Source organism: Cellulophaga baltica (genome assembly GCF_018861125.1).
Lineage (GTDB): Bacteria > Bacteroidota > Bacteroidia > Flavobacteriales > Flavobacteriaceae > Cellulophaga > Cellulophaga baltica_A.
Window position 1 is genome coordinate 81,494 of the sequence record NZ_JAHKQN010000028.1, and the last position, 57,671, is coordinate 139,164.

Genomic DNA, 57,671 nt, shown 5'->3' on the forward strand with positions numbered 1-57,671 from the left:
ACCGTCACTAACACCAATAGTATTAAAGATTAAGCCGACCGATTCATTTGAGTTTACACCCTCTTTTACTTCCTTAGCTAAATCATTTAAATGCATGTTACAAGGGTTACCTTCGTAACCTGTACTTGCAATACCAACTATTGGCTTATCAAAATCTTCATCTTTAAATCCTATACCGTATAACATTGCTTTTGCTGCAGGTTGTGTAGGATCTTGAGTGACGTTCTTACTATATTTATTTATTTCCATTAAACTTAATGCTTGTATATTAAATATCCCTTGTGTATTCTCTAACTATTCAAAGATAATAGTTTATAATTCCTTATAATTTTAACAATTCTTATTGGTACAAATTCAATTTCCGCTAAATGTATCTAAACTACTGATTTTAAGTAAAATAGACTAGTATTTCGTACCATATTCATTTATTTTAAACATTTTTAAAGGGCTTGTGTTTTTATGAATAACACAAAAATTTTAGCCATTTATCAATAAAAAAGCCTGTATCTTTATAATTACGATACAGGCTTTTTAATAAATAAAATACCGTATCATCTCTTACTAGAGACGATGATAATCACTTTATTTAAAATATAATTTCTCATATAATATGATAAAGGTAATTAATAAGCTCGGTAGTAACAAAAGATAGTTTAAGTTTTATATACATTTGATACATGATGGAATTATTGAACAAGCAAAATGATTTTTTTTATTCGCAACAAACAAAAAGTATAGCTTTTAGAAAAAAGTTTTTAATAAAACTTAAAAATGAAATTATTGCTCAAGAAGATGCTATTTGTGATGCTATATATGCAGATTTTAAAAAACCAAAGTTCGAATCTTTGGCCACCGAAACTCAATTTACAATTGCCGAATTAAATGGTGCGATTAAAAAGTTGAATAAATGGGCTAAACCTCAAAAAAAAAGTGGCTCTTTACTTAATTGGCCATCAAGCGATTATATATATAAAGAACCGTATGGAGCAGTTTTAATCATTGCACCTTGGAATTACCCTTTTCAGCTTGCTTTAGCACCGCTTATTGGAGCTATTGCTGCAGGTAATACTGCTGTTATAAAACCGTCAGAACTCACACCAAATACTTCAAAAATTATTAGCTTAATCATTAAAAATGTTTTTCCAGAAGAATATGTTTCGGTAGTTGAAGGTGGTGTGGAAGTATCTAAAGAATTATTAGCTCAAAAATGGGATTATATTTTTTTTACAGGAAGCACACGTGTTGGTAAAATTGTTTATGAAAGTGCGGCTAAACACTTAACCCCTGTAACCTTAGAATTAGGAGGTAAAAACCCAACTATTGTTGATGCTACTGCATCATTAAAAACTAGTGCTGACCGAATTGTTTGGGGGAAATTTTTAAATGCTGGTCAAACATGTATTGCTACAGATTATATTTTAGTTCATAAAACAGTAAAAACAGCATTGATTGATGCGTTGAAAAATAGCATTACTAAATTTTATGGGAATGCTATTGAACAGTCTCCTGATTTTGCTAGAACAGTAAATCAATCTCATTATGAGAACCTAAAAGAAATGCTTGAAGGTGAAAATATTGTTTTTGGCGGACAGACTAATGATGATGATAATTACCTTTCTCCTACCTTAGTTGACGAACCTAATCTGGAAAGTAAAATAATGAAAGGTGAAATATTTGGTCCTATTTTGCCTATTATTAGTTATGAAACTGAAGAAGATTTAGACATTTACATTACTAAATATGGAAAACCATTAGCAACCTACATTTTTAGTGAGAATAAAGATTTTCAAAATAAAATATTAAACAAATATAGTTTTGGTGGTGGTGCTATAAATGATACTATTGTACATATTACTAATAAAAAATTACCTTTTGGTGGTGTTGGAGCTAGTGGTATTGGCGCTTACCATGGGAAATTGTCTTATGATTTGTTTTCACATTCAAAAGCAATTATAAAAAAAGGAACTTGGCTTGATATTCCCTTACGCTACCCACCTTATAATTTACCTATAAAGTTTGCTAAAAAAATAAGTAAGTTATTTTAAAGTTACATTAGTTTAAAGTTTACTATATCACCAGATTTTTTTTGTGAAAGTATGGATATAGCTTTATCTGTTAGTTGAATAATTCTTGGGTAACCACCAGTTGTTTGGCCGTCTTTCATTAAAACAATCAATTTGCCTGCTGGTGTAAATTGAACTGTACCTGGCAACGTTGCTGATGTTAACATAGAAACTTTGTGACCATCAATTGTCTGCTTTAATTGATATGCCATTCTATTATTTTCTGGAGCAATATTAAATTCTCTAAAAAATATTTGTTCTAATTGTCTGTCATTCAACAAACTGAATTCCGGACCTTTTGCTACATATAATTCAGTTTCGTCTAGCAAGCTATTGGTTTTAAGACTAGTAATTTTAGGCTCAAATTTGGAGTTTTTAATATATGGAATTTCAAAATTATCTTTAATAACAATATATGGTGTAATAGCAGAATAATAAGATCTACTTCCTAATATTTCTTTAGATTGAAATCCGTTTTTGATAGCTATATATGCTCTAAATCCTTTTTGTAATCTGCCATAAGACAAAATATCACCAGCCATGATTTTTAATAATTTGTAATTTTCAACGGGTATATTATTTAAAGTAACTTCAAATTTAGCACCGCCAAGACTTATATATGTATCTTTTCCAAATTGTAAAGTTGGACCAGTCATTGTAATTTCTAAAACTGAATCATTTACATCATTTTCTAATAGCGTATTTATTTTATAAACAGTATTAGTGTCCATAACTCCCGATACCGGTACTCCATTATCTCTATATCCAAAACGACCACTATCTTGAATGGTGGTATATAAACCTGATTTTAATACTTTAAGCATCTATTTTAATTTTTTCAGGTTTGTAAATTCCTACTTCACTTTCAATTTTGGTTAAATCATAACTTGCTTTTGAAATTTGGTAGAATTGGACTTTATCTCCCACTTTAACCAAACATGGGTTCTCATTTTTGGTATTAAAAATAGGAACAGAACAATTTCCAATAATATTCCAACCACCTGGTGATTGTTGTGGGTAAACACCCGTTTGTTTGCCGGCCAAACCAACGGCTCCTTTTAAAACTTTTAACCTTGGTGTTTCTCGTCGTGGAATTTCTAATGCTTTGGATAAACCTCCTAGATACATAAAGCCAGGCAGAAAACCAATTCCGTAAACCGTATACGCAGTTGAAGTATGAAGTGCAATAATTTCTTCCTTTGTTTTATTTAAAGCTGCAGCTACATCGTTTAAATCTATACCAAAATCATCATCATAACACACAGGAAAACGCCATAAATATTTTTGAATCTTTTTAGCTTCACTTTTAGTATTATACCACGCTAATAATTGCTTTTTAAAAGCTACAAAATTAATGGTTTCATTTCTAAGAATAACAGTCAGTGAGTTATATGCTGGTACTAGTTCATAAACCTTATTTGTCAAACAGTGTTCATTCAAGTAATTTGAAAAAGTCAAAATATCATCTAAGATATTTTCTTCAACCTTATCGGGCCATTCAATTAAAACTGCATGAGTACCAAAAGGTTTAATTGTTATAAAATAATTTTTCACTTTAAAACAGTTATGTTGTGGTTGGGTAATTCTTTATCAAGATACATTAATATTTCTGAAGCATTAACAGTATCACCATGAATACAATAAGTCTGTGAAATTATACTCATAAAATTATTATTTATTGTTTTTACACGTCCATTAATTACCATCTCTTTAATATGAGCTAAAATGGTTTTACCTTCTTTTAAGAGAGAGTTAGGTTCTTTGCGTGATACAAGGGATAAATCATCATTATAATTACGATCAGCAAATGCTTCAAACGCAATTGTGAAACCTCTTTTTTGTGCTTCAAATGCAACTACGGAATTATAGGGTACATAAAGGATAGCGTCAGTCTTATAATCTTTAATACTGTCTAAAAAAACAGTTGCTAAGTTTTTAGTTTTAGCAATATCATTATATAAAGCTCCATGGGCTTTTATATGATGCATAACACCTTTTTCTTCTTTTAAAATACTTAAAAAAAAAGCTAGTTGATTTTTGATGCTCTCTTTTAAGTTTTCATCAGAAATAAATATGGATTGTCTGCCAAAATTTTCTTTATCAGGGTATGAAGGGTGCGCACCAATTTTTACATTATTTTTTAATGCAAGTTGCAGGACAGTTCTAATTGTATTTTCATCACCTGCATGACCGCCACAGGCAATATTACATGATGATATTAATGGAAGAATTTCTTGCTCGTTCCCCACTCCTTCACCAACATCACAATTTATATCAATAGTATGCATATTTATAAGGAATAACCTATAACTTTTAATATACTCTTTACACCTAGTATAATTGAAATCAGAACAATTAAAACACCTAATATATTTTGAAATAAGGTGTTTTTAAATTTTCCTAAAACACTTTTTTTATTTACAATCCACAGTAAAAATATAGCAATTACTGGTAATAGAATTCCATTAGCAATCTGTGCAAATTTGATAATTTCAATAGGTTTAATTCCTAATAATAAAAAGGAAACACCAATTATTATAATTAGCATCCATACTGCTTTAAAGCGTTTATCTTTTAAACCTGCATTCCACCCAAAACAACTATTTGCTACATAAGCTGCAGCTAATGGTGCTGTTACTGATGATGTTATTCCTGCTGCAAAAAGACCTATTCCCATAAAATATTTAGCAGCTGTGCCAAATAAAGGTTCTAAACCTTTGGCTAAGTCCATAACACTAGTAATATTCTTATTTGTGATGCTTGTTGCTACTATTATTATACACATAGACACCAAACCACCTAATGAGATAGAAATTATGGTATCTTTTTTAGCATTTGGTAACTCATCTTTTGTTTTCCATTTTTCACTTACTAATGATGCATGTAAAAACAAATTATAAGGAACAACCGTTGTACCAACTAAAGCTATAATGGTAAGTATACTGTTTTCAGGAGTTGATGGTACAAATAAACCTTTTACTATTGCTACCAAATCAGGTTTTGTGATAATTGCGGTGAGAATAAATGATAGACTCATTATAATGACTAATGAAACTAATACTTTTTCTAAGGCTTTGTAGTTCCCAAAATAAAGTAAAGCAAATGCAATACTTGAGATTATAAGTGCATATATCTCAGTGTAGCCACTACCAAAAATTGCTTCTAAACCTAGTGTCGCACCACCAATATTACCACCTTCATACGCTGCATTACCAATTATAATTGCTGCAATTATAATTCCTAAAATAAGGTATTTAGACCAGCTTGTATTTAATTGTTCTTTTATAACATCAGCCAACCCTTTTTGACTAACAATACCTATACGAGCAGCCATTTCTTGCAAAACAATAGTTGCAATTACAGATAACAGCATAGCCCACAACAAAGCGTATCCAAAACTAGCACCTGCTAATGTGCAAGCAGTTACTGTTCCTGGCCCAATAAAGGCCGCTGCAATTAAAACACCTGGTCCAATTTTTTTGAACATATTAATGAGCGTTGTTTAAAGAATACAAAGCAAAGCTTCCTAACCAATGTGTACCACTATAATTCCCATCAACAATACTTGGTAACGATGTGTTTATATGATCTGTTGCTATATTTTTTAAATGGGTGTATTCAGGTAAACTCTCACTTATTCTATACAAACACCAAGATCTGCTAAAATTTAAACCATCTAAATGAACCAATTTACCATCAGTTCTATCAGACACTTTCCCTGGTTCTAATTGATATTCAGGGTCTGTTAATTCTGGAAGAAAAGCATCAAACCAAATTTTAAATTCTTCCGGACTGTAAATTTTGCGCATTAAATTAGCTTCCTCCAAACAAGGAGAAAGAAAATCAAAACCATTAGGCTCCCAACTTAACGGACAATCACTGTCATCAGCATAAAAGCGAAGTGCCGCCTTTTTAATTGATTCAGATAATTTTGTGTCAGATAATGTAATTGCATAATCTAAAGCAAATGAAAGTCCGAATGCTGTGTTAGTATGTTCACCTACACGTAATGGATAGTTTAATTTTGGTAAAAATGTAATGTAATTTTCAGTAATTAAATTTGTCAGAGGCTGTAAATTTGCTTCTAGTTCTCTTGCTATAGGATCTTCCCAAGTATGTAATTCTTCTGCTAATTTTAAGACCCAAGCCCAACCATAAGTTCGTTCATACGAACTATTGCCTTTCATATTAAAGTAAGCAATTTCATTAAGTATATTATCTTTAGAGATATTGACACTTAATTTTTCTTTAATAAGGTTAGCTTCATCAATATTTGGGAATTGTTTTAATAATGATATTAAAGACCAATGCCCATGCACAGATGAATGCCAATCAAAACAGCCATAAAATGCTGGATGCAATTCTTTGGGCGTTTGTAAATGCGTAATATCGTTTAAAGTTTGGTTTAATTTATTAGGATATTCTACTTGTAAACATTCTAATGGTAAACTAGCTAACCTGTTGGCTTCTTCAAGGGTAAGTGTGGGTAGTGTTTTTAAAACTATAGGTTCTGTTGTTGTTTTCTCTTCTTTTTGTTTACAGCTAGCTATTGTAATAACAACTAAACATGTAGAGACTAATTTACGAATCATTTAAAATAGTTTACTTATTCAGGTTAAATATAATTAGATAAACATAATTAATAGTTAAAATTGCAAGATAATATCGATAAGCTACACTCCGCGGATGTAGTTCATCTAAAAGTTTGCAGTTCGTCTAAAAGTCAAAATAATTATATAATATTTCTAAAATGCTACGGTTATAATAGTCCCGAAACTTATTTAACCTACATTAATGAAATGTTTAGAATGTAACAACAAACTAACTCATGCAGAACATACAAAATCTATGGAAAATTACGGTGTAGAACTCTGTAATAGACATAGGTTACGAATTGATCAGTTGGTTTTAACAAAAAGTACGCCCAAAGAGGCTATACAACTATATTATGCCTTAAAAGAGGCTGGTATTGCGGCTATGCTCGAATGGTGGGATGGCAAAAAATCGGTTGATTTAGCTATTAATCGAGTTAAACTAAATATAGAAATTGACACCAATTATAATACCATTACCCATGAACAAGCTATTCTAGATTTGGAAGAGGCCATGCATTCTTTTAAAAGTGGATTCACTACAATTCGAATTCCGCATGTAGTTGTAAAGTATTATTTAAAAGATACCGTAAAAAACATACAAGGCATTGTTGAAGGTCTTAAAGTAAACATTAAAGTGATTACTTAAATATTTGACAAATAACAGAAAACTTATAAAAACGGAATTATCAATTGATAATTCCGTTTTTAGTTTCTATAAATATTATTTAAATGATTCTATTTTTATTAATGAATCAGTTCCCAAGTGTTTATCATCTTTATTGTAATACCAAGCTCTAATTTTTGGTATTTTAAAACTTCCAAAAGTTTCAATTCCGTTTAAAAGAATATACTCTCCATCATTGATTGTTTCATCATGAAAAAACTGATACACTTCCATTGCATAGGTATTTGGGTCAAAATAAAAATACCAAATATCATTACCTACATTTTCTTCATACGTCACCTTTAATACTAAATATTTTTTTCCTTTAAATACTTTTGTCTGTATTTCAGAATTTAATTGTACACCCTCATCTTTCAATTTCATTGGAAGACCGTATAAATATAGGTAATAGTTCTTCATTAGTTCGGCACGTTCACAACTCAACCGATGTGTTTTTTTTTCTTCTTCAGAAATGTTTTTACTACCGTTTAATTTAATATTGCAGTCATCTTTAGCTATGGTTTGTTTAATTTTTATACTATCTGATATTGTCACTATTTCAAAATACTGATTCGGTAAATCAATTTTAATTTCACTTAGTCTTTCTCTTCCATCAGGGTATTCCATCGAAATAATTAGTTTTCCTTTGAAAGTAGGCCAAAGATTATTTGGATCATGAAATGCTATAGATTTATCTAACAATTCAGAAGCTGTAAGAACTTGCGCTTTTGAAGTTTGTAAACCTAAAATAAAAATAAAGAAGGAAAAATATTTTATCATATTTAATTTATTTGAAAATTACCCTAACCAACCATCACGATCTAAACTACGGTATTGTATGGCCTCACCAATATGCATGCCTTGAACATTTTCAGAACTATCTAAATCAGCAATTGTTCTTGCAACTTTTAAAATTCTGTCATAAGCTCTTGCAGAAAGATTTAAGCGTTCCATTGCGTTTTTTAAAAGCTCTTTTGAAGCTTCATCCATTTTACAATAAGTTCTAATTTGTTTGGTATTCATTTGTGCATTGTAGTGTACATTTTCCATTGTAGCAAAACGTTTGGTCTGCAATTCTCTTGCTGCAGTTACGCGTTTTCTAATATCAACACTACTTTCTCCTTTTCGTTCTTCTGATAATTTTTCAAAAGGTACAGGTGTAACTTCAATATGAATATCAATACGGTCTAATAATGGACCAGATATTTTACTTAAATAGCGTTGCATTTCTGCAGGTGAAGATGTTACTGGAGCATCAGGATCATTAAAATAACCTCCGGGACTCGGGTTCATACTTGCGACTAACATAAAACTACTTGGATATGTTACTGTAAAACGTGCTCTTGAAATTGTTACTTCTCTGTCTTCTAGAGGTTGACGCATTACTTCTAAAACACCACGCTTAAATTCAGGTAATTCATCTAAAAATAGAACGCCATTATGCGAAAGTGAAATTTCACCAGGTTGCGGATATGCACCTCCGCCAACAAGTGCAACGTCAGATATTGTGTGATGTGGCGAACGAAATGGTCGTTGATTCATTAAACCCATATTTTTAATTTTACCAACTACGCTATGTATTTTAGTAGTCTCTAATGCTTCATGCAAAGTCATTGGGGGTAAAATAGATGGTAAGCGTTTAGCAAGCATAGTTTTACCAGCACCAGGAGGACCAATCAAAATAATGTTATGTCCGCCAGCTGCAGCTATTTCCATACAACGTTTAATACTTTCTTGACCTTTCACATCAGCAAAATCAAACTCAGGAAAATCTAGCGTTTTATAAAACTCAGCTCGAGTATCAATTATTGTTTGCTCTAGCGGAGTATTATTATCAAAATATTCAATAACTTCTTTGATGTTTTCAATACCATATACCTCAAGTCCGCTAACAATTGCTGCCTCTCTTGCATTTTCCTTAGGTAATATAAAACCTTTGTAGCCTTCTTCTTTTGCTTTAATTGCAATGGGCAACGCTCCTTTTAAGGGTTGTAAGCTACCATCCAATGATAACTCGCCCATAATAATATACTTTTCTATATTATCTGATTTTATTTGTCCAGAAGCAGTTAATATTCCTAGAGCAAGTGTTAAATCGTACGCAGAACCTTCTTTACGTAAATCTGCCGGAGCCATATTAATAGTTAGCTTTTTACCTGGAATTTTATATCCATTATTTTGTAAAGCGGCCGCTATTCTATAGTTACTTTCTTTAATAGCATTATCTGGCAAACCCACTAAATGATATCCGATACCTTTATCGACATTAACTTCAATAGTAATTGTTGTGGCTTCAACACCAAAAACGGCGCTACCATAAACTTTTGTAAGCATTTATTCTATTTTGCTTAAAAATAGGTAAATAAAATTAAATGTTAAAAACTGTTAAATAGTATTATTTAGGATTAAGGACTAACAAAGACTCTTTGGTATTTATAATTTCTTCTTTGTTCAATAACATTTTTCTAAATTTTCCTTGAATATACATTTCAGCTTGGTCTTTATAATGTTTACTAAACGGATTACCTGATTGTCCTGTTGGTAGTATACTCGTACTATTTTCAACATCAGAAAAATCAATTACTCGGCGTGTTGACGGTCCAGATGTTACGTTATAATACCCATCTTCAGTATACGAAAAAGATAAATTATTAATCACCTCTCTTGTTCCGTGTACAGGGAAAGGACCAACGTTAAAAAAAGATTTTAATGCTTCAACTTTGCCAATTGGGTGTTCATGTTCTAAAGTGTGTACCTTATTCCATGTCCATGTTTTATAATCATTTCCTAAAGTTTCCACCAATTCTTTATATGACTGTTTGAATGCGTTGGTTACAACAACAGTTTTAGTTTCTATTTCTGAAGTATTAATATCATCCCACCAAACAGATTCTTGCTTTTTAGCCATTGGAGCGATAGTTCTTTTTAAAAAATGTGTAGCCATTAAAGCTGTAAATTGTTCTTTACTTAACTCATCTCTAAACGTATATTTTAAAAAGTTGTAAATCCATTTTTGATAGACCGTACTTTCAATACTATTAAGAGTTGCTTCTCCACTCCAATTTTTTATTTTACTGATTAACTCTTTTTCATTGGATGATAGCTTTGTGAAATCTAAATCAGCAATTAAGTTCCTCAAAACTTCGTCATCAACAGCAGATGTAACATCAGTAATCATTTTTTGAATATTAGCACTACTCCAATTATTTTTTGCATCAAGTATTTCTGTAATTCTTTTTGCTCTATTTTCTGGTAGATAATAACCTGGATAAATCTTACCATTTAAAGCTTCTGGTTGATTATTTGCAGAATACACATAGTTATTTGAAGGGTTTACAGCATTGGGGTTATGAGAAAAATCTAAATATTTAATAATTTCATTTTTACCAGAACTACCATTTAAAATGAATTTGGTATTCACACTGTCTGGCATCTGAAATATTTTAGCGGTCGCAAACCACCCAACATTTCCATCAGCATCGCCGTACATTATATTAAGTCCTGGTGCATGAATACCTTTTAAAGCATTTTTAAAATCTGTTATATTATCTGCATGTATAATTTCATTAAAAGCGTCTAAAGTTTTATTTTCATTTGAAGTATACACCCATGACATTGCGATAGGTTTTTCACTTTTAACCTGATCTGCGATACCATTTAATACAGAGCCATGAATTGTTTTTTTGTATGAAAATTTTACATCCTCAGCATCTTTAACTTTAATGGTTTTGGTTACAATTTCATATTTTTTCCATTCTCCTTTGTAGTTGTATTGCGTACTATCAATTGGATTTTGATATTCTTCATAAAAATTAATATCATCATTTTCAAACATGGTTAAACCATAAGCGTTATTCCTATCATGGCCCAAGAGTGGAAATGGAACACCTGCTAAATGGTAACCGTATTTTTCATAAGTTGGTGTGCTTACATGTGCTTCATACCAAACAGAAGGTTGTGAAAAACCAATATGTGGATCATTAGCAAAAATCACTTGACCATTCTGTGTTTTTTCTGGAGCAATTACCCAGCTATTACTGCCTTCAAATAAGGGAACTGGTAATTTTTCTAATGCTGAAAAAGCAAGTTGAGAAACTCCGTATTTAATATCAGACTGTTCAAAAGGATAATTTTTAATAGTTGTTAATGTACTATCAGTACCCACTTCTAAATCTTTCAAATATGCGTCACCTAATTTATTTTTAATTTCCGTTAATAAAGGGTCTGTTTTATGACCCATTGCGAAACTAAATGCCATATAGCCAATGGTATTATAAACATCTTCAAATGTAAACGGCTTTTTCTCTACACCAGTTAAATAGAATTCTATTGGTGTTGCACCATTCTCTAAAAATTGATTAACACCATCTAAATATGCTTGTGTTAACCTATAAGTCTGCGAACTTTTATCAATTGAGGCAACTGTTTTTTTTGTGGCTTCATCAATGCCTAATGAAAGTAAAAACTTATCCGTTTTAAGCATATCAGAACCAAAAATTTCTGATAATCTACCTGTTCCAATTCTCCTAAGAAGTTCCATTTGCCAAAGTCTATCTTGAGCATGTACATAGCCTAAAGATCTAAAAGCATCTTCTTCTGTTTGCCCATAAATATGAGGAATACCATAGGTGTCATAATATATTTGAACCTTATTGTTTAAATGTTTTATTTCTAAATCACCTGAATAATTAGGCTTTAAAGTTTGCACAAAAAAATATAGTCCTAATGCAATTACAGCAATTAAGACTATAGTATAAATTCCTATTTTTTTTAATGTTTTCAAGCTATTATCTTTTCACGAAAGATAAAACTATTTGAACACTAATTAAAATGCTATTATAATGTTTAATATAAGTTTAATTATTTTTCGACTCACCAAACATCTCTGTGAAAATGCCTTTGACATGTGCCGAAGACATTTGCATTGCCTTAGCCATTTTATTAATCATAAGTAATTCAGATTCATCAATGTTTCCATCTGCAGCAGCAACTGAAATAGCACATTTTATGATAACCTCTTTGCCATGGTCATTTAATGACGGACCTACTTTTTTCAAATACGTAGTAACATCTTCTTTTTCTTTTTTTACCTGCTCAATATAGTTTTCTAAATGAGACATCGTTAAATCGTTTTTACCGAACTTATTGATAATCTTTAACACTTGTTTTTTCTCATTATTGTCAATAACACCATCGGCTAACATTATCAATACCATAGAATGTCTAATGGCTTTCTCATACGTTGCCATAAACTGCTCGTTATTTGAATTGGCATTGTTATTTAAAACTCTTAATATATAGGTTCCTTTACAATTGCCGCACTCTACATATTCACCTGCACTACCTAGCGGAATTAATGGAATAAAATATAAAGTGAAAAATTTAGTTACTTTTCGGTGTCGATATGGTTTACTTTGTTCGCATTGTGGACAATGAAAATCGCCTGACTTAATTGTAGATTTAATACCAGTTGTTCCGAATATAATCATAATGTTTAGGATTTGGTTAACTCATTATTTTGATAGTTTTTACTTGTTATTGGTTGTATAATTTGCTATCATTAATAATTACAACGTTCTTATTTTAAAATAGTTGTATTAAAAACAAAAACCTCTTTAACTGTGTAGCTAAAGAGGTTTAATAGTATTGAATGTTTAATTTTAATTAGGAGGATAACAAAGTAAAATTTTAGATTCGGTTTTTGAAACATAGGTAATTTCTGAAATTGCGGCAGATATAAATATTTCATCACCTTGAGTGTATTCATATTCTTTTCCTTCACAGATTAAAACACCATCACCTGAATATATAACTGCTACATAAAATGAAGCGCCACTTTTAACGGTGTGTTTTCCATTTAGTAATAACTCATTTAAACCAAAGCAATTGGTATGCTTTTTATTAAATAATGTTCTAAAAGTAAACTCATCTGAACTTTCTAAAACTTCAGGTATTATTTTCCATTCCGTTAATGCTTCTTCTAAAGTATAATTGTCATAATGGAAACACTCTAACATTTTTTCTTCTCCAACCCCTTGATGAATTAATTCTGGTCCTATTTTTAAACCATTAGGAGTTGTTTTTTCAACACGCATGGTATAATCAGTTGGCTCTTGAACTTCCATTAAAAAACAACCAGAACCAATAGCGTGCGGTACACCACCATAAATCATAAAAGCATCACCAGCTTTTACTTCAATTTTATGAAGGCAATTAAGCATACCTTCAATATTCTGATCTTCAAAATGTTTTTTCCACTCATCTCTAGTAACGTGTTTTTTAAATCCCATATAAACGACACTTTTTTCGCCGTCTATTTCTCTAGTGTTTAAAACATACCAAGATTCTGTTTTACCAAATTCTGAATTAAAAACAGTTTTCGCATATTCTTTATCAGGATGTACTTGAACAGTTAGTCTTTCTTTAGAATCTAACATTTTAATTAAAACACCTGTAGTTCCAAATTTATCAGCTAGCTCTTTTCCTAAATACAATTCTAAATTCGAATTTATCAAATCCTTCAAAGGAATCTCTCCTTCTTCAGTTGCTATAAGTGATAAACCTTCATCATCAGGCCTATTATTTCCTCGTGCAGTAACAGCAGACATAATCCATTCTTCAGGAAAACTTCCATCTGTTTCAGTAGTTGTTTTTTTCCATCTATCAATTAAAGCACCACCTTCATAAGTTCTCCAAACTCTATTATTAAGTTGTTTTAAAGGTATATGTGCGTATTTCTGTAAGTGTTCACTCATGTTTTTAATATAAATTGAATGTAAAAAGTAAAGTTAAGTTGTAAATTTTGCCTATAAAAATTTAAAGACCAATCTTTTAATAGAATTATATGAAATTTATGAAACCTACAATTGCAACGTAGAGCATATAACAGTTAAAAATAAAAGTAGCACCTAGAGCAATGTTCATCCAGATACTAATTTTATGATTTTTCATAAAATCTGATTTATTTAAAAGTATGATTAAAAATAAAGTTATAAGAGGCATTACAAAAGGACTAAGTGCTTGTGATGCAATTAAAATCCAGACTGGTTTACCGCCTAAAACTGGTACTATTAAGCCAGATAAAGCTACTAAAATAACAATACCCTTAAATAATGGTCTTTTCATATTACGCTTAGTTCCTGTATAATCTGCAATTAACCATGGGAATAATAATAGGTTCGGAAAAATTGAAGATAAACCAGCACCAATAATACCAAGAGTGAATAAAGTTAGAGCAAAATCCCCTGCCCAAGGCCCTAGTGCTTGCATCATATCAGTAGCATCATCAACTGGAGTCTGACTAAAATAAAGGGTACCAGTAGCACTTATCATAATTGCTAAACTAATAAAGAAGGTCATTATCATTGAAGACATTGCATCTTTATTTTCTTTTTTCAAATCAGTTATACCCCAGTCTTGTTCTTGTACCAAAATGCTTCGTGAAGCTAAACAAACACCTGCCATTGTAGTACCAACAATACCTGCAATTACAAGCCCGGTATTATCACCAGTAGGAAGTTCAGGAAAAAAATCAACCATTGCTTTACCAGATTCTTTAAGAACCATTATACTTGTGAATATGAAAGCTAATGCCATAAAACCTACCATTATACTCATTGCTTTTATAAAATTCTCATGCTTACCTGTCCAAAAAAGACCTATTAAAAGTGCAATAAAAAAAAAAGAAACCACTGGTCCGTTTAAAAATGAAATGGAAGTATTTACTGAAATCCATTTCATAGTAACTTCCGCAACAACGCCCATTACACCAATACATGAGGAAACTATTGATACTAATAAGGCTGTAATAATGAATATGGTAATAGGTTTCCCAAATGTTTTTTTAAAATTATACATTAGGGTTTGTCCTGATAGAATTGTCAATTTACTAATAGAAATTAATAAAAAGTACGTAAAAAAGCATGATAATAACAATGCCCAAGATAAGCTTAACCCGTATTTAGCGCCCGAAACCACCATTGAGGTTACACTCCCCGTACCAACTACATAACCAATAATAAAAAAAGCCGGACCGAAATCTTTAAGCTTTTTTTTTATTTTTTCTGAAAAGGTAAGGGTGTTTGTTGTCATAATAAAAATATTTTAAATTGATATTTGTTGAATTGTCAATTTAAGTATAAATTTATAATTACAAGCCTATTTACTTTCTATATAAAATGTTAAAATTTAAATGGAAGGTTTACTTGTTTTAAAAAAAGTTTGCATAACATTATTAAATGGGTTTTAAAATTTAATTTAATAGGTGCAATTGTTTATTATAAAATTCTATAGCAAAAATTACACCTATAAATCTTGAGCCTTTTTGAAACAGTTGCATTATAAATTTTGTTCTTTCTGATCAAGAATTTTGAAAAACTCATCTCGGTTTGATTTATCTTCAAACAGACCACCATACTCTAAGGTTGAAGTAAAACTATTTTTATCTTTTATTCCTCTTGAAGAAACACAAAGGTGTTTAGCACTAATTAAAACGATAATGTTATCAGTGCCTAGTACAGATTTTAGATCATTGAAAATTTGTAATGATAATCTTTCTTGAACCTGCGGACGATGAGAATAATAATCAACTAGGCGGTTAATTTTTGATAAACCGATTACCCTTTCTTCTGGAATATATGCTATATGGGCATAACCAGTAATAGGCAAAAAATGATGCTCACAAGCAGAATCAATAGTAATGTTTTGTTCTACGAGCATTTTTTGATAACCATACTTATTTTCAAAAGTAGATAGCTTTGGTTTATTTTTAGGATTTAAACCATAAAAAAGCTCTTTTACGTACATTTTAGCAAATCTATATGGTGTGCCTGATAAACTATCATCTGCTAGGTCTAAGCCTAACTCAGTCATAATTTTGCCAAAATGATGCTGTATATTTTTTATTTTTTCGTCATCTGACTTATCAAATGCGTTAGGTAATAAAGGAGTATCTATATTTGAACCAATATGGTTATCCCCTATGCTTTCAACTTCTTCTTTATTCATTATTTACACAACATTTATTTGTTTTACATTGGCAGTAGTTTAGGTTATAAATATGTAATACTGCTAGAATTACAGCAACAGAATACATCACTATTTCAGGAATAGGAAACAATTCTAATTTTTCATTCACCATGGTTGTAAAAAGTATTATCCAACTTATCCACAGTGCTTTTTTTATAAAGTGACTACTTGTTGTTTGCGATGATTTATACACTGCCAAAAAGGAGATAACTATAAAAATAATATCTATCCATCCCCACCAAATTGGTTTATTAGCGATTGCCAATGTGGCTGTGGATTGTGCTATGAACAAAAATGGGGTAGCTACACAGTGTATTAAACACAATGTACTTGCTAATGCTCCCCAAGTATCAGGTTTTTTTATTGTTAAATTCATTTTTTATTATTAATGCAACTAAGTTGCAAATATAAACATTGTTTGTTAATACAACTAAGTTGTATTAAATTTGTTTTATGGGTATTATAAGAAAAACACAATCGGTAGCATTATTACTAGACGAGTTTAATACAAATTCGGGTGCTATTTCGGTAACAACATTGAATAAACGATTAAATTCTAACCTTAATAAATCTACTATTTATCGGGTGTTAGATAAACTTGAAGATGATGGAGTATTGCATTCTTTTTTAGGCGATAATGGTATAAAATGGTATGCTAAATGTGAGGGTTGTAGCCATGATAATCATAAAGATATTCATCCCCACTTCCAATGCGTTGTTTGTGGTAAAGTAGATTGTTTGAATGTAGATATAGTTGTGCCTAAAATTCCAAATCGTGAAATTAATTCGACTGAAATATTGATAAAAGGTAAATGTGAAACCTGTTTAAATTAATAGCTATTTAATTTAGAGTAATCGATTTAATATATTTTGGCCTTCTTCCCAAAATTTTAAATCAGATTCTGAATTTATATGCCCTTTAGCTCCAATATTTACAAACTCACTATTCCATTGCTGTGCAAAATATTCAGCTCGTTCTAAACTTCCAAAAGGATCATTTTCACTAGCTATCACAATTGATGGCGATGATAATTTACTTAAAGGCATCGGAGCAAAATTCCTAATTATATCTGGTGTATGCGCTGGAGAATCAATATCAGCTGGCGCGACTAATAATATCCCTTTTATATTTGGATTGCCATGTAAAGCATCCCAATGTGCAACTAATGAAACGGCTAAACTATGTGCTACTAAAATAATCGGTTCTTCAATTTTTTGAATAGTATTATTTAAGTTTTCTAACCAAGATGCTAGTTTTGGTGCGTTCCAATCATCTTGTACCACTCTCGTTGAATTTTTGTATTTTTTTAACCAATACGATTGCCAATGATTTTCATCAGAGCCACCAAGACCAGGGATAATTAATAAATGTGTATTCGATTCAGTCATAAGATTTAAAATAAACTTATGACTAAAATATGAATATTTATGCAATTACTTTTTCATGAATTTTTTCAAAGGCTTTATAAAGCTTTCAAACTTTTCAATATGTGGTAAATGACCTATATTTTTAATTTCTACCAATTTCGCGTTTGGAATTCTTTCTTTAGTAATTTTTCCTAACTCACTATATAATCCCATTGTTTTTCTAACTTCATCAGAAACTAAGGGTTTTCCTAAAGCAGTTCTATCTCTTGTACCTATTATTAATAATGTTGGAACAGAAATATTTTTGAACTCATACACTACGGGCTGTGTAAAAATCATATCATAAGTAAGCGCAGCATTCCAAGCAAGTCTTTCGTAATCAGAATTTAAAGTCCAACCTGCTAATAAATTCACCCATTGATCATATTCTGGTTTCCATTTATTATCATAGTAATTTACCTGCTGATATTTTTTAATACCCTCATAGCTCTTTTTAAGTTCATTTTTATACCACCATTCTACGGGTTGATACGGAACTTTTAATTTCCAATCTTCTAAACCTATTGGGTTTTCTAAGATAAGTTTTTCAGTAATATCCGGATACATTAAAGTAAAACGTGTGGCAACCATTCCGCCCATAGAGTGACCTAAAATCATTGTATTACTAATCTTTAAAGTATCAAGAAGTGTCCTGGTATTATACGCTAATTGTTGAAATGTATAATGAAAATGTGATGGCTTTGAAGATTTACCAAAACCAATTTGATCTGGAACGATAACTCTATAACCTTCTTTGGTTAATGCGTCAATAGTAGTTTTCCAATATGCCCCATTAAAGTTTTTACCATGAAAAAGTACTATGTTTTTTCCATTGTAATTATCTGGCTTAACATCCATATAAGCCATTTTTAAATCTTGATTCTGAATGTTTAATTCTATTATTGAAACAGGGTAAGGGTATTCATAGTTTGACAATTCAGTATCTAACCATTGAAGATTATCAGATTGTGCAAAAGAAAATTGAAGGGTTATTAGTAAAACTACCAATATGCGTATGTTTATTCTCATGATATATACTTATGATTAATTCAAATACTAATTAAAATTAATCATCTTTTAAACCAACAAATTACTTATGCTTGTTTAATTTTTGAAAATAACATTTCATTAACTTTTATACTATAGCAAACTAATTTCTATAATATCTTTTTAGGAATAATTTTTCTAGTCCACGTTTTTATACGCTTTAATTTGGTCACTTCAGTATCCGGATTAAAATCTAATGTAGTTTCCCAAGAGTTTTCAGGTTTATATTCTTCTTCCATGCCATTTAAAACACCAGCTGCTATTTTTTTAGAATTTACTATAACAATACACTCTGTGTTTAAGTTTGCACTTCTAGGGTCAAGATTAAAAGTACCTATTACAGTTGTTTGGTTATCTACAACCATAGATTTTGCATGAAGTCCGAAAATTGGTTTGTCTTTTAAAGTTGCTTGCAACTCCCCTGTCATTATTCGCTCACGTTCAGCAGCATCAGGTCTAAATTCATATATTTTAACACCTATATTTAATAACTCTTCTCTATCAGATTGATAACTGCTAAAAGCTTCTAAATTGTCGGTTGAAGCCAGACTGTTGGTTAGTATTCTAATTTCAACTCCACGGTCTATAGCTTCTTTAAATAAGTTTTTCCCTAAATCGGTCGTAATTAAATAGGGTGTTTGAATGTTTATTGATGATTTAGCATTTTTGACCAAATCAATTAATGCACTTGTGGTAACTCCACCAGCATAAAATTCTTTTTCTTTATTGTTCTTACCTGGTATATCAGATATAAAGTTAACATCATCTAACCAAACCAAATCACCAGATTCTTTAATGGTATTAAAAGTACTTGGTAACAATGCAATTCGGGTCCTTATTTGTGGCCAAAAATTATTTGGGTTACAAGCATATTCATGAAGCTTATCAAAACTATTTTCAGAGTATTCCGTATCCGGATTTTGTTTAACTACTTTTTCAACATTTACACTAATTGGATTATTCCAAAATTCATTAAATGAAGTACTTACTTTTTTAGATTCTTTCCCTAAAATTAAAATATCACGATCTCTAAAATTATATTTGTGATCATAATCAAAGTACTCGTCTGCAATATTTCTACCGCCAGTAATTACTATTTTACCATCAACATTAAATGTTTTATTATGCATTCGTTGGTTGGCACCTTTAAAGTCGGTAGAAATTTTGTAAAGCTTATTAAAAATATTTTTACCCAAGTTCATGCCTGGGTTATATATTTTTACAGTTATATTTTCGTGTGATGCGAAAGTCAAGATATCTTGTTTGTCTGCTTCTACCATTATATCATCAACAATGATTCTTATTTTAACACCTCTATCAGCGGCTCTAATTAAATAATCGCAAGCTATAAGCCCTACGTTATCAGTAGAAAAAATAAAATACTGTATATCAATTGTTTTCTCAGCATATTCTGTTAGCCAAGCTCTTGCAATCATTGAGCCACTGCCGTCCTCTAAAACATAAACTCCTGTTTTAGATTCCATAAGATCTTCTAACCCTTCAAGTTCTTTTGAAAGTGAAGTGCTTTCATCTCGGTGAATTTCAGAACAAAAATCAGTAACTACAGTCTGTTTTTTAGTTTCATGACAAGAAGTAAACAATAGTAAAATTGTAATAAAAACAGGGTTGAATTTTAAAATCAATGTATAAAATTTTAACATACGTTATGTGCTAACGTATTTATGATTGGTAAGTTGTATGAAACCAAACAATATCTATTTACTCCCTAAAATTTACCAGACCTTTTTCTAACCAAGCCTTATAGGTTTCCACATCAGTATATTGAATTGAAGCATTTAGAACTTCTAAATCAGGGGATAACACTACGTAAAAGGGCTGTGAAGCGGCATTAAAGTTTAATGTTTGAAAAGTACCCCACTTCTGCCCTATGGTCTTAATAGTTTTTACACGACCTGTTTCGTATTTAAATTCAAACTGCTCATTTTCTGGCAATTCTTTACGGTCATCAACATACAATGATATTAAAATATATTCATCATTAATTATTGGAAAAATACTTGGGTCACTCCAAACATTTTCTTCCATTTTGCGACAGTTTACACATGCCCAACCCGTAAAATCTAACAAGATTGGTTTATTTACTTTTTTAGCATAAGTAACACCTTCTTCAAAATCTTTAAAACAGGTAACACCAAGCGGACAGTCATTTTCATGTTCAACTAAACTATAAAACTCTGGTGGCGGAAAACCACTCAATAATTTTAACGGAATTACTTTTACTAAGCCCAATACCAAATACAATACAAATGCAATACTAATTACTCCAATAATTTTTCTAATTGTCGCTAATTTTTGTTTTGGTCCGTCATGTGGAAAACGGAAGACACCTAATAAATAAAGTGATAAGAGTATAAAAATTACAATCCACAATGCTATAAACACTTCTCTTTTTAAAATTCCCCAATGTCCTACTAAATCAGCATTAGATAAGAATTTAAGTGCTAGTGCAAGTTCTAAAAATCCTAAAACAACTTTTACTGTAGTCATCCATCCTCCAGATTTAGGTAATGAATTTAACCATGCAGGGAACAATGCAAAAAGTGCAAATGGTAACGCTAAAGCTGTACCAAAACCTAGCATTCCTGTAGATAAATTAGTAGCAACATCGCCTTCTGCTAATGCTGTACTTCCTAATAAACCACCTAAAATTGGTCCTGTACATGAGAACGATACAATGGCTAACGTTACTGCCATAAAAAAGATGCCGATTACACCACCTGCTTGTGATGATGCGCTATCCATTTTGTTTGCCCATGAACTTGGTAACGTTAATTCGTAATAACCAAAGAATGAAAAGGCAAAGAACACAAATATGATAAAGAAAACGACATTTAACCAAATGTTAGTTGCAATTGTATTTAGTATTTGAGAATCAACTGAATCAAATAAATGAAACGGCAAACTCAATAAAAAGTAAATTAAAATAATGAAAAAACCATACAGAACAGCATTGGTAATACCTTTGGTTTTTGATCTTGATTGTTTGGTAAAAAACGAAACTGTTAAAGGAATCATTGGAAAAACACATGGAGTTAATAAAGCTATCAACCCGCCTAAAAAGCCTAAGCCAAATATCATTAATAAACTAGAATCAGCATCTAATGAAACACTTTCGTTAGTAGCTAACAATCCTTTGTTTTTTAAGTCTAAAATTAAATCTTCGCTTAATATAGCGCTACGTTCATCAATACTTTTCTCTTCCAATTGTAATGGCTCAGAACCTAAATTGAAAATAAACTCTTGCTCGCCAGGTATACAAACATCTTTACATACTTGGTAATACAATAACACCTTAAGCAGTTTTACGTTAGTGTTCAGTACTTTTATTTTTTGAGTAAACGTTAGCTTTTCTTTGAAATAGGTTTCGTCAACTTCAAAAATATCATTAAAAGCTGTGATTGTTTCACTCTCTAATGTTGGCCCTACAAGCTCATAATCTTCACCTGCTTTTTCAAATGTAAATTCGCTTGGTAATGAACCTCCTGGTGCTGTGTGTTGAGAATATACGTGCCAATCTTTTAAAATATCAGCTTTTAATATTAATTCAAATTCAGTATCAGAAATTTTATTTAATTCTTGAGTCCATAAAACTGGTTCTTCTTCTGTTTGAGAAAAGCCTAGAAAACCAATAAAGAAAACGAGAATTGCTATTATATTTTTAATCATGTTGTACTGAAATCTTTAATATTTGTTTTGTGTTTTTTGATACTTTAAAACGGTTATCTGCTCTTTTACAAATAACCCAAACTATTTGATCACTTGAACAAAGTAACCACTGACGTTCTTTATCAAATAAACTATATTTTTCGTCTTTATAAAACTTACTTATTTTTTTTACACCCTTCATACCAAACGGATGAAAATAGTCGCCAGTTTTCCATTTTCTTACAGTCAACGGAAAGTTTAAAGCCTCTTTATCAACGTAAATTATTGCTGCTGAAGTATCTGAAATTTCAGAAACTACTTCTAATTTTAAAGATATAGGGTGCTCCAATTCTAATATATCTTCTTTAATAAAATAAACATCAGAAGTATTTGTCGTTAGTTCTTGGAGTAAAAGGTGTTCTCTATCTTTTAATAAACGGTGGGTATTTGAGTGTAATTCTTTACCACTCATGGCTTGCGTCAATACAATAATTGCTGAAGCATCCGTAAAACCATAAGGTTGAAATAGATGGAACAGATATGTTTCTATAGGCGTTAAAGCATGTAATTTATTAATTTCTATAGCAATTACATTTTCTTTTTTTATAAACAAATTAGTTTTTAATCTTTCAATTTCATTAGTTACAATTTCAAAACTATCATTTAAATAGTTCTGAGTCTGTAAAAAATTTGCTAAAAATGTAGGGTGTAGTTCTTTTAAATTAGGTACAATAGTATGACGAATATTATTGCGCAAATATTTAGTTTCAGCATTGCTCTTATCTTCTCTCCAATCTAAATTATGTGTTTTTGCATAACTATTAATTTGAGTCCTTGAGAAAGCCAATAAAGGTCTTGAAATAGTTTTTGTTTTTTCAGGAATACCCGTTAAACCCTCAATACCAGTACCACGAGACAGATTTATTATAAAAGTTTCTAAACTATCATCAGCATGATGCGCTGTTACTAAAGCTGGAATATTCTCTTCAACCATTAATTTAGAAAACCAATCGTAACGTAACTCACGTGCGGCAATTTGCAATGAAGTTTTATGTTTCTTCATGTATGCCTTAGTATCAAAACTAGTTACGTAAATATTTCTTTCTAAAGTAGTCGCTAAATCTCGAACAAATTGTTCATCAAGGTTACTCTCATCTCCACGTAGATTAAAGTTACAATGCGCAAAAGTAAAGTTCAGGTTTAATGAATTACAAAGATGCGCTAAAACAACACTATCAATACCACCACTACAAGCTAAAAGAAAAGAGTGTTCTTTAAGGTTTTGAAACTTATTAGAAATATGATTTTGAAACTCTTGTAACATTTGGTAAAAATACACAAGAAAACCAAGAAAAACACAACTGTTAACAGTCTGTTATATTTTTAGTTTTCGAGTACTTGGCGCATGGCTTTGGCTTTTAATAAACATTCTTGATATTCCCGTTCTGGTGTTGCTTGTGAAGTAATTGCACTACCTACTGAGAATGATATGTATGGTTTTGAATCATTGTATAAAATACTCCTAATTACAACGTTAAAATCAAAATCACCATCAGGTGTAATGTAACCCACAGCTCCGCTATACAAACCTCTTTTAAATGCTTCTAGTTCCTCAATAATTTTCATTGCAGATACTTTTGGAGCTCCTGTCATACTTCCCATCGGGAAAGTAGATTTTATAATATCAATCGGGTTTTCATTAGAAGCAACATGCGCTGTAATGGTAGAAATCATTTGATGAACTTGATCAAAAGTGTACACTTTGCAAAGCTCCTCTACAACTACACTACTTTTTAGTGCTTTTTTTGATAAATCATTCCGCACTAAATCAACAATCATAATATTTTCAGCACGTTCTTTATCGTCGTTTTCTAAATTAGTTTTAAGTTGCTCATCTTCAATTAAATTTGATGAACGCTTTGCGGTACCTTTAATAGGCTGTGATATTAATTTAGAAGCTTCTTTTCGTAAATACCTTTCTGGCGATGCAGAAAGTAAATATTTATCATTCAGTTTTAAAAAACTTGTGAATGGTGCTGTAGATATTTTATTAAGTTTTTGAAAAGTTTTTTCAGGATTAATTACAAAATTTTCAGCATAAAATTCTTGACAAAAATTAGCTTCATAGATAGCACCATGCTTAATTTTTGCAAGCATTTTTGTTACTTGCCTATAATATTCATCTTTAAAAATTCTCATTTTAATATGAATATCATCTTGTGCTGTTGGTGTTGGTGTTGAAAAATTATGATCGCCAGCTAAAATAGCTTGATAATCTTCTTCAATCTCATCATCAACCATGTTTAAATAATCAAACTCTAGCTCATTAGCTATAATTTTAATAATTTTTTTGGGTTGAAAAAAATATAAATCAGGAAAAGCAACGCCATCATAGTTTGATGATGACAGTTGCTCTATGTCATTTTTTAAATCGTAAGATAAATATCCAAAAAGCCAATCATTAGTTTCTTTCTGATAGGTTTTTAAATCTTCAAAAGCATTTATATAATCCGTTTTTAATGATGTTAAAGCATCTGTTGCCAACAAACCATCAAAAGAACTATATTTGTTTTTATGTGAATTATTATCTAACCAAACAACTTCATAATACTGTTGCGCCCATTGTAATATGGATGCTTTTATGGTTGTTATATCTACAATTTTATAAGAAACCTTTTTTCGCAATTTCGACTTATAATTTAGATAAGAATAAGTCTAATGCCTCTTGGTGTTTTTCTTTTAATTCAGCATTTGAAATTCCAATTTCAGAATCAAAATTTTCACCAAATAATGGTAATGAGAAAATAGTAACCACTTCGCCACCAAAACGAGAAACCAATTTACCGGCAGTTTCTAAAGCACTAATAGCTCCTCTACCTCCACCAGAAGTTGCCATTAATAACACTTTAGTATCTATTAAAAAATCACGGTCTAATCTTGAAAGCCAGTCTACTAAATTTTTAAAATATGCAGATGGCTCACCATTATGTTCGTTAACAGATAAAATTAAGCCTTGAGAACCAGCAATATAACTTTTGAATTCAACTAACGAATTTATATATCCATTATTCTTTTCTTCATCATAACTATACATCGGGAATGGGTAATCAGCTAAGTTTAAAACTTGTGTTTCATGTTCTTTAATTAATGAAGCGGTATACTTTACTAATTTTAAATTGATTGATACAGAAGAGTTACTTCCTGCAAATGCTAAGATTGATGCCATAGTTTTTTTAATTAATGATTATTACAACGAAAATACCGCAAAAAGCATTAATATGTATATAATTTAATTAATTTTACAACGTTTAACATCTAAACTAGCTGTTTAACAAGTATATAGAGTATATTAATATTATGATTAGCAAATCTAACAGACTTTATTTTGTTGATGCCATGAGAGCTTGGGCCATACTAATGATGCTTCAAGGGCATTTTATTGATGGTTTGCTTAGTAATACTTTTAGAGATAGTTCTAATATTTTTTATAATATATGGTTGTATTTTAGAGGAATAACAGCTCCTGTGTTTTTTACAGTATCTGGTTTTATTTTCACCTATTTATTGATTAAGGGTGATAAAGTTGGGTTTGAAAACCCAAGAGTTACTAAGGGCATTAAACGTGGTTTGCAACTAATTTTTATAGGTTATTTATTAAGACTCAATTTTTGGGGATTACTTTTTGGTCATATTTATAAGTCCTTTTATTTTGTTGATGTTTTACACTGTATCGGATTCTCTATTTTAGGGATTATTAGCCTTTACATAATTTCTAAAAATAGAAAGATTTTATTTCCTGTTTTGTTAATAGGAATTACTATTCTTTTGTTCATTTTTGAACCCAATTACAAGAATTGGTCTTATGGTATCTTACCAGACACATTAGCGAATTATTTTACAAAGTCAAACGGATCGGTTTTTACAATATTCCCATGGTTTGGTTATGCTACTTGTGGTTCATTTTTAGCGGTTCTATTCAATAAATTTAAAAATTTTAAATACTTATACCCTACTGCAATTGTCACTTCAATTACATTAGGTCTAATGTTAATATTTCAATCGTCAAAAATATTTTTATTTTTAGCGCAACAAACTAAATTTCAAGTGTTTGCCGACATCTTTTTCAACAACTACTTGTTTATAAGGTTAGGTGATGTATTTTTGGTTTTTGCCGTATTTATGTTGGTAAGAAAATTGTTTACAAACAAAACTTTACTTAAAATAGGTCAAAGCACTTTATCTATATACGTAATACATTATATTTTATTATATGGTAGTTTTACAGGTATTGGTTTGTATTTCTTTCTAAACCATTCGTTAAGTCCATTACTTACAATTTCGGGCGCTTTGTTGTTTATGTTTTCGTGTACATTTTTTGCATTAAAATATGAAACATACAAAATAACAATTAAAGCATTTATACGATTAAAGGTTAGAACAATTTTACAAGAGATTGCACCTTGGTCATTTGCCACATATCGTTTGTATAAACTTTACATTTTTAAAGCTAAGCGATTCGCTTTAAGTCTATTTAGACCAGTTAAGGATTAGTATTTCAGTTACTTATTTCACAGTCTTTGTGCTATTTTCACTTCAAAAAAATAATTATGAGTGAAGAAAATTACGCGCCTATTGCCACAGATTTAGAAAAGGATAAAAATTATAATTGGTGTACTTGTAAACATAGTTCAAACCAACCTTTTTGTGATGGTAGTCATAAAGCACATAATGCTACGCCACCAATGCGTTTTTCAAGTGATGAAGATAAAAAAGCATATTTATGTACTTGTAAACTAACTAAAAATCGACCGTATTGCGACGGAAGTCATAAAAACTAGAACAAAAAATGCCATCTAAAATTTAGATGGCATTTTTTTTATTTAAAGTCTTATTTCTTAAACGTGAATAGCTCTATCTTCAGTAGCAGCTAACGCCGCTTCTTTTACAGCTTCAGCATATGTTGGGTGTGCATGACTCATACGCGCGATATCTTCTGCAGAAGCTCTAAACTCCATTGCGGTAACGCCTTCAGCAATTAAATCTGCTACACGAGCTCCAATCATATGAACCCCTAAAACTTCGTCAGTATTTTTATCAGCTAATATTTTAACAAAACCATCAATATCTCCACTTGCTCTAGAACGCCCTAAAGCACGCATCGGAAAAGAACCTGATTTGTAAGCAACACCTGCTTCTTTTAATTGTTCTTCTGTTTTACCAACAGCTGCAACTTCTGGCCATGTATATACAACACCAGGAATTAAATTATAATCAATATGTGGTTTTTGACCTGCTAAAATTTCAGCAACTAAAGTACCTTCTTCTTCAGCTTTATGTGCTAACATGGCCCCTTTTATTACATCGCCAATGGCATAAATGTTAGAAACATTTGTTTGTAAATGTTCGTTTACCGCTACTCTACCTCTTTCTTCTAATTGAACACCAGCAGCTTCTAAATTTAAACCTTCAGTATAAGCGTGACGACCAACAGCAACTAAACAATAATCACCTGTAAATGAAACTTCTTCTCCTTTTTTGTTATCTGCAGTAACCGTAACTTCATCACCATTACGTTCAACAGATTTTACTTTATGAGAAAGTGCAAACTTTACTTTTTGTTTTTTAAGTGATTTCATTAATTCTTTAGAAAGTGCACCGTCCATACCAGGAATAATTTTATCCATGTATTCAATAACAGTAACTTCAGCACCTAATCTTTTATAGACTTGACCAAGTTCTAAACCAATAACACCACCACCAATAACAAGCATGTGTTTTGGTACTTCTTTAAGTTGTAAGGCTTCAGTAGAAGTTATAACTCGTTCTTTATCTAAAGTTATAAATGGTAACGTAGATGGTTTAGAACCAGTTGCTATAATTGTATTTTTAGCCTCAATAGTATCAGTAGTGCCATCAATCTTTTTAATATCAATATGTGTAGCATCTTTGAAAGACCCCAAACCTTCAAAAACATCAATTTTATTTTTATCCATTAAAAAATTGATTCCCTTAGTTGTCATATCAACAACATTATTTTTACGAGAAATCATTTTTTCAAGATTAACTTTTATTTCACCAGGAACCTCAATTCCGTGATCTTCAAAATGCTTTACAGCATCATCGTAATGGTGTGATGAATCTAATAATGCTTTTGAAGGAATACAGCCAACATTTAAACAAGTACCACCTAGAGTAGAATACTTTTCAATAATTGCTGTTTTCATTCCTAATTGCGCACAACGTATTGCTGCTACATATCCTCCAGGTCCTGAACCGATAACGGCTACATCATATAAACTCATAATTTTTTTTGAATTGTTGTTTTGTGTACTAACAAAATTAGCATTATTTTCTGGTTTAGAGTAACCAGATCATCTAAAGTTCTGTTATATTCTTCATATTAAATAGATATTGCTGTGGTATGCTTAACTTCTGCAATTACAAATGAACTTTGTGTACTGCCAATATGATTGATTGCGGTTAATTTTGAAACTATAAATTCACGATATGCCTCAATATCCTTTACATTAATTTTTAACATATAGTCATAATCACCACTTAAGTGCAGACATTCCGATATTTCGGTGAGTTTTATAATGTCTCTTTCAAAATTAGAAACATACTTTTTTGTATGTTGGGTTAGCTTTACATGGCATAATGCAGTGAACCCTTTTTCAATTTCTTTTTTGTTTACTAAGGCAACATATTTTTGAATTACACCATTTTTCTCTAATCGTTTAATACGCTCATAAACTGCTGTAACAGATAAACCTAACTTTAAAGCATACTCTTTAGTTGTCTTTTTACAGTCTTCTTGAAGTAAGGCAAGTAATTCAATATCAATAGTATCAAAATTCATTTAGATGATTTTTCAGTATTTGAAGGCAAATATAGATATAAATAAATTTTAAAACTATACAACATATATTAAGTAGTTTTATTTTCTATATTATCTAATAATTATTGACAAATAAACTACATATATCTACTTTTAAAGACCAAAGAGATTCAATTATGAAAAATGATATGGTTAATAAATTGCAAGATGTTCAACAGTTTGGAGAATTTGGAGGTGTAAACCCTTCGATATCAGATTCATCTACATATACGTTTATGAAGGCAAAGACTATGTATGACACTTTTGAAGGAAATACAGAAGGTTGCTATTTATACAGCCGTCACACGACACCCACAAACCTTAATTTAGCAGAAGCTTTAGCTGCACTTGAAAGTACTGAAATGGCAAATGTTTACGCTAGTGGTATGGGTGCTATATCATCAGTTTTATTACAATTATGTAAAGCAGGAGACCATATTGTAAGCAGTAGAACTATTTATGGTGGAACATATGCCTTAATGAAGAATTTTTTAAACAAATTTAATATCAACACCTCGTTTGTTGACACAACTCAGATTGATATGGTTGAAGATGCTATTTCAGAAAACACTAAAATGATTTACTGTGAAGCTGTTAGCAATCCACTTTTAGAAGTTTCTGACATTAAGGCTCTTGCCAAAATTGCAAAAAAACACAATATACCTTTAGTTGTTGACAACACCTTTTCTCCACTATCCATAAGCCCTGCTGAATTGGGTGCTTCTATCGTAATCCACAGTCTTACAAAATTTATAAACGGCACAAGTGATGGAGTTGCAGGAGTTGTATGTGGTACAACTGAATTTTGCACCAGTTTAAAAGATGTTAATTTTGGCGCCGCTATGTTATTAGGGAGTACTCTAGATGGCTTGAGGTCTTCATCTATTTTGAAAAACATGCGAACGTTACATTTAAGAATAAAAAAGCATAGTGAAAATGCATTGTATTTAGCTCAAAAATTTGAAAAAAATGGCATTCATGTCTCTTATCCTGGACTAAAATCACATGCTGGTCATGAAACCTATAATAATCAAATGAATATGGAATATGGTTATGGTGGATTATTGACTTTAAATGTTCACACTTTGGAAAATGCAAATAACCTTATGGAATTAATGCAAGAACATAAGGTTGGTTATTTGGCGGTAAGTTTAGGTTTTTATAAAACATTATTCAGTGCGCCAGGTACCTCTACATCATCAGAAATACCATTAGATGAACAAAAAAGTATGGGTTTATCAGAAGGGTTAATTCGTATTTCTATTGGTTTAGATAATGATATTGAAAAAACATACGAATCAATTCACAATTGTATGAAAGAATTAAACTTGTTACCAGAAAAAATAATTGCAGTATAAACGCGCATTTTTACGCTTGCAAAAAAGAGACCAAAATCGTAATATTACACGATAACTAACATACATTTAATGCAAGACAATAGTTTGAACCCCTCAGGGCCTGAAAATGAGCATATCGTACAAAATAAACAATTAAGTATTTGGGAAGCTTTAATACCTGTTATAGCTTTAGTAGCGATGTTAGCATTTAATGTATTTGTTTTTGGCGATGATGCATTAAGTGGTTCAAATCAATTTGTACTTTTATTAGGTGGTGCTGTAGCTGCTATTGTTGGTTTTTTTAACAAAGTTTCTTACAAGCAAATGATGGAAGAGGTTGCTGAAAATATAAAATCAACTTCTGGAGCCTTGTTAATACTATTAATGGTTGGTGCTTTATCTGGTACTTGGCTAGTAAGTGGTATTATACCTTCTATGATATATTATGGTTTGCAAATATTAAACCCGACCATATTTTTAGCCGCTTGTGTGGTAATATGTTCTGTAATTTCTGTTGCTACAGGTAGTTCTTGGACAACATCTGCTACCGTAGGTATTGCTTTAATTGGTATCGGAAACACTTTGGGAATATCAATGGGTATGACGGCAGGAGCTATTCTTTCAGGTGCTTATTTTGGTGATAAAATGTCTCCATTGAGTGACACAACTAATTTGGCACCAGCAATGGCAGGTGGTGAATTATTTGAGCATATTAAATACATGTTTTATACAACCTTACCAACAATTACAATTACACTTATTGTTTTTGTAATTATTGGTTTAAACATTGAAACTTCAGGTACTGCAGATACTGAAGCTATATTAACTTCTATTGATAAAACATTTAATATTAGTGGCTGGTTATTTTTAGTTCCTATTGCTGTTGTTGTTATGATTTTAAAAAAAGCGCCTCCTCTTCTAGCGTTATTAGTGGGGACTTTATTAGGTGGAATTTTCGCTATATTTTTTCAACCTGAAATTGTAACTAATATCACTGGCGCCACAAGTTTAACTTTTGAATCTGCCTACAAAGGTATTATGAATGCTATAACTGTTAAAACTTCTATTGCGACAGATAATGAAACGTTAAGTGACTTATTCACTTCAAAAGGAATGGCTGGAATGTTAGGCACCATTTGGTTAATTTTATGTGCTATGGTTTTTGGTGGTATTATGGATGGTATTGGGGCTTTAGCTAGAATCAGTCAATCATTATTAAGCATTGCTGAAAGCACATTTAGCTTATTTGCAAGTACCGTTGCTAGTTGTTTAGCATTAAATGTAACGGCATCGGATCAATATTTAGCATTAGTAGTGCCTGGTAAAATGTTTGCCCAAGCATATAGAGATAAAGGTCTTGCGCCTGAAAACTTAAGCAGAACTTTAGAAGATTCAGGTACTGTAACTTCTGTGTTAATTCCCTGGAATACTTGTGGCGCATACCACAGTAGTGTTTTAGGTGTTCCTGTAGCACAATACTTCTTTTATGCAGTATTTAATTGGTTAAGTCCTTTCATGACCTTGTTATTTGCTGCATTACAAATTAAAATCAAACAGATTACTTCTGAAAATACTTCGCAGTAATTTGAGTTAATATTATAATTAATTGACTGAAAGCTTATTATAGATTTATTTTAAAGCGAAAAAATACAGTATTAATAAAACTTATAATAGTATCAATTTTTCTAATATAGAATCTGTTAAATCAAAAATTGTAAGCTTATTTTTGCCAAAGTTAAAAACACACTAAAAATAAATTATGGCTATAGTAGGTAAAATGTTTCCAGATTTAAGCGTTAACGCAATGAACGATTTAGGAGATACTTTTAAAATTAATGTATTAGACGAAGCAAAAAACAACAATAAGAAAGTTGTTTTATTTTGGTACCCAAAAGATTTCACTTTTGTTTGTCCTACAGAATTACATGCTTTTCAAGAAGCTATTGGTGAATTTGAAAAAAGAAACACGATTGTTATTGGTGCTTCTTGTGATACTCCTGAGGTTCACTTTGCATGGTTAAGCACATCAAAAGATAATGGTGGTATTGAAGGTGTTACTTACCCTATTTTAGCAGATAGCAACAGAAATCTTGCATCTACATTAGGTATTTTAGATATTACTAATGAAGAGTACAATGAAGAAACAGGTGTTGTTACTGTTGAAGGTGATAATGTAACTTACAGAGCTACTTATTTAATTGATGAAGAAGGTACTGTATTTCATGAAGGTATCAACCACATGCCAGTTGGTAGAAATGTAAAAGAATATTTACGTTTAATTGATGCTTACGCTCACGTTCAAAAAAACGGAGAAGTTTGTCCTGCAAACTGGGAAGAAGGAAAAGAAGCTATGCAAGCAAATGCTAAAGGTACTGCTGCATATTTAGCAACTCACTAGATTATAATATTTTTAGATGGTTACTAGTAATTAGTTATTGTACTACAGTAACTAATTACTAAAACCTCTAAAACTAAAAAATTACTGTTATGGTTATTGAATTAGAAAATGACAATTTACAAGAGATAATTGACCAAAACGAAAACGTAATGGTACAATATTCTGCTACATGGTGTGGTAACTGCCGTATTATGAAGCCAAAATTTAAAAAAGAAGCTACTGCTAACGAAAATGTAACTTTTGTTATTGCTGATGCTGAAAAATTTCCAGAATCTAGAAAATTAGCTAACGTTGATAATTTGCCAACATTTGCTGCCTTTTCTGGCGGAGCATTAAAAAAGCAAGTGCAAACAAACAAATATGAAGTTTTAAAAGAATTGATCAGTGAAGTTACCAGTAATTAAACACCTTACTAATTTCATCGCAGAAAATGATGAAGATTATGTATTAGAAACAATTGAAACTCTTGAAGCATTAACAGAAGTTCCATCGTTAAAAGATGAAGAGCTAGATGTAATTGGAGAATTGATTTCTAACATGTACGGAGCCGTTGAAGTTCAGAAATCTATAAAAGAAGGTCTTCCGCAAAAAGAAGCACTTAATAGTTTTATGAAACGCGTTATGGGTTCTATAGACAAATAATTATGAATACATTAGTATGAAAGTCCATTCATTAAATTGAATGGACTTTTTTTATTTCTAAAATTCAAACAAGTTTACTTATATACTAAAGATATATTTTTTAATTTCACGCAGAATTAAACACACACATTATGGCAACAGTTACTTTAAAAGGAAATAAAATAAATACTATAGGGGATTTACCAAAAGTTGGAACTTTAGCTCCAAATTTCAACCTAACAAAAAACGATTTATCAAGTAGTAGCTTAGAAAGTTACAAAGGTAAAAAGGTGGTGTTAAATATCTTTCCTAGTGTTGACACGGGTACTTGCGCACAATCTGTGAGACAGTTTAATACTGAAGCTTCTGAATTAGATGACACTGTGGTTTTATGTATATCAAAAGATTTGCCTTTTGCTCAAGCTCGTTTTTGTGGTGCAGAGGGTCTAACAAATGTTGAAATGTTATCAGATTTTAAAGATGGTAATTTTGGAAATACATATGGTTTATCATTCTCTGACGGACCTCTAGAAGCTTTACTATCAAGATCAGTTGTGGTTTTAGATGAAAAAGGTAATGTAACTTATACAGAGCAAGTTGCAGAAACTACTGAAGAGCCGAATTATAAAGCTGCTCTTGAAGCTTTAAAAGATGCCTAAAGAATCATTTTTAGTAAACAGAATAAAAAGTGTAGGTTTCGCTATGAAGGGAGCTATACTTTTAATTCGTACTGAAGCAAGTATAAAAATTCAGGTTTTTATAGCCGTAGTAATGACTATTGCTGGTTTTTACTATCAAATATCAAACGTAGAATGGATTTTACAAATATTTGCAATAGCACTTGTACTCGGTATTGAAGGTATGAATACCGCAGTAGAAAAAATATGTGACTTTATAAATCCGGAATTTGACACCAAAATTGGTTTCATAAAAGACGTTGCTGCTGGCGCTGTAATGTTGGTTTCCATTGCCTCAGCAATAATTGGCTTTATAATCTACATTCCTAAAATTTTTTAAATAATCAATACCTTTAGCTTAAAAGGTAAATTCGTATTTTAGCCCTAAAGAAGTAAAGATTTAATGGCAAAGAAGGCAAAAACCTCAAAAAAGGCCACTCCTAAAAAAAGTGTTTCTTTTATATTATCTAAACAAAACAAAATTATACTCGGAAGCTTAATCATGCTTTTAAGTATTGCTTTGTTTTTCTCATTTATTTCTTTTTATTTTACTTGGAAAGACGACCAAAGCCTACTAAGTGAATTTACAAACAGGAATCAAGAAGCAAAAAATCTACTTAACAAATTTGGCGCAAGCATTAGCCACATCTTTTTATACAAGGGTTTTGGTATTGCATCATTTATATTTACATTTTTATTTTTTGTTACTGGTTTAAAGTTTTTTCTAAGTTTAAAAGATACTAAACTGGTTCGCAAATGGATTTGGGGACTTGTCTTTATTATTTGGATTTCTATTACACTTGGTTTTTTTGCAACCACTAACCCACTTTTAGGCGGAATTGTTGGTTATGAAATGAATGATTTTCTGCAAGATTATATTGGTAAACTTGGTGTGTTTTTATTATTATTATTTGGTTTAGTTATAATTGCAGTTCGATTATTTAAATTAACTCCAGATCGTATTTCAGAATATTATAAAAACAAAAAAGCATCACTTGCTTCTGAATTTAAAGACAAACCAAAAAATGCAGCTCAAACTTATTCTGAAGATGAAATAGAAGCTTTAATTGCAAAAGAAGAAAAGCAGGCTACGGTTGATACTTACACGCATAAAAAAGATATTCCAACAATAGAACCTGTACCAAAGCCGGAACCTAAACCAGAACCAAAACCAATTGTTTCTAGCGATGGTTTTGAGGTTAATGTTCCTGTTGAAGAAGAGGTTATTGAAGAAGATTTATCAATGGAAGTTGGTAGAGTTGTTGATGAACAAAATGAAGTTGACAATCTTGCAGGTAAATTAGTTGATGATTTTGGGGAGTTTGACCCTACTCTTGAATTAGGTAATTATAAGTTTCCTATAATAGATTTATTAGATCAACACGGTGTTACAGGCGGTATAACTATAAATCAAGAAGAGTTAGAAGAGAATAAAAACAAAATTGTAGAGACTTTAAAGAATTATAAGATTGGTATTGCTCAAATTAAAGCAACGATTGGTCCTACGGTAACTTTATATGAAATTGTACCAGAAGCTGGTGTCCGTATTTCAAAAATTAAAAATCTTGAAGATGATATTGCATTATCATTAGCGGCCTTAGGTATTCGTATCATTGCTCCTATTCCTGGTAAAGGTACTATTGGTATTGAGGTACCTAACAAAAACTCAACTATTGTTTCTATGCGTTCGGTAATTGCTTCTAGCAAGTTCCAGAAAGCAGAAATGGAACTACCTATTGCATTTGGTAAAACTATTAGTAATGAAACCTTTGTGGTTGATTTAGCTAAAATGCCTCACCTTTTAATGGCAGGTGCTACCGGCCAAGGTAAATCGGTTGGTTTAAATGCTGTGCTTACTTCATTATTATATAAAAAGCATCCAGCAGAAGTAAAATTTATTCTTGTAGACCCTAAGAAAGTAGAACTTACGCTTTACAATAAAATTGAGCGTCATTTCTTAGCTAAACTTCCTGATTCAGCAGAAGCTATTATCACAGATAATACAAAAGTAATTCACACTTTGAATTCACTTTGTATTGAAATGGATGATAGATATGAATTACTGAAATTAGCCATGGTTCGTAATTTAAAAGAGTATAATACTAAATTTAAAGCTCGTAAACTTAACCCGAACGACGGTCATAAGTTTTTACCATATATAGTACTTGTAATTGATGAATTTGCCGATTTAATTATGACCGCTGGTAAAGAAGTAGAAACACCTGTAGCTAGACTTGCTCAATTAGCCAGAGCTATTGGTATTCACTTAATTATAGCAACACAAAGACCTTCTGTAAATGTAATTACAGGTATTATTAAAGCTAACTTCCCTGCGAGATTAGCGTTTAGAGTTACCTCAAAAATAGATTCTAGAACAATTTTAGATACTGCAGGTGCCGATCAGTTAATTGGTAGAGGTGACATGTTGTACACACAAGGTAACGATGTCACGCGTATTCAATGTGCATTTGTTGATACGCCAGAAGTTGGTAAAATTGTAGATTTTATAGGCTCTCAAAGAGCTTATCCTGATGCTCATTTACTACCTGAGTATGTAGGTGAAGATTCTGGCACAAGTCTTGATAATAATATATCGGATAGAGATGCTTTGTTCCGTGATGCTGCAGAAGTTATAGTAATTGCACAGCAAGGTTCCGCATCATTAATTCAAAGAAAATTAAAATTAGGTTACAATAGAGCAGGTAGAATTATTGATCAATTAGAAGCCGCAGGAATTGTGGGCCCTTTTGAAGGTAGTAAAGCCAGACAGGTGTATGTACCAGATATGGTTGCTCTAGATGAAATTTTTAACAACGAAAAAAAATAACAGAATGAAAAAATTAATTGTTTTACTAACTCTTTTTACTGTATCAGCTTCATTTGGGCAGAGCTCTACAAAAGCTAAAGCATTATTAGACCAAGTGTATAACAAGGTTAAAAGTTATGATAATATTTATGTAGATTTTAAATATGCACTGAATAATAAAGAAGCAAATATTAATCAAGAAACGCGTGGTGATGTAACTATGCAAGGCGATAAGTATCTTTTTAATTATTTAGGATCACAACAGTTCTTTGATGGTAGCAAAGTATACACTATTGTTCCTGAAAATGAAGAAGTAACTATTGAAGAAAAGTCTACGGAAGAAAATACCATTACTCCATCAAAAATGTTGACTTTTTACAAAAAAGGACACAATTACGAAATGGATATTATGCAGAATATTCAAGGTAGAAAAATTCAGTTTGTAAAATTGACTCCAATGGATACAAATTCTGAAATTAAAACTATTCTTTTAGGTATAGATGCGGAAACCAAACATATTTATAAGTTAATCGAAACAGGTAAAAATGGTACAAAAACTACAATTACCGTTAATTCTTTTAAAACAAATCAGCCTTTATCAAAAAGCTTATTTACCTTTAACGAATCTAAGTACAAAAACGAAGGTTACTATATTATAAGGAATTAGACATTGAGAATATTAGACACTTACATTTTAAGAAGTTTTTTATATAATTTCATCAGTTCTTTCGGAATATTGATGCTTATTTTCATATTTCAAACCATTTGGCTATTTATTGATGATTTAGCGGGTAGAGGTTTAGATATTGTAATTATAGGTAAATTTCTATTTTATATAATGCCAAGTTTAATGGAGAAAGTATTACCACTAACGGTATTACTAGCTTCCATCTTAACTTTCGGTAAAATTGCTGAAAATTATGAGTTTGCAGCAATGAAAGCTTCTGGAATTTCATTGCAAAGAGCAATGCTTAGCTTAATTGTATTTGTTGTTTTTTTGAGTGTAGTTGTATTCTATTTTGCTAATAATGTAATTCCTGCTGCAGAATTAAAAATTTACAGTCTTCGTAAAAATATAGGACAGCTCAAACCATCCACAGCTATTATTGCTGGTGCTTTTAGTGATTTAGAAGGTACGGATATGAACATGAAAGTGGATCGTAAATATGGTGACAATGATCGTTTTTTAGAAAATGTAATAATCCACAGAAAATCACCTAACGGAGTAAACAATACCGTTATTAAAGCTAAAACTGGAGAACTTATTAGTGGCGAAGGTTCTAATATTTTACAACTAGTACTTAAAGACGGTAATTATTATGAAGATGTTGAAAAAAAGAAATCTTCAGATAATAAAAAATTTCCTTTTGCAAAATCATCCTTTAAAAAATATATCATCAATCAAGATATTTCAAAACTTGATGTTGATTTAGAAAAAGAGCGTGATGTTACTACCGATAAAATGAAAAATGTTTCTCGTTTAGTAAAAGATATTGATTCTATTAAAATTAGTAATATCAAAATAGTGAATACTTTTTCAAAAAGTATTAATAAACGAATTGGTGCCTTCCCTACCCTTTCTTCTGCTGACAGTATATTGCAAAACGATATTAACAATCTATCTAAAGATTCCGTTCAGTTTAGAACAAAAATGATGGATACACTTTCCGTGTTGAACTTATATAAAGGCTACCAAAGAGAGCAAATATTAAATTCATCTAAAAATACAATTACAAATATTTTAGCCACTGTAAGTAGTAAAAAGAATGAACTAGATAAGCGTTTTAAAATTTACAACATGCACATAATATCGTTACATAAAAAGTTTGCTTTAGCGCTGTCATGTATCATATTATTTTTTGTTGGTGCTCCACTAGGCGCTATTATTAGAAAAGGAGGGTTAGGTTTGCCAATGGTTATTGCTATTATTCTTTTCTTAATCTACTATTTTATAGGTGTTTTTGCTGAAAATTCATCAAAAGAAGGGAGCTTGAATCCTGTTGTAGGCGCATGGATGTCTACATTTATTATGTTACCTTTGGGTGTGTTTTTGACTAAAAGAGCAACAGCAGATAGAGGTTTATCTAATTTTGGAAGTGTGATTGATTTCTTTAAAAAATTATTTGCTTTCAAGAAAAATAAAACAGCAACAGAGTAATTATTTATCAGAATGAAAAAGAGTATTGAACTTGATGCAATTGAAGATGCAATTGAGGAAATTAGAAAAGGTAATGTTATTATTGTTGTTGATGATGAAAACAGAGAAAACGAAGGCGATTTTCTTGCAGCAGCAGAACTAATTACTCCTGAACTTATTAATTTTATGGCTACGGAAGGTCGCGGACTTATTTGTGCTCCGTTAACCGAAAGTCGTTGTAAAGAATTAGGACTTGAAATGATGGTTTCTGTAAATACAGACCATATGGAAACTGCTTTCACTGTTTCAGTAGATTTACGAGGTAATGGTGTAACTACAGGTATATCGGCTTCTGATAGAGCTAAAACTATAAATGCATTAACTAATAAAGACACACAGCCATACGATTTGGCAAGACCAGGACATATTTTTCCGTTAGTAGCTAAAGACGGTGGTGTGTTGCGTAGAACAGGACATACCGAAGCTGCTATTGATTTTGCAAGATTAGCAGGGTTACAACCTGCAGGTGTGATTGTTGAAATAATGAATGAAGATGGCTCAATGGCCAGACTTCCGGAGCTTAAAAAAGTTGCAGAAAAACATAATTTGAAGATTGTTTCTATTGAATCACTAATTGCTTACCGTATGGAGCATGATAGTTTGATTGAAAAGAAAGAAGATTTTAATATTACTACACGTTTTGGTGAGTTTAGATTAAGAGCTTATCAGCAAACGACAAATAATCAAGTACATATCGCATTAACTAAAGGAAGTTGGGGTAAAGAAGAAGAAATCTTGACACGTATCAACTCAACCTTAATTAACAATGATATTTTAGGAACGCTTACAAACAACCCTGATAAAAAATTAGAGGTAATGTTTAATGCGATTAATAAAGAAGGTAAAGGTGCTTTTGTATTTATCAATCAAGAAAGTCAATCACTAAATTTATTAAGTAGATTATCCGGTTTAAAAGATTTACAAGCAACAGGAGAAATGAGAGCTCCTAAAATTGAAATGGATGCCAAAGATTTTGGTGTTGGAGCACAAATATTACATGACATTAACATATCTAAAGTACGTTTATTAACCAACTCCATTCAATCAAAAAGAGTTGGTATTGTGGGTTACGGCTTAGAAATTGTTGATTATGTTGCCTACTAAACTATGGTATTTAGTATCGTTACCATATTGCTAGCTCTTTCTTTTACTTCTTCTTCTGTCCAGCTTAATTTTATTAAGCAAGATAGTGTACGTGCTATAATAGCATCAGAAGCTTCGTAATCATAATTACTATAATCAGGTAAATTTTCTTTAATAGTACGTGAAACATTCCCCAAGGCTGTCAGTTCTTTTAAATGCTCCCACTTTGTATGGTAATGCCAGTTATTATCAAACCAATAAAAAGTAGCGTCAATACCTCCTTCTGATAAAGCTTTGTGTGCTAATTGAGTTTTTTCTTTAGTAGGTAAAAAGAAACTCAAAAATGAGTAATTCTGCTCTCCTACTTCAGGGATTTCTCTAAACGTAAGTCCTTTAACTGTTCTTAAGGCATCTTCAATAATTGTAAAATACTTTTTTTGAATCTCCAAAAACGCATCTAGTTGTTTGAACTGTGCCACACCAACAGCAGCGTGTAATTCAGAAATTCTGTAATTGTATCCTAAAAATGGATGTTCATCTTTACCTCTATCGACACCTAAATGATCATGACCATGATCGGAATAATAAACAGCATTAGTATAAACGTCTTTGTTGTTGGTAACTATAGCTCCACCTTCACCACAAGTAACTGTTTTTACATAATCAAAAGAAAAACAACCTACATCACCTATTGTACCCAATAATTTACCATTGTAAGTACCACCAATAGCTTGGCAAGCATCTTCAATTAAACGTAAATTGTGTTTTTTACAGAGTTTTAATAATGGATCTAAGTCTGTAATAGCACCACACATATGTACCGGCATAATTGCTTTGGTACGTTTAGTAATCACTTTTTCAACAGCATTAGCATTTAAACCAAGAGTTTCATCAATATTTGCTAAAACAGGGATAGCTCCAACTGATAAAATAGCCTCAAAAGTAGCTACAAAAGTAAACATAGGCATAATCACTTCATCACCAGCCCCTACTCCTGCACTAGCTAATGCAACAGTCAATGCTGCAGTACCACTACTTACTAAATGTGTATGATTTACATCAAACCTAGTACTTATAAGTTGCTCAAGTTCTTCTGCTTTGTAATGATCGCGAGCACCATCAAAACCGTAACGCATTAACACGCCAGTATTTAAAACATCATTAACTTCTTTTCGTTCTAGGTCTCCAAAAAACTCAAATCCAGGCATACTTTTCTACTACTCTTTTATTAATTATTAGTTGTGATAAATGGTATTAAGGTGGTTATTATAATTCTATAATACTATCTTCAATTGGTTTTCTAACTTTAGCTAGGGTAGCAAATAAATCGTCAGATGCTCTATAGCCAACAGGTAAAACCAGAACAGCTTCCAAGCCTTTTTCTTTTAAATTTAAAGTCTCATTATACTCACTTGCTATAAAACCTTCCATTGGACAAGCATCTATCTCTTCAACAGCACAAATAGTTAAAAGGTTTCCTAAAGCTAAATACGCTTGATTGGTGGCCCATTTTATCACCGAAGCCTTATCTTTTTCAGAAAATGATTTGATTAATGAATTTTTAAAAGGGTCTGTTATAGTTTCTGGAGTATTACGAAGCTTTTTTACCAGATTAAAATACATATTAATATACGCTTCATCAATTACTGTTTCAACACAAAGTACTAATATATGCGAAGCATCTGCAACTTGTTGTTGCCCATATGAACTTTTAACCAATTTGTTTTTAAGGTCTTGATCTTTAATAACCAGCATTTTTATAGGTTGTAAACCGTACGATGTAGCTGTAAGATTAAAAGCCTCTTTTAAGATAGTTAACTTATTTTCAGAAAGTTGCTTTGTTGCATCAAATTTCTTTACTGCATAACGCCAATTCAAATGTTTTAAACTATCTATCATTCTATTTAATTAAGTTTTTAAATCTGTTTTACTAGTTATAATGAAAATTATAGGTTTGTAAAATATAGAAACTTCATTTTTTAGGTTTCTAAAATGTAAATTTAAAACATATGTAATTAATAAAAGAGGTATAAATTACAATTTGTTGATTATTAAGAAGATAAATTTGGAATAAATATTTTTTTATAAAAAAGTGCTAAAACTATTGCTATAATTCAAAAAAGGTTTTTATATTTGCACCCGCATTAAGGGAATACCTTATGAGGCACTCAGGAGAATTGGCAGAGTGGTCGAATGCGGCAGTCTTGAAAACTGTTGAGGGTCACACCTCCGGGGGTTCGAATCCCTCATTCTCCGCAAAGTCAACTGATAATCAGTTAGTTATGAGTTTGACACCCAATATTACACCCAATTCTAATAGAATTGGGTGTTTTTTTTTGATTTAAGTTTAATGATTAAGAAAATTAATTGTTTAAGGTGATATACAAATTTTGATAATAATCCCTTTATACTAGGTTCTATAATTCCAACTAAGATAAAAGCTTCTCTAATTTGTCTTTTGACATTTTCCATTTTGGCAACTTCTTTGTTAGAAGTTTATAAAAAGAAGTACTATGATTGTGATGTACAAGATGACAAATCTCGTGCACAAGAACGTAATCAATACATTCTTTAGGTGCTTTTATAAGTTCCAAATTAAGATAAATAGTTCCATCAATAAAACAACTTCCCCATCTGTTATTTAGCCATTTATATTTTAATGAAACTTCCTTATTTGATAATTCTTTAGCTAAACCTAATCTATTCTTATAAAGATTCTCAAAATGTATTATAGCTTTAGATTTGTACCACATTTTAAGCTCTTTTTCAATAGCCTTTTTGTTGTTTTTATCTTTAGTTTTAATTAAGATATAGCCTCCTTTTAATTTAACTGAATTAGTCTTTGATTCCGTAATTTTTAGTCTATAGTTCTTACCTAGGTATAAATGACTTTCTCCACTTTCATAAAGCTTTTCCTTTGTTCGTGGTTCAAAGAACATAAAGAAGTCTTTTTGCTTATCTATCCATTGCGCTTTAGACTTTACTTTTTCAGTTACTTTTTCATAAGGCGTTTCTATAGGTGCTGTTACAACCGTTGAACCATCTGGATATACCTTAATACCTAGCGTCTTCCTGTCATTTCGCTTTAAACAGAAATCAATTCTTGAATTACCATATGGAATACTTTTTAACTCCATAAGTTACTTGTATTTAAGTATTGCAATTTTCAAGCATTCACCAATAAGATAATCTATTTTGTCCCAGTCTGTGTCAATGTCAAATTTCTGATGTAAATCATAAATTACGTCTCCTAATTCGATATTTATTTTCCCTGTGATATCTTCATTTTTATGCCAATCAATAATCTTTTTCTCGTTTAAGTAAATATGTTCCTTTACAGTTTTATCAATCGCTAAACTTACTTCAATATGAAATGGTGTATTTAATAACTCAACATTTTCAAATACTGACCTACTAAAGTTGTAAAACGCTAATGCAACTGTATTGTCTGCCAACTCATCTGGTGCATCTTTTGAGCGACCATTAAAGAATTTATCTTCGTTTTCCTTAGCTCTTTTTAAATATTCTGCTTCGTCTATACGTTTTTGATGATAAGCTGCAATAGTCTCTTTTATAAGGTCTGCAAGTTTTCTATAATAAATAGGATCTTCTTGCATTTTTAAATTAATAGCCTTAACCGTTCTGCTAGCAATATGGTCTGCTTGAGCAGCTTTTCCCTTAATGTTTTCTACCTGTGCATCACGCTCCTCTTTGTTAAATATATCAACTAACTCAGTAATTTTCATTATTTCGCCATCAGTTGTAATATGCTTATTAATAAGCTTCTGAATTTGTGGCTCAAACTCTTTGTATGCAATATCATCATTGTAACGTCTAGTGACATCTACACGTAATTTCAGAAAAAACTTAGCATCTCTCTTATAGGTATCTATCTTCTTTTCATCTGTATTTGTAACAAAATCAACCGAAGAAAGTGCTAATTTTAAGAGTCTTGCAAACTGAGAAACTTTAGTATAAAACTTATTTCTTACATCTTCTGGTGACAAGTGTTCTTCGTAGGCTGTTGCTTCTAAATTTCTTCCTTTCAAAGTCTTGAAAATATCCCACAATTCTGAATGTGCCTGAGATAACTTACCAATTTCATCACTTATATTAGTTAGCGTTCCTTCTAAGTCTTCTTCCTCGAACCCTTCTAAATTAGAGTAAGTACTTAACGCTGTATCTAAGTTTTCAAGATTCCCGTAATAATCGACTATGTACCCATAATCTTTACCAGGGTAAACACGATTTACACGAGCTATGGCTTGCAATAATGTATGTTCTTTAAGCGAACGACATAAATATAAAACAGTATTGTTTGGCGCATCAAAACCAGTTAAAAGCTTCGCTACTACAATAAGTATCTCTGGTTTATCACGTTTTTTAAACTGATTTATTATACTCTTTTCGTATTTCTTTAAATCACCATACTTATCTATCATTGCATTGAGATACTCATCTTCCCGCCTCTTATCTTCGTTCTCATTAAAATACCCATCTTCTGTTCCTTCTCGTTGGTCAGATTGCGTTACAACAACCTCAGAATCCACCATTCCAATTTCATCCAAATATTTTTTATATAATAAGGCACTTTTAATTGTAGGTGCAACTAACTGAGCTTTTGGCTTATAGTTGTCACTATGAGTTTGGAAAAACTCTGTGTAATGTTCACTAATATCCCAAGCTCTTGCATAAATTATTTGGTCTGTTTTATTTAGCTCATTTACGGTATTAAATTTTTGCTTCAATTTAGCACGACCTCTTTCTGAAAGGTTATTGCGTTCTGCAAGTTTTTCAAAATAGGTGTTTATTGGTGCTTCGTTAAGTGTGATTTGATTATGTCTTCCTTCATACAATAATGGCACTACAGCACCATCTTCAACAGCATCTTTTACAGTGTATGCTTTACCAATATAACCACCAAATTTACTAGCAGTACTTTTTTCCTTTTTCATCAAAGGTGTACCTGTAAAAGCTAGAAAACAAGCATTAGGAAATACGCGTTGCATACTTACATTAAATGTTCCGTATTGCGTTCTGTGTCCTTCGTCAATAAGCACAAATATATCAGAAGATGTAAATGGTTTCTTGTTGTTTTTTACAGCTGCTTCAAACTTGTTAATAATGGTTGTTATAATAGCATCACTATTATCTTCAAGTAGTTCCGTGAGATGTGAACCTGTTTTGGCTTGACGTACTTCTTTTTTACATTTTTTAAATGTATCTGAAATCTGGTCGTCAAGATCTACACGGTCTGTTACTAAAATTATTTTTGGATTTGAAATATGCGGATTAGAAGCCAACATTTGCGCCAGCATTACCATAGTCAATGATTTACCACTTCCTTGTGTATGCCAAATAACGCCTCCTTGACGTTTTCCTGTATTGTCAAACTTAGTGACACGATTAATAGTGTTGTTAACTGCAAAGTATTGTTGGTATCGTGCTACTTTTTTAATACCATCATCATAGAGCGTGAAATTTAAAATTAAGTCGAGTAAGCGTTCTGGACGGCACAAATTATAGAGTAGCTTGTCTTGTTCTGTAAACAAACGTTCTTCTGTATCTATGCCATCAAAAGTTTTGCGAACATATTCAGTACGTTCTTCAAAAACCATATTCTTTTGGTCTTCATTTAAAGATTTGTTTTTGAGTTTTTTTAACTGAGACCAATATGCTTTTTCGGCTTCACTAGATGTAAATTGTTCTGTCCATTTTGCCCAAAATTCTTTTCTAGTATCTGTAGTTGCATATTTCCCTTGGTTGGTGGCAACGCTTATTAGTAAACTAGAATACACATATAAAGACCGAATACCTTTGCTGCTAAAGTTTCTAATATGCTGTTCTATTGCTAAATCTACTGGTGGTTTTGTACCACTTAAAGCTGGGCTTTTACATTCTATAATTACAGAAGGAATACCATTGATGAACAATACTAAATCTGGTCTGTAGGTATCTGTTCTAGCTGTTCTAAGTACAGGAAATTCCTCAGTAACGTGAAATATATTATTTTCTGGATGTTGCCAATCTATATAATTTATAGTATGACTTTTTTTGTCTCCATCTATGCTTTGCTCAAAAGCCTTTCCTAAAGTTATGAGGTCATAAAAAGCCTTATTCGCATTAATAAAACCATCTTGTATAGGTAAATCTTTAGCGGCTAATACAGCAGAGTTAATGTTAGCATCTGAAAACTCGTAGTTTTTACCACGACGATTAATTTTATTAATCTTTTGTAATTGTTTGCGTAGTATTTCTGTAAATAACACTTGCGACTTTCCTCCTCTCCATTGTTCTGATTGCTTTGGGCTTACGTAGCTAAAGCCCATATTTATGAGCAATTGCAATGCAGGTATCTGTGAGACGTTGTCTTCTATGTAAGATGGTGTGCTCATATTTTAACTCTTTTTTTACCTGTTAATAATTGCTGCATTAAGCCTTTTTTCTGTTGTTTAAGATTTTCTAATTGATTAGATGCTGTTATTATTTCTTCATCTACTTTATCAAAAAAATTAGCAATAGAAACTTGCTCTTCGTAAGATGGAATTTTAATAATCAAAGTCTCGAAAACATTCCATCTTAATCCACCTCTCCTTGCTATTGAACCAGACATATTGCTTTGATAACTATATATCATTCTATCTGTTTTTAAAAGGCGGAAGAAAAACGAATCATCAATACTGTCATTAGTTTTAAAAACTGTATACATTGGACTCACCAACCCTTTATCCCAAATATCTTGATAACCAATTGAACCTTCTTCAATGTGGTTAGTAGCATAGGCGAAATATCCTCTTGGAACAATTTTATATTTACTTAAATCATCTCCATATACTTTTCTTCCAAAATATTGAAGAGAGGGAACTAAACCATCGTATTTAGTACAGGATAGTACTTCGATATCTTCATCGTCTTTATTTTTGTCTGTAAATTGTGTTGCTACATCTCCAATATTCATCCTTTTCCACTCCTCACTAAACCCAGCCAAACGTTTTTTACCAGATAGCAACTCTTGCATTAAGCCTTTTTTACGCAATTGTAATTTTTCTATAAGGTTTTGTGTGGTTTCTATGGCTTCACCCCATTGTGACAGGATTTCGGCAATTTTTTGTTGTTCTTTTAGTGGTGGTAATGGTATTACGTAATTAAATAACTCTTTTAACGTAATACTAACCTGATTAGCATTTCCCCTAACTATTGTTTCAATAAAGTTTAAATATTTCTTTAACTTAAAATTATGGTATAAATAGTGTTGATTTACTTTGGATTTCAGTCCTCTTAGGATGACCGCATTTTGATTCAATAAAGCTCCCTCTTGTTTCTTATGCACTTTTATAACTTTTCCTACCATAGAATCGTACATAGGTGGCTTAGACCCAACAGTGGTGAAAACAAGGTCATTCTCTATTAATTTCCACTTATCATATTGTCCATCTTCATTGCTAATGAAAATAGGATTTTCTTCTTTTATCGAATGTGCATTTGTATCTGAAATTCTAATTACTCTTGTGCCTTCACTTATATAATTAATTGATTTAAAAGCATACCCTTTGGTGTAGGTTGTTATCTCACCAAGTTTTATTAGTTCCCAAGTATCTGGAATAGTAGAATTAATATTGTCCATCTTAATACCCCATTTCTTTTAGAAACACTTCCATCTGTCCTTCTACCTTATTCAATTTCGCTTTCAGCTCAACTATCTCTTTTTGAGTTTCTACAATATCAACAGGCTCTTCTTCCACAAACGTATCAACATATCTAGGTATATTAAGATTGTAGTCGTTCTCTTGTATTTCTTCTAGTGTAGCAATGTGACTGTATTTATCCACAGTTTTCCATTGAGAAAAGGTGTTGTAAATTTTGTCAACATCTTCATCGCGTAATCGGTTTTGGTTTTTACCATTTTCAAACTCGTTACTAGCATCAATAAATAGTACTTCTGTATTGTCTCCTTTATTTTTGTCAAAAATTAAAATAGACGCAGGAATACCTGTACCATAAAATAAGTTTGCAGGTAAGCCTACAACTGCTTTTAAAAGATTCTCATCTATAAGCTGTTTACGTATTTTACCTTCGCTGCTTCCTCTAAATAACACGCCGTGTGGCAAAATAACGCCCGCTTTTCCGTGTTCGTTTAAGGTTTCTATCATATGCGTAATAAATGCATAATCGCCTTTGCTTTTAGGTGGAACACCTCTATGAAAACGGCTGTATCTATCAGAAGACGCATTTTCTGCTCCCCATTTATCTAAAGAAAACGGTGGATTTGCTACGACAATATCAAATTTCATTAAAGCATCGTTCTCAACCAATTTTGGAGAGTTTAAGGTGTCTCCCCATTCTATATCGGCATTATCCATTTCGTGCAAAAACATGTTCATACGTGCCAATGCATAGGTAGAGCCATTTACTTCTTGCCCATTCAGCGAAACATTAGTACTGCCTACTTCTTTTGCTACTTTAAGCAACAGCGAACCCGAACCACAAGTTGGGTCGCAAATACGGTCTCCAGCTTTTGGCTCCACCAGTTTTGCTAATAATTGCGATACTTGGGCTGCCGTATAGAATTCTCCAGCTTTTTTACCTGCTCCAGCTGCAAAGTTTCCTATCAAATACTCGTAAGCATCTCCAATAACATCGTTATTATCTAGGTTAGATGGTCTTAGGTCTAATTCTTTAAAATCATTAAGAAGATGCTGCAAACGTCTGTTTCTATCTGTTGTTTCTCCAAGATTGGCTTCACTATTATAATCGATGTTTCTAAATACCTTTTCCAATTTGCTTCTATTGGCTTCTTCTAAGGCTTCTAGTCCAATATTAATAATGTCACCTAAATTGCTTTCGTTACGTTTTTCATATAGATAATCAAAAGACGACTTTTCAGGCAATGAAAAACGCTCGTGTTTTAAAGCTCTTTCTATACGTGCTTTATCACCATTATACTTTTTCTCGTATTCGGCTTTCTTCTCTTTATTTACATCGCTTATGTATTTAATAAAGAGCATTGTAAGTATGTAGTCTTTGTATTGCCCTGCATCTACTGTACCTCTAAAGGTGTCGCAGGCTTTCCATACTTTATTGTTAATATCACTTTGTGTTAGTTTACTCATTTTTTATTTTTTTAAAGGAGAGGTGGTTTAATACCTCTCCCGATTAGTTTTATTTTATCTTGATTTTTTCAGATTATAATTACCCGTCGCTTTACTTTTATCATATGCGTTTTCAATATAATATGAAGGATTTTGCAAAAACCTTTCTTCATCTACTAATGCAATGTAAGAGCCATTCAATTGGTCAAAAGATTGACAGGTTGGACAAGAATATTTATCATCTGTATCTAAATTATATCTATTACCATTAATGATGCTATAGAGTTTTGAATCGTCTATATATCTAGTTGTACAGCCATCAGCGTTCTGATTACTACTAACGAGCCAATCGTAACTGCCGTTATGTTTCATTATTACTCCAACAATTCCGTTGGTTTTAGAAGTTGTTGATTGCCTCTTATACTCTTTTAAAGAATATTCAATTTCCCAATCAATCCAACTACTATCTTTCATATTTGGAGATATAATTACAATAGTAACCGAAGTGCCAAAAATTTTATCTTTTAGGCTGTTCTTAATTCTGTCAACGGTCTCACCAGACATATCTGGCGAATCTGCGGTTTCTCCCGAATAATATTTTGCATCATCACCTAATTTCTCGATGATTTCATCTCTTAAATCCTGAGCTTCGCTGTGCTTATATGAAATAAATGTTTCTCTAGCCATAATTACTTTTTTAAGGTTTTTAATAAATCCTTTATAATTTTTACAGCTTGTGTAAACGTTGTCTTTTCGTCTGCTAACTGTTCAAGTATCGGCATTATGATATCTGGATTATCGTAATATTTGTCGGGCTCTTTTGAAATAATATCAAATATGTTCCTTGATGCATAATTTGTCAAACCAATAGGAATACAAATACATCCGTTTTGATGAGCTATTTTGAACTCATCCATTACTCCATTAGCTTCAACAATTTTTCCATCAACCATCTTATTGCCAAAAACAAAAATTGATACACCACATTGGGAAATCATTTTTTGTCTGTAGTCAGCCCACAATTCTTTTAACTCTTTAGACCCCGTTTTAAATTGAGGAAAAGGTTTCAATATGAGTTGGTCCTCAGAATATTTATTAGGATTGTTATGTATTGACTCTAAAGCTCCATTAATAACAGAACTTCCAATGCCCCACCCAAAACCATTTACTATTTTGAAATTATTCTCAACTACAGCTTTAGATAAATTATGCACGAATCCAATTGCATTATGTTTATCGTGAGGCTCATAGGTTTCTGCACTTCCCGATATAAAAATTGTTCTTTTCTTGTACCTAGATTCTATTTCTTCTAAAATATTGGTTATATCACTATAACTATCTACAAGTAAAGTTTTGATTCCGTACCTTTTTAAATCATTAATTGTAAGTGATTGCCTTCTGTTATTATAGTCTAGTGTTGCTTGGTCTGGATTAGTAGCGTCACCCAATTCGTGTCTTTTTACAAAACAGTAATGTGTTCTTTTATTTTTACTAAATCTAAAATTCAAACGACTTAAAACATAATCAAGATTTGGGTCGGTAAAACTAAAACCAACGAATAAAAATGTTTTTGTAATTAATTCACCACTTAAAGCATTTAAAAATGGCTCGTGGGTTTGGTAATATTGTTCGTATTGTTCTTTAGTTAAAATTGCTTCATCTGGATGATTAACATCACCGTGCATTTTATAAACTACTAAGTCTCTTTTTGGTTTTGTGGTAAGTAACTGATTATTCCTGTACTTAACATCTACTACCTTATTCTCTTTTAAATATGATTTCTCAATCAACTTATCATAGTTGGTCGTCCAAATAGATGAAACTGGAAGTCTCGAAATAATTCTGTGATTTTCCGTTTCATCAGTATCTTCTGTAAATTCATCTAATATTTTTTGATTTAGCTTAGATCTATTTTGATTTTCGTTGACGTGATACTGAGCTATAGAAACTAAATCTTTTTCTTGATTAATATCTAAACCTAAATCCTGAGCAATTTCACTCATTAATTCAGACCAATTTACATAACCAGCAGGTATTGATAGTCCTGCCCCAGCAAAGATGGATGCAACGCCTTCATTAAGTTTTTTCACATAATCATTAATAAAAACTTCTATCTCTGGTGAAAATTGTTTTTTTGTTTTGTCTTTTTCAGACGTACTATTTGCATTATTTTTATGCATATTTATTAAATTTAAAATACACTCAATATCTCGGAGTAGAGTGTGTTAATCCGAGTCTATACATATCCTAATTTGGATATGTCATAAGATTGGTATATTTTTGTTTTTCCAAGAACATTGTTTATATCAGTTCGGTGACAAGCCACTGAGTGCAAACAATACCAATCTAAAGTCTTCAAGGCGACTAGCTTTAAAGGCTTTTTTTACGTCTTACAGTTTCATTTTATTTGTTATTAATTCGTTTAAAACCCCCTTTTTTAGAGCTTTTTTCTTTTCTAATATTTTATTTGTTAATGATATCTCTTCTTCAAGAAGCGCTAACACATTAATAACTTTTTTTTGTTCTTCTAAACTCGGTAACGGTATTTCAAAATCTAAAACATCGTTTTTAGCAATAGATATTATAGAAGAACCCACACCAAGCAATTCTAACTCATATCGTTTTCGTCCAGAATTAAGTACAGCAGCCAAATAACGACTATCGATCAATGCTGCATCCGCTCTAATAATGTAAAATAATGAGCTAGGAACAACTTCACCAAATGATTCATCGTAACTCCAAGCAAAAATTCGTTGTCCTTTTCCAGTAAGAATCACATCATTAGGTTGTAATAAAAACTTTGTATCTTTACCCGTAATGTTGATGAAACTATCATCAAATAGCGTTGGATTTAAGAAATTGTCAAAATGGCCAGTAGTAAGATATTTTGTATCTCCTTTCTTGCTTTTTTTCTTATATAGTCCAAATTGAACTTCTGCTATTTGATTAATTTTTGCCATAAAATTTCTTTGTAATCATTTTCTAATTTATACAAAGGTAGTAATATTTATAATTAAAAACCAAATATTTTCCTTTGTAATTGTTTTCTAATTTACCAAAAACACCATAAACACTTGTTTTTGTGGTAGTTATAAATTAGTTGTTTTGAATAATTTTATAAAAAAGTATTTATATTTAAATACATCTATAAAATTAGTTCTTCCGTTTTAAAAATCAGTTGATTTTTTATTCACAAGCAAGCGTTAAAAATCAACTGATTTTTAAAATGCGCCTCAGCGGCAGGCGTCACGTACAGTTTATCTTTTTATATAAATGTGCATTTATACAAAAAGATAAAGCTATAAATATCTATTTATAGCTTTATATATTGTTCCATGTTTATTCAAAAGTTTACATTTTAAAACCCTTGTTTTTTTTATTCATTCGTTTTTCTTGTTGTTCGTAAGATAATAGCTTTTCAATTCCTTTTAAAGAGTATTTTCTATTAATGGCAGAACCTTTTATATAAACCCCTTTTTCATCTATAAATCCAATCCCTCTTCCTTTTTTTGTTTTAACTCCCATGTTTTTTAAGTGAAACTCAAAATCTTCAAAAGAATCAGATTGATTAATAGCAGATTTAATTTTTTCTTCCAATGGTGCAATTCTATTATCATTTTTAATGAAAATTTCTTGTTTTTTTACAGTTTCTAAAACACGTTTTACTTGTCTTAATTTATACTTTTTTTCAATCTCTCTGCAAAAGTCCATATTCTTATAATGGGTAAAACTATCTTCAGTTGCTAGATTATTAGATTGAATACGTGATGCAACGATGTGAATATGCTCTCTCTCGGTGTTTTCCTCGTGAATATATACTGCAAAAGGATTTTCATGAAAACCGATTTTTTTAGCATAATCGTTTGAGATATCAATCCAATTTTGGGTTTTTAATTTACCAATATCTTCTTGGGCAATTCTAATTTTAACATGGAAAGTATTTTTTATACATCTATCATTGAAAGCGTTATTTTTTTCCATTTGAGAATTAATTTGAGTACTATTACCAATACATTTATTTGAAGCTATTAATTCTCCGCCACGCTCACAATACGCCAGAGCATTTTGTAAATAGGATATAGATTCTAGTTTAGCTATCATTATTGTCAAGTGCGTTAAGTTGTTCTTTTAATTCTTGCTTTTTTATTTCTCGTTGATGAGTTTTTAAAAGTGTGTGATATTCTTTCATAAACAAGGTGTCTTTTTGCTTTATCTTTTTTAGAATATCATTTGCAACATTAGGCTCATCCTTTTTAATTTGATTTAGATACACATAATTATAGAAAAGCTCAAATTCTTCTTTCTCTTTACTTAACAAACTATTCTCTGTAAAATACATAGGAAGATATTTTATGGAACACCAAACTGTAACCAAACCCAAAAAGAAAACCCCAATTACCCAAGATTTAAAATGAGATTTGCTCCCTATTAAATTGTATTCCGTATGATTATTAATAACAGGAGTATCTGTGTTTTCTTTTATGAAATCAACAATTTCATCCTTAGTATCTAAACTATTTTGCAAAAGTTTTGATTGGAGTTTAATTACCTCTGGTACTAATTTAGTTATTTGAACATTGGTTTTTTTTATAATGCTTTCTAACTCTGTTTGGTCTTTACTACTTACATCTTTAGAAATAGTTTCTAATTTATCTACAACTTTTTGCATTAAAGTAAAAAGTGCTTTGTTTGTATTTTCATCCATAATAGAGCTTTATAATTTTGAATTGATTTCTATAATATGATTATTGATGTTTTTAATTTCATCTAAAACAACTTGTTGATCTGCAATTAAAAATTGCTCATTTGAATTTAATTTTTTTGCTATTTGATTTAAGTTATTTCCAATTCTAATTAAAGAAGTCTGATACTTTCTAGTATCTAAATCATATACTTTTTTTGAAAATACAGGTTTGTTTAATTTTTCTAATACTGCATTTCTGATAAAAAAAGATGGCTTAATTTGTAAGATTTCACTTTTGTTTTTGATAAATTCTTTATCCTCTGAATTAAGATAAAAAACGACTTTTACTTTATTATTTGAATTTGATTTCATTGTTGTTTTTGTTTTTTTCTTATGAACATTTTTCTGTGAATAAGCCAGCGGGTTTTGATTTCTTTTTAGGGCACGAAGTAGGCACTAAACAGGAATTAAAGCCACGACTGGCTAACAACTGACTGCAATTATTTTTGATTCATCAAAAACTCATTTAAGTCATTGTAGTTTTTATAGTGTATTCTGTTATCTGTAATTTTAATATTTACACTTTTTTCTATAATATCAGTTGCTCTATTTCCAGCATCATCATTATCTAACATCAATTTTATTTCTATATAATTATCGAATAAAGCAATAGCTTTTCCTACCATAGAAGTAGAATTTAGAATGATGAAATTTTCTTTAGGTATTTCTTTTTTCAAGGTTAGATAAGAGAGAAAATCAAACCAAGCTTCAAATATTGAAACTACATCAGAACTATTATTTATGGTTGTAATTTCTTTGCTTCCTAAGCAACCTTTAAAGAATTCATGTCTAATTTCAAATCCCCCAACATCATTCATAAAAGCAACTCCATAGTTTTCTTTTCCATTAGAAAAAGAGTAATGAACTTGAAAGCAAAATCGTTTTGCAAATTGTAAATCAATTTTTCTGCTCATTAAATAATTAAGTAAATTTTGATTCGTTAATTCTGTTACTTTTTCAATAGAGTAAGTTGGTTCTGGTTCAATGATAACTTGTTTTTTTTGCTGGTGAAAAGAAAAAGAACCTTCGGATAAAATAACTAAGGATTCTTTGATTGAACAATTAATGTATTTAGTTAAAAAATCAATGATTGTTCCTCCAGCTCCTTCTCCAAAGTCATACCAGATATTTTTATTGATATCAACTTTAAAAGATGGTGTTTTTTCATTGCTTCTAAAAGGGGAGTAAAACCAAACTTCTTTTGTATAGGTTTTGCCTGTTCTAAATCCTTGTTTTTTTAGGTAAGAAACTAGATCTATTTGTTTTGCTTTTTTACAATTCATTTTTGTTTGTGTTATGCGTGTGAAAAATGTCTAAAAGTTGATGATTTGATGACGATACTCTTGAATCCCTTTGCAGTAATGGGAAAGTTGCGTCATCAACTTGTCATCAGGTCATCAACTTTTTTTTAAACATGTCATCATTTTTTTTATTGATGACGCTTTGATGACGGTTTTGATGACGGCTTAATCCCTTATTATTATTGACCTAAGAGTATATATAGGCTAGTCCGTCATCAAATCATCAAAGTTTTTACCTAAAAAACTTTTTTTGATGGTGAAATACCTTCCTTTTGTGTCTACAAGTATGATTTCTCCATCACTAAGAATAACAAATTTTTGATAATTAAAAGAGTTGTTTTTTCGCTCAATTTTCCACTCTTTTTTTAATAACGTACGAAGTTGTGTTAAATCCGTTTTAACTCTTGTTTTTGTAAGCGCATTTAACAAATCCATCAAACTAAAGTGTACTTCTTCTAACTCAAATTTCTCCATAACACTTAAAAGAAGGTGTGCTATTTCTTTTTCCACTCTATTTCTATTATTATTTACTAGTTTTTTCAGCGCAGGAGTATAAATTTGTTGTGCAGTAAACCACATTCTAGTTTTTCTTTCACTAGCAAATTTTCTGTTTTTAATAAAGTGTAAAAAGGCTGGAATCTCATCAACTAACTTATCTAGAAAATTAACATCTTCTTGTTTGATTACAGGAACTTTAATTACCCAAAATCTAATTTCATCAGAATCAATTTTAATGAATGAATTCTCTTTGTTGCTACACATAATAAACTTACCAAAAAAGTCTACTTCAAATCGTTCTTTACCCTTAGCCTCAATCTTATTTTTATTTGATGTGGAGAGGTATTTTATTTTTTCCGTTATTTCCTCTTTTTGAAGAAAGGCTTCGTCTAAACCAAGTAACAGTTTGTTTCCCCAATCCAAGTTAAAATTGCTATTTAGGGAGTGACTATCTAAATAACTCATATTATGTCCAAACACTTCTTTTAAGTATTTTAAAAAGGAGCTTTTACCTGTGGAACGCTCTTTACTAACCAAACATAGAACAGGTAAAATTTGTGAAGGATGTTCGTACAAAAGTTTAAAATAATCTAACCCAAGTTCAAACTGTGAACCAAAAATGTGTTTGAAAAACTTAACAGTATTTTTAACACCTCCTTCTTTTGGTGTATGGTTTAACGGAGAGTAAGTATTGTAAAACCCGTGAATTTCTTTAGAAAAATCAAAATGACTTGGGAAACATATTTTACCATGATATTTAGGGATGTTGTCTAAATACTTTCTACCATGGTCTTGTATAATGGTAGAAACATCCCATCTAATTAAAGCTTCATTAAACTGATTATTTATAGTTGGTACTTGAACGATTTTATAATAGGATGTACCAATCCTTAAATATGGTATATCTGACATATTTATTAAGATTATGCGTATATTTGTTCTATACGGTGGTTAAAACTGTGTTTTTAAAATATTCTAAAACATTGAGCGGACACTCAATGTTTTTTTATTTAGAGGCCTTCATAAGTTCTAAGGCTAGTTCTGAATCAACAATAATTTTACGACCATCTTGAATGATTGCTTCATCTATTTTTCCTGATTTCTTAAGTCGGTTTGCAGAAGAAATACTGCAACCAAAAAGTTTTGCAATCCCTCTAATACCATAAACATACTTTTTACCTTTTTCAGGTTCTACAGAAGGGGTGGGAATTTCTTTGTTTGTTCTGTGTTGTAGGAACATAAACTCTTCTCCTGTCATTTGGAAGAGTGGTTTTACTTTTAATTTTTCTAAATCCATAATATCTAATTTGTTGTATTAAACTTAACCGTGTACATCGGTTGTTGTATTCGAATACTGTAAAATTAGAATGAAATTTTGGTGGAAAATGGTGGGAGATTATTTAATTCACATTTTAAACAACTATAAATAAGCAAGTTATGTTATTGGTGAAAATATTTTTGGTGGAGATTTATTTATAATGTCAAATAGAGGTTCATAAACTTTAATTGGTAATTAAAACTTATTTCAAAATGTCTTCAACTATCTTTCAAATCATTTGAATGGCTTTTGATAA

The 57,671-nt window shown here is 31.0% G+C and carries 55 protein-coding genes and 1 tRNA gene (2 of these 56 running past the window's edge); 17 read left to right on the forward strand and 39 right to left on the reverse strand.

Annotated features, from left to right (window positions below):
- Window positions 1-249: the 5' portion of a dihydroxy-acid dehydratase gene (ilvD, locus tag KO500_RS13770; RefSeq protein ID WP_215957141.1), read on the reverse strand. 1,428 nt of this gene lie to the left of the window's left edge; only the first 249 of its 1,677 coding nucleotides appear in the window; it begins with the start codon at window positions 247-249; the stop codon falls past the left edge of the window.
- A 428-nt stretch (window positions 250-677) separates the two neighbouring features.
- Between ilvD and KO500_RS13775 the strand changes: the two genes are divergently transcribed.
- The gene (locus tag KO500_RS13775) at window positions 678-2,045 is read left to right on the forward strand and encodes an aldehyde dehydrogenase (protein WP_215957142.1); all 1,368 of its coding nucleotides are present in this window, start codon (window positions 678-680) and stop codon (window positions 2,043-2,045) included.
- Between the two features lie 2 nt (window positions 2,046-2,047).
- Here KO500_RS13775 and KO500_RS13780 read toward each other — a convergent pair whose 3' ends face one another.
- Genes KO500_RS13780 through KO500_RS13800 form a run of 5 tightly spaced genes read right to left on the reverse strand, consistent with a single transcriptional unit; the run spans window position 2,048 to window position 6,655 of the window.
- The gene (locus tag KO500_RS13780) at window positions 2,048-2,887 is read right to left on the reverse strand and encodes a biotin-dependent carboxyltransferase family protein (RefSeq protein ID WP_215957143.1); all 840 of its coding nucleotides are present in this window, start codon (window positions 2,885-2,887) and stop codon (window positions 2,048-2,050) included.
- A complete protein-coding gene (gene pxpB / locus KO500_RS13785) occupies window positions 2,880-3,617 on the reverse strand; it encodes a 5-oxoprolinase subunit PxpB (RefSeq protein ID WP_215957144.1) in 738 nt (245 codons plus the stop codon). The genes KO500_RS13780 and pxpB overlap by 8 nt, the downstream gene beginning before the upstream one ends.
- Window positions 3,614-4,351, reverse strand: coding sequence for a 5-oxoprolinase subunit PxpA (pxpA, locus tag KO500_RS13790; protein WP_215957145.1), 738 nt, complete (start codon window positions 4,349-4,351; stop codon window positions 3,614-3,616). Before pxpA ends, pxpB begins: the two co-directional genes overlap by 4 nt.
- A gap of 2 nt (window positions 4,352-4,353) precedes the next feature.
- Window positions 4,354-5,550, reverse strand: a complete 1,197-nt coding sequence (locus KO500_RS13795) for an Nramp family divalent metal transporter (protein WP_215957146.1) — start codon at window positions 5,548-5,550, stop codon at window positions 4,354-4,356.
- 1 nt (window position 5,551) lies between these two features.
- Window positions 5,552-6,655 (reverse strand): DUF2891 domain-containing protein, encoded by a 1,104-nt coding sequence (locus KO500_RS13800; protein WP_215957147.1) that lies wholly within the window; start codon window positions 6,653-6,655, stop codon window positions 5,552-5,554.
- 202 nt (window positions 6,656-6,857) lie between these two features.
- Here KO500_RS13800 and KO500_RS13805 point away from each other — a divergent pair, with 202 nt between their 5' ends.
- The gene (locus tag KO500_RS13805) at window positions 6,858-7,304 is read left to right on the forward strand and encodes a hypothetical protein (protein WP_215957148.1); all 447 of its coding nucleotides are present in this window, start codon (window positions 6,858-6,860) and stop codon (window positions 7,302-7,304) included.
- 75 nt (window positions 7,305-7,379) lie between these two features.
- On the opposite strand, the gene KO500_RS13810 is transcribed toward KO500_RS13805, so the two are convergent.
- The 8 genes from KO500_RS13810 to KO500_RS13845 form a co-directional block, all read right to left on the reverse strand.
- Window positions 7,380-8,102, reverse strand: a complete 723-nt coding sequence (locus tag KO500_RS13810; RefSeq protein ID WP_215957149.1) for a DUF6503 family protein — start codon at window positions 8,100-8,102, stop codon at window positions 7,380-7,382.
- Between the two features lie 18 nt (window positions 8,103-8,120).
- On the reverse strand, window positions 8,121-9,656 hold the full coding sequence (locus KO500_RS13815) for a YifB family Mg chelatase-like AAA ATPase (protein ID WP_215957150.1): 1,536 nt from the start codon (window positions 9,654-9,656) through the stop codon (window positions 8,121-8,123).
- Window positions 9,657-9,717: 61 nt separating this feature from the next.
- The gene (locus KO500_RS13820) at window positions 9,718-12,105 is read right to left on the reverse strand and encodes a penicillin acylase family protein (RefSeq protein ID WP_215957151.1); all 2,388 of its coding nucleotides are present in this window, start codon (window positions 12,103-12,105) and stop codon (window positions 9,718-9,720) included.
- Between the two features lie 73 nt (window positions 12,106-12,178).
- Window positions 12,179-12,811: a TerB family tellurite resistance protein gene (locus KO500_RS13825; RefSeq protein ID WP_215957152.1), complete on the reverse strand. Its 633-nt coding sequence runs from the start codon at window positions 12,809-12,811 to the stop codon at window positions 12,179-12,181.
- A gap of 171 nt (window positions 12,812-12,982) precedes the next feature.
- Window positions 12,983-14,077, reverse strand: coding sequence for a type I phosphomannose isomerase catalytic subunit (locus tag KO500_RS13830; RefSeq protein ID WP_215957153.1), 1,095 nt, complete (start codon window positions 14,075-14,077; stop codon window positions 12,983-12,985).
- Window positions 14,078-14,162: 85 nt separating this feature from the next.
- Window positions 14,163-15,413, reverse strand: coding sequence for an NRAMP family divalent metal transporter (locus KO500_RS13835; RefSeq protein ID WP_215957154.1), 1,251 nt, complete (start codon window positions 15,411-15,413; stop codon window positions 14,163-14,165).
- A 246-nt stretch (window positions 15,414-15,659) separates the two neighbouring features.
- Window positions 15,660-16,328, reverse strand: a complete 669-nt coding sequence (gene folE / locus KO500_RS13840) for a GTP cyclohydrolase I FolE (RefSeq protein WP_215957155.1) — start codon at window positions 16,326-16,328, stop codon at window positions 15,660-15,662.
- Window positions 16,321-16,725 carry a MerC domain-containing protein gene (locus tag KO500_RS13845; RefSeq protein WP_215957156.1) on the reverse strand — a complete coding sequence of 135 codons (405 nt, stop codon included), beginning with the start codon at window positions 16,723-16,725 and terminating at the stop codon, window positions 16,321-16,323. The genes folE and KO500_RS13845 overlap by 8 nt, the downstream gene beginning before the upstream one ends.
- Before the next feature lie 77 nt (window positions 16,726-16,802).
- On the opposite strand from KO500_RS13845, the gene KO500_RS13850 reads away from it, so the two are divergent.
- Complete coding sequence (locus KO500_RS13850) at window positions 16,803-17,183, forward strand: Fur family transcriptional regulator (protein WP_215957157.1); 381 nt, start codon at window positions 16,803-16,805, stop codon at window positions 17,181-17,183.
- Between the two features lie 12 nt (window positions 17,184-17,195).
- Here the strand turns inward: KO500_RS13850 and KO500_RS13855 are convergent, their stop codons facing one another.
- The 7 genes from KO500_RS13855 to KO500_RS13885 form a co-directional block, all read right to left on the reverse strand.
- Window positions 17,196-17,738: an RBBP9/YdeN family alpha/beta hydrolase gene (locus tag KO500_RS13855; protein WP_215957158.1), complete on the reverse strand. Its 543-nt coding sequence runs from the start codon at window positions 17,736-17,738 to the stop codon at window positions 17,196-17,198.
- 45 nt (window positions 17,739-17,783) lie between these two features.
- The gene (locus tag KO500_RS13860; RefSeq protein ID WP_215957159.1) at window positions 17,784-18,785 is read right to left on the reverse strand and encodes an alpha/beta fold hydrolase; all 1,002 of its coding nucleotides are present in this window, start codon (window positions 18,783-18,785) and stop codon (window positions 17,784-17,786) included.
- Between the two features lie 128 nt (window positions 18,786-18,913).
- Window positions 18,914-20,446 (reverse strand): phospholipase D family protein, encoded by a 1,533-nt coding sequence (locus tag KO500_RS13865; protein WP_252732510.1) that lies wholly within the window; start codon window positions 20,444-20,446, stop codon window positions 18,914-18,916.
- 76 nt (window positions 20,447-20,522) lie between these two features.
- Window positions 20,523-22,490 (reverse strand): protein-disulfide reductase DsbD family protein, encoded by a 1,968-nt coding sequence (locus tag KO500_RS13870; RefSeq protein ID WP_215957161.1) that lies wholly within the window; start codon window positions 22,488-22,490, stop codon window positions 20,523-20,525.
- Entirely contained in the window at window positions 22,483-23,793 is a 1,311-nt protein-coding gene (gene tilS / locus KO500_RS13875) for a tRNA lysidine(34) synthetase TilS (RefSeq protein ID WP_215957162.1), read from the reverse strand. The genes KO500_RS13870 and tilS overlap by 8 nt, the downstream gene beginning before the upstream one ends.
- A gap of 59 nt (window positions 23,794-23,852) precedes the next feature.
- Window positions 23,853-25,154, reverse strand: coding sequence for an anthranilate synthase component I family protein (locus tag KO500_RS13880; protein WP_215957163.1), 1,302 nt, complete (start codon window positions 25,152-25,154; stop codon window positions 23,853-23,855).
- Window positions 25,155-25,161: 7 nt separating this feature from the next.
- Window positions 25,162-25,695 (reverse strand): NADPH-dependent FMN reductase, encoded by a 534-nt coding sequence (locus tag KO500_RS13885; protein ID WP_215957164.1) that lies wholly within the window; start codon window positions 25,693-25,695, stop codon window positions 25,162-25,164.
- A gap of 131 nt (window positions 25,696-25,826) precedes the next feature.
- On the opposite strand from KO500_RS13885, the gene KO500_RS13890 reads away from it, so the two are divergent.
- Both KO500_RS13890 and KO500_RS13895 read left to right on the forward strand, forming a co-directional pair.
- Window positions 25,827-27,020 (forward strand): heparan-alpha-glucosaminide N-acetyltransferase domain-containing protein, encoded by a 1,194-nt coding sequence (locus KO500_RS13890; protein ID WP_215957165.1) that lies wholly within the window; start codon window positions 25,827-25,829, stop codon window positions 27,018-27,020.
- A gap of 56 nt (window positions 27,021-27,076) precedes the next feature.
- The gene (locus KO500_RS13895) at window positions 27,077-27,307 is read left to right on the forward strand and encodes a CDGSH iron-sulfur domain-containing protein (RefSeq protein ID WP_215957166.1); all 231 of its coding nucleotides are present in this window, start codon (window positions 27,077-27,079) and stop codon (window positions 27,305-27,307) included.
- A 57-nt stretch (window positions 27,308-27,364) separates the two neighbouring features.
- Here the strand turns inward: KO500_RS13895 and lpdA are convergent, their stop codons facing one another.
- Together lpdA and KO500_RS13905 are read right to left on the reverse strand one after the other, a co-directional pair.
- Window positions 27,365-28,771 (reverse strand): dihydrolipoyl dehydrogenase, encoded by a 1,407-nt coding sequence (gene lpdA / locus KO500_RS13900; RefSeq protein ID WP_215957167.1) that lies wholly within the window; start codon window positions 28,769-28,771, stop codon window positions 27,365-27,367.
- Between the two features lie 98 nt (window positions 28,772-28,869).
- Window positions 28,870-29,328, reverse strand: coding sequence for an Lrp/AsnC family transcriptional regulator (locus KO500_RS13905; protein ID WP_215957168.1), 459 nt, complete (start codon window positions 29,326-29,328; stop codon window positions 28,870-28,872).
- A gap of 155 nt (window positions 29,329-29,483) precedes the next feature.
- On the opposite strand from KO500_RS13905, the gene KO500_RS13910 reads away from it, so the two are divergent.
- The 11 genes from KO500_RS13910 to ribB all read left to right on the forward strand — a co-directional run bounded on the left by KO500_RS13910 (window position 29,484) and on the right by ribB (window position 40,486).
- Complete coding sequence (locus KO500_RS13910; RefSeq protein ID WP_215957169.1) at window positions 29,484-30,704, forward strand: aminotransferase class I/II-fold pyridoxal phosphate-dependent enzyme; 1,221 nt, start codon at window positions 29,484-29,486, stop codon at window positions 30,702-30,704.
- 69 nt (window positions 30,705-30,773) lie between these two features.
- Complete coding sequence (gene nhaC / locus KO500_RS13915) at window positions 30,774-32,267, forward strand: Na+/H+ antiporter NhaC (protein ID WP_215957170.1); 1,494 nt, start codon at window positions 30,774-30,776, stop codon at window positions 32,265-32,267.
- 175 nt (window positions 32,268-32,442) lie between these two features.
- On the forward strand, window positions 32,443-33,081 hold the full coding sequence (locus tag KO500_RS13920; RefSeq protein WP_215957171.1) for a peroxiredoxin: 639 nt from the start codon (window positions 32,443-32,445) through the stop codon (window positions 33,079-33,081).
- Window positions 33,082-33,170: 89 nt separating this feature from the next.
- Window positions 33,171-33,485 carry a thioredoxin family protein gene (locus tag KO500_RS13925; RefSeq protein WP_215957172.1) on the forward strand — a complete coding sequence of 105 codons (315 nt, stop codon included), beginning with the start codon at window positions 33,171-33,173 and terminating at the stop codon, window positions 33,483-33,485.
- Window positions 33,466-33,723: a DUF6952 family protein gene (locus tag KO500_RS13930; protein WP_215957173.1), complete on the forward strand. Its 258-nt coding sequence runs from the start codon at window positions 33,466-33,468 to the stop codon at window positions 33,721-33,723. Before KO500_RS13925 ends, KO500_RS13930 begins: the two co-directional genes overlap by 20 nt.
- Window positions 33,724-33,854: 131 nt before the next feature.
- Window positions 33,855-34,361, forward strand: a complete 507-nt coding sequence (gene tpx / locus KO500_RS13935; RefSeq protein WP_215957174.1) for a thiol peroxidase — start codon at window positions 33,855-33,857, stop codon at window positions 34,359-34,361.
- Window positions 34,354-34,719, forward strand: a complete 366-nt coding sequence (locus tag KO500_RS13940; protein WP_215957175.1) for a diacylglycerol kinase — start codon at window positions 34,354-34,356, stop codon at window positions 34,717-34,719. The genes tpx and KO500_RS13940 overlap by 8 nt, the downstream gene beginning before the upstream one ends.
- 63 nt (window positions 34,720-34,782) lie before the next feature.
- Window positions 34,783-37,206, forward strand: a complete 2,424-nt coding sequence (locus KO500_RS13945) for an FtsK/SpoIIIE family DNA translocase (RefSeq protein ID WP_215957176.1) — start codon at window positions 34,783-34,785, stop codon at window positions 37,204-37,206.
- 4 nt (window positions 37,207-37,210) lie between these two features.
- Window positions 37,211-37,852 (forward strand): LolA family protein, encoded by a 642-nt coding sequence (locus tag KO500_RS13950; protein ID WP_215957177.1) that lies wholly within the window; start codon window positions 37,211-37,213, stop codon window positions 37,850-37,852.
- Window positions 37,853-37,855: 3 nt separating this feature from the next.
- Window positions 37,856-39,343: an LptF/LptG family permease gene (locus KO500_RS13955; RefSeq protein WP_215957178.1), complete on the forward strand. Its 1,488-nt coding sequence runs from the start codon at window positions 37,856-37,858 to the stop codon at window positions 39,341-39,343.
- A gap of 12 nt (window positions 39,344-39,355) precedes the next feature.
- Entirely contained in the window at window positions 39,356-40,486 is a 1,131-nt protein-coding gene (gene ribB / locus KO500_RS13960) for a 3,4-dihydroxy-2-butanone-4-phosphate synthase (protein WP_215957179.1), read from the forward strand.
- Here the strand turns inward: ribB and KO500_RS13965 are convergent.
- Both KO500_RS13965 and KO500_RS13970 read right to left on the reverse strand, forming a co-directional pair.
- Entirely contained in the window at window positions 40,483-41,673 is a 1,191-nt protein-coding gene (locus KO500_RS13965) for a DegT/DnrJ/EryC1/StrS family aminotransferase (protein WP_215957180.1), read from the reverse strand. The genes ribB and KO500_RS13965 overlap by 4 nt on opposite strands.
- Window positions 41,674-41,731: 58 nt before the next feature.
- Window positions 41,732-42,364 carry an NAD(P)H-dependent oxidoreductase gene (locus KO500_RS13970; protein ID WP_215957181.1) on the reverse strand — a complete coding sequence of 211 codons (633 nt, stop codon included), beginning with the start codon at window positions 42,362-42,364 and terminating at the stop codon, window positions 41,732-41,734.
- Between the two features lie 272 nt (window positions 42,365-42,636).
- On the opposite strand from KO500_RS13970, the gene KO500_RS13975 reads away from it, so the two are divergent.
- Window positions 42,637-42,721: transfer RNA gene (locus KO500_RS13975), tRNA-Ser, on the forward strand.
- A 173-nt stretch (window positions 42,722-42,894) separates the two neighbouring features.
- On the opposite strand, the gene KO500_RS13980 is transcribed toward KO500_RS13975, so the two are convergent.
- The 14 genes from KO500_RS13980 to KO500_RS14045 all read right to left on the reverse strand — a co-directional run.
- Window positions 42,895-43,602: a M48 family metallopeptidase gene (locus tag KO500_RS13980; RefSeq protein ID WP_215957182.1), complete on the reverse strand. Its 708-nt coding sequence runs from the start codon at window positions 43,600-43,602 to the stop codon at window positions 42,895-42,897.
- A gap of 3 nt (window positions 43,603-43,605) precedes the next feature.
- A complete protein-coding gene (locus KO500_RS13985) occupies window positions 43,606-46,860 on the reverse strand; it encodes a type I restriction endonuclease subunit R (protein ID WP_215957183.1) in 3,255 nt (1,084 codons plus the stop codon).
- Window positions 46,857-48,089, reverse strand: coding sequence for a restriction endonuclease subunit S (locus KO500_RS13990; RefSeq protein WP_215957184.1), 1,233 nt, complete (start codon window positions 48,087-48,089; stop codon window positions 46,857-46,859). Before KO500_RS13990 ends, KO500_RS13985 begins: the two co-directional genes overlap by 4 nt.
- 1 nt (window position 48,090) lies before the next feature.
- On the reverse strand, window positions 48,091-49,575 hold the full coding sequence (locus KO500_RS13995) for a type I restriction-modification system subunit M (RefSeq protein WP_215957185.1): 1,485 nt from the start codon (window positions 49,573-49,575) through the stop codon (window positions 48,091-48,093).
- Window positions 49,576-49,629: 54 nt separating this feature from the next.
- Entirely contained in the window at window positions 49,630-50,241 is a 612-nt protein-coding gene (locus KO500_RS14000) for a TIR domain-containing protein (RefSeq protein ID WP_215957186.1), read from the reverse strand.
- Window positions 50,242-50,243: 2 nt separating this feature from the next.
- A complete protein-coding gene (locus KO500_RS14005; RefSeq protein ID WP_215957187.1) occupies window positions 50,244-51,734 on the reverse strand; it encodes an SIR2 family protein in 1,491 nt (496 codons plus the stop codon).
- Between the two features lie 210 nt (window positions 51,735-51,944).
- The gene (locus KO500_RS14010) at window positions 51,945-52,514 is read right to left on the reverse strand and encodes a restriction endonuclease subunit S (protein ID WP_215957188.1); all 570 of its coding nucleotides are present in this window, start codon (window positions 52,512-52,514) and stop codon (window positions 51,945-51,947) included.
- A 391-nt stretch (window positions 52,515-52,905) separates the two neighbouring features.
- Window positions 52,906-53,655, reverse strand: coding sequence for a relaxase/mobilization nuclease domain-containing protein (locus KO500_RS14015; protein WP_215957189.1), 750 nt, complete (start codon window positions 53,653-53,655; stop codon window positions 52,906-52,908).
- Window positions 53,645-54,259, reverse strand: a complete 615-nt coding sequence (locus tag KO500_RS14020) for a hypothetical protein (protein ID WP_215957190.1) — start codon at window positions 54,257-54,259, stop codon at window positions 53,645-53,647. Before KO500_RS14020 ends, KO500_RS14015 begins: the two co-directional genes overlap by 11 nt.
- Before the next feature lie 9 nt (window positions 54,260-54,268).
- Window positions 54,269-54,610, reverse strand: a complete 342-nt coding sequence (locus KO500_RS14025) for a plasmid mobilization protein (protein WP_215957191.1) — start codon at window positions 54,608-54,610, stop codon at window positions 54,269-54,271.
- Window positions 54,611-54,738: 128 nt separating this feature from the next.
- Entirely contained in the window at window positions 54,739-55,581 is an 843-nt protein-coding gene (locus KO500_RS14030; protein ID WP_215957192.1) for a toprim domain-containing protein, read from the reverse strand.
- Between the two features lie 222 nt (window positions 55,582-55,803).
- Complete coding sequence (locus KO500_RS14035; protein WP_215957193.1) at window positions 55,804-57,009, reverse strand: primase-helicase family protein; 1,206 nt, start codon at window positions 57,007-57,009, stop codon at window positions 55,804-55,806.
- Between the two features lie 94 nt (window positions 57,010-57,103).
- A complete protein-coding gene (locus tag KO500_RS14040; RefSeq protein ID WP_215957194.1) occupies window positions 57,104-57,394 on the reverse strand; it encodes a DUF3853 family protein in 291 nt (96 codons plus the stop codon).
- A gap of 250 nt (window positions 57,395-57,644) precedes the next feature.
- Window positions 57,645-57,671, reverse strand: partial view of a hypothetical protein gene (locus tag KO500_RS14045; protein WP_215957195.1) — the final stretch only. 963 nt of this gene lie beyond the right edge of the window; 27 of the gene's 990 nt are visible here — the last part of the coding sequence; its start codon lies beyond the right edge, outside the window — the gene reads right to left on this strand; its stop codon occupies window positions 57,645-57,647.

Coding starts and splice junctions, on each gene's coding strand:
- KO500_RS13970 (WP_215957181.1), bottom strand. CDS start 42,364: ATGATAGATAGTTTAAAACATTTGAATTGGCGTTATGCAGTAAAGAAA.
- KO500_RS13815 (WP_215957150.1), bottom strand. CDS start 9,656: ATGCTTACAAAAGTTTATGGTAGCGCCGTTTTTGGTGTTGAAGCCACA.
- KO500_RS13795 (WP_215957146.1), bottom strand. CDS start 5,550: ATGTTCAAAAAAATTGGACCAGGTGTTTTAATTGCAGCGGCCTTTATT.
- KO500_RS13985 (WP_215957183.1), bottom strand. CDS start 46,860: ATGAGCACACCATCTTACATAGAAGACAACGTCTCACAGATACCTGCA.
- KO500_RS14000 (WP_215957186.1), bottom strand. CDS start 50,241: ATGGCTAGAGAAACATTTATTTCATATAAGCACAGCGAAGCTCAGGAT.
- KO500_RS13800 (WP_215957147.1), bottom strand. CDS start 6,655: ATGATTCGTAAATTAGTCTCTACATGTTTAGTTGTTATTACAATAGCT.
- KO500_RS13945 (WP_215957176.1), top strand. CDS start 34,783: ATGGCAAAGAAGGCAAAAACCTCAAAAAAGGCCACTCCTAAAAAAAGT.
- KO500_RS13825 (WP_215957152.1), bottom strand. CDS start 12,811: ATGATTATATTCGGAACAACTGGTATTAAATCTACAATTAAGTCAGGC.
- KO500_RS14010 (WP_215957188.1), bottom strand. CDS start 52,514: ATGGCAAAAATTAATCAAATAGCAGAAGTTCAATTTGGACTATATAAG.
- KO500_RS13895 (WP_215957166.1), top strand. CDS start 27,077: ATGAGTGAAGAAAATTACGCGCCTATTGCCACAGATTTAGAAAAGGAT.
- KO500_RS13870 (WP_215957161.1), bottom strand. CDS start 22,490: ATGATTAAAAATATAATAGCAATTCTCGTTTTCTTTATTGGTTTTCTA.
- KO500_RS14040 (WP_215957194.1), bottom strand. CDS start 57,394: ATGGATTTAGAAAAATTAAAAGTAAAACCACTCTTCCAAATGACAGGA.
- KO500_RS13905 (WP_215957168.1), bottom strand. CDS start 29,328: ATGAATTTTGATACTATTGATATTGAATTACTTGCCTTACTTCAAGAA.
- KO500_RS13950 (WP_215957177.1), top strand. CDS start 37,211: ATGAAAAAATTAATTGTTTTACTAACTCTTTTTACTGTATCAGCTTCA.
- tilS (WP_215957162.1), bottom strand. CDS start 23,793: ATGTTACAAGAGTTTCAAAATCATATTTCTAATAAGTTTCAAAACCTT.
- KO500_RS13855 (WP_215957158.1), bottom strand. CDS start 17,738: ATGACTGAATCGAATACACATTTATTAATTATCCCTGGTCTTGGTGGC.
- KO500_RS13995 (WP_215957185.1), bottom strand. CDS start 49,575: ATGAGTAAACTAACACAAAGTGATATTAACAATAAAGTATGGAAAGCC.
- lpdA (WP_215957167.1), bottom strand. CDS start 28,771: ATGAGTTTATATGATGTAGCCGTTATCGGTTCAGGACCTGGAGGATAT.
- KO500_RS13780 (WP_215957143.1), bottom strand. CDS start 2,887: ATGCTTAAAGTATTAAAATCAGGTTTATATACCACCATTCAAGATAGT.
- KO500_RS14020 (WP_215957190.1), bottom strand. CDS start 54,259: ATGGATGAAAATACAAACAAAGCACTTTTTACTTTAATGCAAAAAGTT.
- KO500_RS13925 (WP_215957172.1), top strand. CDS start 33,171: ATGGTTATTGAATTAGAAAATGACAATTTACAAGAGATAATTGACCAA.
- KO500_RS13810 (WP_215957149.1), bottom strand. CDS start 8,102: ATGATAAAATATTTTTCCTTCTTTATTTTTATTTTAGGTTTACAAACT.
- KO500_RS14025 (WP_215957191.1), bottom strand. CDS start 54,610: ATGAAATCAAATTCAAATAATAAAGTAAAAGTCGTTTTTTATCTTAAT.
- KO500_RS13885 (WP_215957164.1), bottom strand. CDS start 25,695: ATGGCATCAATCTTAGCATTTGCAGGAAGTAACTCTTCTGTATCAATC.
- KO500_RS13775 (WP_215957142.1), top strand. CDS start 678: ATGATGGAATTATTGAACAAGCAAAATGATTTTTTTTATTCGCAACAA.
- KO500_RS13805 (WP_215957148.1), top strand. CDS start 6,858: ATGAAATGTTTAGAATGTAACAACAAACTAACTCATGCAGAACATACA.
- KO500_RS14015 (WP_215957189.1), bottom strand. CDS start 53,655: ATGATAGCTAAACTAGAATCTATATCCTATTTACAAAATGCTCTGGCG.
- KO500_RS13910 (WP_215957169.1), top strand. CDS start 29,484: ATGAAAAATGATATGGTTAATAAATTGCAAGATGTTCAACAGTTTGGA.
- KO500_RS14005 (WP_215957187.1), bottom strand. CDS start 51,734: ATGCATAAAAATAATGCAAATAGTACGTCTGAAAAAGACAAAACAAAA.
- nhaC (WP_215957170.1), top strand. CDS start 30,774: ATGCAAGACAATAGTTTGAACCCCTCAGGGCCTGAAAATGAGCATATC.
- KO500_RS14035 (WP_215957193.1), bottom strand. CDS start 57,009: ATGTCAGATATACCATATTTAAGGATTGGTACATCCTATTATAAAATC.
- KO500_RS13835 (WP_215957154.1), bottom strand. CDS start 15,413: ATGACAACAAACACCCTTACCTTTTCAGAAAAAATAAAAAAAAAGCTT.
- folE (WP_215957155.1), bottom strand. CDS start 16,328: ATGAATAAAGAAGAAGTTGAAAGCATAGGGGATAACCATATTGGTTCA.
- KO500_RS13980 (WP_215957182.1), bottom strand. CDS start 43,602: ATGGAGTTAAAAAGTATTCCATATGGTAATTCAAGAATTGATTTCTGT.
- KO500_RS13890 (WP_215957165.1), top strand. CDS start 25,827: ATGATTAGCAAATCTAACAGACTTTATTTTGTTGATGCCATGAGAGCT.
- ribB (WP_215957179.1), top strand. CDS start 39,356: ATGAAAAAGAGTATTGAACTTGATGCAATTGAAGATGCAATTGAGGAA.
- KO500_RS13845 (WP_215957156.1), bottom strand. CDS start 16,725: ATGAATTTAACAATAAAAAAACCTGATACTTGGGGAGCATTAGCAAGT.
- KO500_RS13920 (WP_215957171.1), top strand. CDS start 32,443: ATGGCTATAGTAGGTAAAATGTTTCCAGATTTAAGCGTTAACGCAATG.
- KO500_RS13990 (WP_215957184.1), bottom strand. CDS start 48,089: ATGGACAATATTAATTCTACTATTCCAGATACTTGGGAACTAATAAAA.
- pxpA (WP_215957145.1), bottom strand. CDS start 4,351: ATGCATACTATTGATATAAATTGTGATGTTGGTGAAGGAGTGGGGAAC.
- KO500_RS13860 (WP_215957159.1), bottom strand. CDS start 18,785: ATGAGAATAAACATACGCATATTGGTAGTTTTACTAATAACCCTTCAA.
- tpx (WP_215957174.1), top strand. CDS start 33,855: ATGGCAACAGTTACTTTAAAAGGAAATAAAATAAATACTATAGGGGAT.
- KO500_RS13850 (WP_215957157.1), top strand. CDS start 16,803: ATGGGTATTATAAGAAAAACACAATCGGTAGCATTATTACTAGACGAG.
- KO500_RS13940 (WP_215957175.1), top strand. CDS start 34,354: ATGCCTAAAGAATCATTTTTAGTAAACAGAATAAAAAGTGTAGGTTTC.
- KO500_RS13965 (WP_215957180.1), bottom strand. CDS start 41,673: ATGCCTGGATTTGAGTTTTTTGGAGACCTAGAACGAAAAGAAGTTAAT.
- KO500_RS13830 (WP_215957153.1), bottom strand. CDS start 14,077: ATGAGTGAACACTTACAGAAATACGCACATATACCTTTAAAACAACTT.
- KO500_RS14030 (WP_215957192.1), bottom strand. CDS start 55,581: ATGAATTGTAAAAAAGCAAAACAAATAGATCTAGTTTCTTACCTAAAA.